Origin of the sequence: Kosakonia sp. S42 (assembly GCF_016624785.1) — a bacterium.
GTDB lineage: Bacteria > Pseudomonadota > Gammaproteobacteria > Enterobacterales > Enterobacteriaceae > Kosakonia > Kosakonia cowanii.
Genome location: NZ_JACVTW010000027.1, coordinates 1 through 56432 on the forward strand (window position 1 = coordinate 1; position 56432 = coordinate 56432).

Genomic DNA, 56432 nt, shown 5'->3' on the forward strand with positions numbered 1-56432 from the left:
CTGCCTCAAAGTGGGTTTCAGCCCAGGCCATCAGCTGGCCGTAACGCTGGCAGAAGAGGTGACACAACTCTTCCTGGTCGTGGTGGTGATGAACAAACATCCGGTGACTGAGCACCAGAGCGGTGATGATGATCCCCGCCGCCTCCGCGCTGAGTTCGCACTCAAAGCCGTTATGCGGGTTGCTGAAAAACGCGGAATCCATCTCCGGCACCATGAAGCCGCCGCCACCCGGCAGGCGGTAAAATTCCCAGCTCCCGCCCTGATAGTTATCAATGTATTTCGTGGCGTAGCCATAGACGGAGGACTCGCTCATCACGAAATCCCGTCCGAAGAGTGCAGGTAAAAAGGTCAGTCGTTGTGCGCCCTTAAGCAGAACCGCCTCTGTATGCATTGCCTTTGTATTCATCACATCCTCCGTCGTTAAAGTGGTGTACAGATCCGGCTTTTGCCGTGCCGACACGTCAGCCCGACTGCGAGCGAAGGATGCAAGGGAAGCACCGCAGGCCGCAGCGCAGATAAAAAGCGGGGGGTGGCTGGACGGTTATCCCGCGAAAAATGAGCGGGATAACGACGGGAAGACGCCACTCAGTCATTCATAACACTGCGACCGGGCGAGGATGAAGCCCTTGCATCCTGAGCGTTCGGGCTAAAGTAGAGGCACGGCAAATGCCGTCGCGGCACGGACTGAAGCCCCGGCCCGGTGTGCCGGGCCTGTGAATGCGGAGTGCAACGACCGCCTTATTGCAGACCAGGCGACCGCGCCGGCGGTCACCTGGTATTACTGCCCGGTTATCCGTTACGGGCGTGCACCGGTGACATACACAAACCCGCTTTCAGGGACCGTCACCGCGTCCGGCCACCCGTCCAGCATCCAGAGGCATACGGTTTCACCCGGACTCTCCATTATCAGGCAGACCGCCCCCTGCGGCGGGAGATAACTGCCGGGATGGCGGTGCGTACCGGGGCAGCGGAGGATATGGCAGAGCAGATCCATCATCTGGCTGAGGGTCAGATCGTTAATGATTTCTTTCACGTTTACATATCCTGTGGTGCCGGCGCCCGTTGCGCCGTGCCGGCACGACACCCGGTGATCAGTCCGGCATGCAGGGGCGACACCGCAGGCCGCATGCGCCGGGATGAGCGGGCTGAATGCCCCGCGAATGCCGGGGAACGGGCGAGGATGACGGCGAAGCGAACCCTTGCAGGCCAGGACCACCGGGGTACAGTGAAGGCACGGCGGGGAGCTCCGGACGCGCCACGGCGCGGCCTGGTATGAGGGGAGCGCAGCGACGGTCTTTTCCACTGCCGGGCTGCACAGACCGGGCATTAACCTGTGGATAACGGCCCGCCGCCCGCGCCCACATTGAAGAAAGAAGAGGTGGTCATAAATTAACCACCCCGTTCAGTGCTATGCCAGATGCTTCCTCAGTTCGGCGGCCCGCCGGTAAACCTCCAGGAGCTGCATGTCCATGTGCTCCGTCAGCATCCCCGCCATTTTCTGCACCGGGGACGCATCCCGGTACAGATTGTCTTTTGTCAGGTTCCACAGCCGCAGATGAAGCTCATAAAGCGCCTCCTCGATACCGGCCACCTGCGTTATAAAGTCACCTGGCGGCGTGGCCGCAGCGCCCTGCCCCGCCGGTGCGGTACGCAGGCCGGCCAGCAGTTCCAGCACCGTGGCAAAAGAAATTCCCTCTTCCGCATGATCGCCGCCGCCGGTGCTGCCGATCTGCTCAAGAATGCTTTCCGCTTCCTGTTCCGTCATGTCCTCTGCCGCGCCGGCGATGGTTTCACGGGTCCAGACCAGCAGTGCAAATTTTTCATTGTCACCAAAGGCGCGTTTGAGTTTTTTATTCAGTTCTTTACGGGTGCCGTACATCATGATTTTTCTCTTCCTGATTCGGTTCTGCGGGCGACGCTGCCGCCCGTCGTGTATGTGGAGGGCGGATATCAGGCGGCAACGGGGCGCTGCCGGGCGCGTTGCTCTCCGATCCGTCGCAGCGCGGCGGCGTGGTACTGTGGCAGCAGCTCGATACCAATCCATCGCCGGCCACACTGGTCAGCGGCCACGCAGGTTGAGCCGCTGCCCGCGAACGGATCGAGCACCAGGTCGCCGGGGCGGGTGAAGCTCTCGATGAGCGGGCGCAGGATACTGACAGGCTTTTCTGTCGGGTGATGACGGTTGCCGGTGTATTCCCAGGGCATCACGTCCGGCAGCGGGTTCTGCGGAAGTGCCGGGCGGCCCTTCGCCAGCACGTAGGCGCTTTCGTGCTGATAGCCCACAAACGCCGACTTCGAGGCATAGGATTTGGTGAAAACCAGATGACCGACCACCCGGAAGCCTGCGGCTTTCCATGCCTGCATGAAGGTGTCCACGCGGTTCCAGCCGTAGAAGCTCACGGCCAAGCTGTTGTTTTTCAGGACGCGGAACATCTCCTGACTGGCCGGGCGTACCCATTCGTCGCTCACGTCGCCCGCGATCGAGCGCCCGGACCGGTCCTTAAAGCGGACGAGGTACGGCGGATCGGTCAGGATGAAATCGATGCTGGAATCCGGAAAGGTGGCCATCAGCTGCACGCTGTCGCCCTGCATGAATCGGGACATGTTGCTCCTCAGTCTGTAGGGGCACCCCTGTGGTGCCGTGACCTCCACACAGACGGGCGTCCGGGCGAGAAGGCAGGGGCGTCAGCGCAGGCCGCACGCGCCGCCGGAGCGGACTGAATGTCCCGCGCACGGCGGGGAACGGGTGAGCATGACGGCGAAGCTTCCCTTGCCGGCGAGCCAGCCCGGCTACCGTGAGGGCACGGCACTTTCTGCCCGCCACGGGCCGGACGTCAGGACGGACGGTGGCAGAGTGATGGAGCGCAGCGACGTCCTTCAGGCACTGAAGCGGTGGCCAGCGCGCTGCACTGGCGGCGGGCTCCCTGCCGCCCGCGCCGGCGGCCTCCGCATTCACCGGGAAAACCGCCCGGCGAACACGGAGGGGATGGTTAAGGGCGTTTCACCGCGTTTATTGCGTAGCGCAGGTGCTCCCGGTTGAACCCGATATCAGCATCATGGCTGTCCTCTGCCACTTCCATCGCCTGCCCCACCTGCTCCTCCGTCAGCTGTGCATCGAGCGTGAGGAAATCCTCCTGCAGCCAGAACGTGCCGCAGCACAGGGCGTCTGCCGGATACTGTGACAGCCGTGCAATGAATGCCGCCACGGTGCAGGCACCGGGGCGCGGCTGCGGCCCTGCAAACACGACGGCGGCGACATCATTCCAGCACCAGTCCGCCTGTGCCGGACACTCAGCCTCGATATCCTCCAGGCGCATGCCGGGCATATTCAGCAGGCCTGTCACCACGTCATCGAGCCCCTGTGCGTGATCGCCGTCTCAGGTACTGGTCAGGTACCAGCCATCAAGATAAATGGCCATTTCACCGGTACTGAGCGTGACGCGCGTTAATTTCTGCATGTTATATCTCCTCTGATGCGGCACCCGTTGCGCCGTGCCGACACAACAGCCCGGCGAAAAGTGGAGGACGAAGGGCATCACCGGAAGCCGCATGCGCCGGCGTGAGCGGGCTGAATGCACCGTGAACGCCGGGGACCGGGTGAGCAGTTGTGTTCGAAGTCAATACAACTTATGCGAACAACATTTGATTGAGATGAGATTTGACGAAGTGCAGTGAGGCAGAAGATTATTCAAAGAAAGTCCGCTATGAGCGAGAAGCGGAAGTTCGCAACCCCAACAACTACATGACTAATATTGAGGTGCCTTCATCAACGGTGAGTAGGTCCATCTTATAACCTGAACTTCATGTGCTGCTCAATTTTATAGCACTCGCGCTTAACTCCTCTTATCATGCCATTAAGATTAATCTCAACGAGATGGAGTTTCTCTGCATGAAAGGATCGGAATGGAACAAGTGGGATCTACATCTGCACAGCCCGATGACCTGGCTGGCCAACATGTACTCTGGCAGCTGTGACGCTGAAGCTTTTGTTAGAAAAATCGGCGAGCATCAGCTGACTTTAATCGGCCTTACCAACTATTTTTACTTCCGCCAGAATGAACTTGAAACGATCAGGGATGAAGTTGCCCGTCAGGGCCTGAACGTTACGGTTCTGGGCAACGTTGAGTTTCGTCTAGACCAGCAGAATAAGGAAGGTACGTTTATCAACGTGCACGTCCTGTTTTCCGACAAGCTCAGCACCGAAAGAATAAATGACACTCTCTCCAGACTTCCTCTGAAGCTGACCGATGGAAGCGGGAAAGCGGTCTATGCCTGTGAAAGCAGCGTGCGTGAAAGCGGGCATGATGTAGATACTATTGTTGTGGACCTTAGCCAACTGCTCGGGCATCTTTCATCAGTGATGAGGCCCTTTCTTGATTACGTCGTTGCAGTTTGCCCTAATGGTTATGGCGGTTACCGTCCAGGTGCAACCGGACGTTCGGCAGCTATTGCCACTGAAATAGACCGGCAGGGAAACATCATTTTTGGCGGGTTACCCGACAGGGAGTATTTCCTTACGACCTCGCGTTATCCAGGGGCTTCGGTTAAGCCGGTTTTTCTTTGTTCAGACGCTCACCGGTTAGAACATATCGGAAGGGCCTACACTTGGGTCAAGGCAAAGCCCACGTTTGAGGGGCTCCGCCAGGCGCTACTGGAGCCCGAAGGCCGCCTACAGATGGGTGATGACTGGCCGGAAAGGATAATTCCTAAAATCTACTTCAGCAATATTGAGGTTGAAGGCACCATTTTCAACGGGCAATCAATCAAGTTCAGAAAGCTTGATATTCCACTGAATAGGGACATGGTGGCGATTATTGGCGGTCGAGGTACCGGAAAGAGTCTGCTGCTTGACGCACTGCGCTCATTCTTTGCAGGCACTGCCGCGCGCGGTAGCGAGGAGCGCGAGGTCAGCGTGCAGCACCTTGCCGTTGTGCTGGATAGAGCCAATGGGGAAAAGATACGGTTCGATGCCCGCACCGAAAATTATGACTATCTTCACGTTTCGCAGGGAGAAATCAAAACACTATGCCAGCAGCCCGGCCTCATCAGCGATGAAATTAAAAAAATGCTGCGCCTGGCCGACAGTGAAGTGCCTGACGAACTGCGAGCAGGGCTTGACGATAACCTTAATGCCTACCGGACTTTTCGCGAATATTATTCAGCCCAGGATGAACAGCAGCACTACATCAATACGCGGGAGCACCAGGTTGATGTGATCAGGGTAGCCCAAGGTAAAATCAGCACGCTTACCAGTGAAAAGAACAAAGCGCTAATTGAGCGGTTTCAGGCTAACAGCCTACGCACTACCTCACTGACACAGGGTTTAAATGCAGGAAACGCATTTATGCGGGAAGCAGAAACCGCGGAAACCACCCTGAATACCTTGCTGGCCGAGATGAATTCGGTGCCCTCAGGCGTGGTGCCAGTGCTGCCATTAGATCTGTCAGAAGTGAAGGCTAAGGTCATAGCTTATATGGGGGCACTACAGACGCAGATAACGCAGACAGGCGAGGATAACTTTCGGATCACCCGTGAATTCAGAGAGCAAGGTATTGAACAGGATATCTCGGGCGTGCTAGAAAAAATCCAAGGCTACCAGCGGGACATTCAGCAGGCAAATCTCAGGGATGGCGAAATACAGCAGCGTATCACGCAGTATAATAATGATGTCCGGCAACGGAAGATCTTGACGGAAACGTATGTCCGCCAGCTCTTAGAGCAGAAAACGGCGATAGATACCTGCTTTGCTGCACTGGCTGAAAAACCACATCTTGTTCCAGCTCAGCGGGCGTTGATAAAGGAAATCCTGACTGATATTCGAATTTATGGACAGCCTCACTTTGACTTAGCGGTCTTTTACAACGGTATTCTTGAGCGGCTCAATAGGGGACGGTTCCGTACCGCAGGTGAGCAGTCGGGTACGGAAAAGCTAGCTCAGCTGTTGGGCGTCAGGAGCATTGATGACTTTGTGGCGCTCGTGCGGGGGGACGCAATTATTGAGCTTCCCGAGGAACCTAGCAAAAAAATCACGCTTGAGACATTCTTCTGGAGAACGGAGTATTTCAACAGCCAGGGGCCTTACGCGCTGCTGCGATTTCTTTACGCTCCGGATCACATCAGAAGCTATCTTAGGGTCAGAGCTGAGTTTGAGTATAAAGGGAAAACCGTGGATAAGTTGTCTGCCGGACAGCGCGGAACATTCTACGTTTGCCTTAAGCTGGCGACCGACACGTTCGGTTCGCCATTCGTTTTTGACCAGCCAGAAGACGACCTCGATAATGACTTTATTATGCGCCAACTCGTTCCGCTTTTCCGTAAAATCAAACTGTATCGCCAGGTCATCATTGTGACCCACAATGCTAACTTGGTTGTAAACTGTGATGCCGAGCAGGTAATTGTGGCCAGTAATGAGGATGAAATTATCAGCTACCGTAGTGGCGCGTTGGAGCACGGTGAGCACGGGCAGGAAAACAGCATGCGTAAGGCCATCTGTGACGTACTGGAAGGCGGACGACACGCCTTTGAGGCGCGTGAACAGAAGTACGGAATGCTTTGATGGTTTGATTCAGGCCAGCAGTTGAACGGATATATATGCCCGGTGTTGATATATACACCGGGCAAAGTTAATAACCTTTTGTAACTGGCATGCTTATCAGGATAGCAACTGAGGCTATATCAGAAAGAGGCTGACGCCTCCTACTACCTTCAATTATATCTATGACCTGCTCTCTGCTGAATAATAAGGACATAGGTTAGAAACTTCAGTTATTGGGACTAATCAGACAGGCTGACTGAGCTGAAGGCCTGCTGTGAACGAGGGGCGGAACTTTACTCGCTTAGCCCGTGCCCACTATTGGTGGGTAAGATCAGATGCGGCATGCACATTTTGCACCTCACCATTCCGCAGAGGCTTCATTACTAACCCCCTTAAATCAAGTAGGATTAAATTAGATTCGAATTTTCAATTGCTTATCGTAGATGGTGGTACAGCTACAGTTTTATAAAGCTAAAGCTCTTGACCACTGACTTCAATCGCATGAAAATATAATTATTATGAAAACCGATTGATTTTTAAAGGAATAAAACATGTGCTTACCTAATTATGAGTGTAAAAGTGATCACAGAGATCCTAACTGGAATAAAAATAAAAAGAGTAGATGGGTGATCACTCCTCAAGAAGAGAAACAAGTATTCTTGGATGGTTTTAATGCTCATTGGTTTCAGGATAAAATCATCTGGTCTTTAAGAGCCGTAGACAATACTTTGGAAACTTTAGGTGAAGATCATCGCCCTCGCTATGTGCCTAAAGGTAAGAAATATACAGAGCTTGTCATAGCTAAATTCGTTGAACACAGAGAAAATTATTGGCACGGCTACCCTGTGAATGTTCTTACTGACTCTCCATGTAGTGAAGTTTTTAAAGTTTGGAGCCAGACACCCGGCATCCCTAAAAGATCAATCATGAAATTGAACAAACCTAGATAACGGGGAAATATAATGGCTGAAATTAATATAAATATCGCTGGCGATTTTATTGACTCATTTATATATTCTGGAGTTCTATTCACAGTTGATACAAATGGAATTCTTTGTTCTTATAGCTGGAGAAATTTGGTAGATAGTTACTTTAGATTATATTCAAGTCATTCTAGTTTTCACAAAAAGATTCTTGACTGCAGAGAAGAAAATAACTCAATAATTGAACAGGATATAACAATTTTTTTTGAAAAAGAATTTCTTGAAAAGAATCAAAAAGGAACTTGTTGCGATTTAGATGTATGGAACACTGATTTAGATGTAAAAGATAATATACTCTATATTTCTTCAGAGCGCGGCCTTGTTTCTTTGCCATTCTTGGAAGAATGGGATAATGGTAAGGTTATGAAATTTAACCAACTTATCCCGCTATGGAAAGAAGCAAAAGTTTTTGGTCTCAGCACAGGTTCTTGGGGAAGAACTATTCTTGCCGCAGGTGATAATGGTGCGCTTGAAATAATGAATAATGGTGTAGAGCAGTTACAAAAAATTGGCTTCCATAAAAATAAAGAGAAAGTTATCGATAGTAATATTTGCTTAGACTGTGAATGGAGTTCCAACTCCACTTTAGCAATTCTGGATGGGTTAAATAATAAATCAATGTATATGTTTGACTCAATAGATAGTGACTCTAGATTTAAAAACAACAACAAAAAAAATCAGAATGAAATAACCGAAGATGACATAAGAAAAATAGCAGCCATTCTAAATAACGAGACAGCAAAAGATATTTCTAAAAGTGAAATACAGCACTCATGGTTCGAAGGCAGTAGGCTATATGCTGTAGATTCAAATAATAAAAGATTTCATTTCAAATCTGGCAGTTGGGTAGAAGTCAAAGGCTGGGAATTAAATGAAAGCGATGCAATATTAAAACTAAAAAATATCGCTGCTGGAAAGTTTATTGAGACTGAAAACGACGAATTGTTTAGAGTCGCAAATGGAAAGAAAGAGCTTTTATCAGAAGATTTTACATCTTGGCGAGTTTTTCCTAGATCAAAAAGTTATCAAGATAGAATTCATGTAGTAAAAGATGAATATCTTCAAATAAAGATATTTAACATTTAAATTAATTTTGACGCGAGACAGGTAACTGCGCCCGCGTCAAATTAAAAATATAATTATTCGAATAAGTTAAACTGCTTAACAGTCTATATCCTTACTAAACACCAATTAGACTTAACAATCATAAACTTTGCATTAGGCACTTTTGGCTGTTGAACGCAACACTACATACAACTTTTCAACACTATTCGGCCTGAAGAAACTCGCATAATCAGTAAGTTACTGATTATTATCACTTCAAAATCGGGCTCATAATCGTTTGGTCGCTGGTTCAAACCCAACAGGGGCGCCCCAACAAAACAAGGAGCCAGATGAGAAATCGTCTGACCCATTTTTCTTTTCCTACGTTTGGGTCTGTAAGTACCCCTGCAAAACGAACTTTCAACTTTTAGGGAGTCTCTGGCACTCCAACGTCCGCTTCTGGCACTGAGCGGACTGTCAGATTAAGTCTGGCCCTGCGCCACACCTATGTCAGGCCAAATCTGAGCTAATACAAATAAAGTTATCGTCTGACGGTCGCTGAAAGAGTCTCATCCTGTGCCAGTAAAGTAATCACATCACCGGCTATTTCTGGTCTGATACCAGGCGTTTTATAAGTCGCATACGCTGCAACGGATAATGGGCTCCAGTCATGCACCACAGCGATGCGTTTAACCTCCTCGATAACCTTAAACGTATCGTTTTCCAAAGCCAGTCCTAAACGAGCTGTATCCAGATAAATGCGCTGAACTCCAGAGATATGCGCGAATTTTTTAAGTTCTGCGGTAATAATTCGCTGCGCTTCCACACCGATTGACGAACCTCCTTCAACGACCCCTGTCAACCCAACAAGCTTACCCCCATCACTACGAGTATTGTCATCTTTGACTCTGGGAAGCGGCACTAAGACATTCAACTCTACATCCTGCTGAAGTAACTCAAGCAGTTCGGGCAAAAGCTCAGTTTTTATGACACCTTTTAAAGCAACTGCTCTTTTAGCTAGAGTGACAGGGGACTGTCCCAACCGCGCCGACATAGAAATAAGGCAACTCGCGATTATGAAAATATCGCTTTCCCCTATCAAAGGGGCACACTCGGCCCGGAAAGATTGCTCGTCACGAAGTGTAGGATTTACTTTTTCAGGCTTCCTAATTTTTGAATTCGGCTGCTTCTTGCTATATCCACGCAAAGTATCCTGTGCATTTCGGGTTAGTATGCTGATGCTATTAAGCAGATCCTCACCGCCCTCAAGGTTGGCAACCATTTTCTGCATATTTTCGAGCCTGCCAAGCATCTCGGGATTAGCATTACCCGAAGCTATCTTCTCGCTGATGTCATTAAGATTCCTCAGAACACCAGTAACAATCTGCGATGGAGCAGGATCTGAGGCTTTCAGTTCATGGCTTTTTTTGATTTCTTTCTCCATCAACTGGAGCACCTGCTTCCAGTCGGTTTGTACACCGGCTTTAAGGGTCTGAAGATTAAGAATAACGATGCGAAGACTTTCACATTTAGCTAATGGAATAGGTTCACCATTCTGTTTACCTACTTTCAGCCAGTGAACTAAGGAGACGAAGTCAGCTTTAGCCGTCGTAGCAAGTCCATTGATAACGCGCTGCCGTGCTTCAGGTGTAGAGAGGTTTGTTCTCTGCGCTGGCAGACGATCATTTTTGTGCACTATTGGCCTCTTCATATCGTATATCTCAACTCGGCTCCATCATCGATAAACCCACGTCCGGATTCCGGACTTCAATCAATCCCTCTTACATATCCTCTTTTAAGGTAGTGATGCCCGCTGCGCCATCAAAGTATTGTTATATTTTGCTCGCAAAAATGATTCTTCAACTTCTGCTTTTGGCACAAAGCGGACCCTCTGTAGATTCACGAAGTCAGCCGGGACGAAAAGCAGATCTTTTCTATAAGGTCTTACTCATAAATATCCGGCTAGTACCTTCTGGTTTGCACTCAATACGTCCGAACTCTTTCCAGCCGTGTTTTTTGTAGAACTCAGGAGCCTGGAAGCTTATCGTATACAAAAATGCTGCAGTACAGCCTCTTTTTCTACCTTCTTCCTCAAAGCGATAAAGGATATCTGTACCAAGCCCTCTTCTCCGCAACTCTGGTGGCAGATAGAAAAGGTCGATAAAAAGCAGGCCTAAAGAGGAACGTCCTTGCATACCTCCCAGCACTTCACCGGTGTCGCTTGATTTTATTAATACAGATAATGGCTGCCGATCGCTTATACCTGTCATTAAGTCGTTAAAATGATTAAGTCCCTCCTCAATAGGCAGCAGTTGTCCTGCCCCCGGATTTGTGCATACATCCAGACATATCCCTTCGACTGAGCTATTCATCTAACTTACCTTTCCTGGAACAAGTGCTGTTAATATATACATATCCTTGTTTCCAGTACCATGCCGTATGTATTCTTTTGTGATTTACCAGCGTTATCATGATCGTTCATTCATGACACACAGCAGACTGTCCGGGAAGCGTCTGCTGAAATCGTTCAGGGTCAGGCAAGGATGGAAGTTTTCAAGACTAAGTACCCGGACTGCTCGCGCCCTCATAAACCCAGTCTTTTTGATCACGAAACATCGCATTGAGTATGGTGACAAATTTCCTTATACAGGCCGTCAGAGCCACTTTTTTCGGTTTTCCTCTCGCAAGTAATCCATCATAAAATGCCCTGATTTGAGGGTTGAAACGAACTGCTGAAAGCATGGCCATATAAAGCGTCGCGCGCAGTCCAGACCATCCTCCCCAGATCGCCCTCTTCCCCCTGAGTTGTCCGCTGTCCCTGTCATAAGGACAAACACCAACCAGAGCTGACACCTGTCGGCGCGTAAGCGAGCCCAGTTCCGGGAGTTGTATTAAAAGAGTGGCCTGCGTTACTGGCCCTATACCTTTTACTTTATCGAGCAACTTACGTTTCGCAGCCAGAGTGTCATCCTGGCGTAGCCGTTGCTTAATCCCGGCATCCAGTATATCAATCTCAGCATCAAGCCATTTAATGTGCCGCTTGATCCCCTGCTCGATGTAAATGCCACATCGTTCCCTGAGGCGGTTGGTTTCCATAACCCGACTCTGAACCAGCTGACGCCGGCGCATCAGCAGTATGGCTAAATGCTGTGATGCTCGCTTTTTGCCGGTCTGAATTGAGGTGTCATGCGACGACCATACTCGCAGATGATTCTCGCGTCGATGGGGTCACTCTTTGCCACCCTGCCCATGGCTCTGGCAAAGTTCTTTATCTGACGAGGATTAATTACCGCGACTGGCAGACCCGATGCACTCAGCATTAATTCAGCAGTACAGTGATACCGGCCTGTTGCTTCCATGATTATTCCAGCGACAACAAGCCCGCTGAGTGCTTTATGCAATTCAAGCACTCCCGCCGCTGAATTTTCCAGATGCAGTAACTGCCCGGTAGTGTCGATAAACACTTCCAGGGTGTTTTTGGCTACGTCTATTCCGACAGTGGTTTTATCACTCATGTTCAGTTCTCCCTGCCTTGCAGATACGGGCTGGTTGCACACCCGGGCAATTGTTCGGGCTAATACTGAGACTGATGTTGCGCAATGATGCTCACCCTCGGGCTCATATCCCAGGACGACGAACGTGCTGCAACATCAGGTAAAACACAATGAGTGTATACGCTTCTCACTGTCACCCTGAACATACAAGGATGAGGACGAAGTGTACCCTTCAGGACGCAGCGGCCGGGCCAGCGTGAAGGCACGGTGTGGTTGCTTTGTCAGGGGAAGCCAGATATCGGAAGTCCGCTTTGTGCCAGAAGCGGACTTTCCTTTTGTTGAACAAAGATGTTGAAACGAAATCGTTTCATGATAAATATATAAATATAATAAGACGAAAAGGAAGAGCAGATGAAAATCAGACTTGCAGTACCTGAAGAGGCAGCGGAATGCTGGAATATAAGGAATCTTTCTATCCGAGAAGGATGTAAGCCAAGTTACTGTGCCAGGGTGCTTGAGGCCTGGACGCCTGAAGCTATGCCTGAACATTACAGGGAGGTTATTACGGAAAATCCTTTTTTTGTTGTCGAGCTGCCTGATGCAGGAATAGTGGCAACGGGGTATCTGGATATTACCGAGGGTAGCGTGGAAGCTATTTTTACATTGCCGGATTATTTTGGTAAAGGTTTTGCCAGCCTGATTATTGAAACAATTAAAGATGAGGCGATTAAAAGAGGGCTGAAACAGTTAACCTTGACCTCAACACCAAACGCGCAAACTTTCTACGAAAAGCATGGCTTTATGTTTATCAAGGAAACTACATCCCCATCAAGGCTTGCCCAAACAGATCTGCGTTGCATGGATATGTCCATCGCATTATCAGCCTAAGTTTTTTGCTCTCGGCAGGAGAGTTCACCAACGGAAATTTAATCGCGACAAGTTCAGTACGGCAGCTTAGAACCCCTGTGCTAACTATGACTCATGTGTTCAATGTCCGCTTTTCGCTCACAGCGGACCTTCAACTTAGTTAACTCGTCAGCTCCGTGCCAGATTTAGTCATTCGAACCCTGAGGGTTACAGGCGAGAGCAATAAGATTCGGAGGCTGACGCAGAGCCTGTTCCTGTCAGATAGCTGTAGTACGATTATGTGTAGAAATCTCATTCACACCTGCTTAACGTGCTGATATCCACCTTAAATATTTGCTTACGGTAATATTCTTTAATTTACTTGGTGGATTAATAATCTTAAGTCATTAATACAGGGGGATTGTCAGCGTTAGCGTTTTCCTGCAAGTACGCAACTACAAAGCCGTATATCTCCAGGTCAGTTAAGGATATCTTCTGATGTTCAGCCGTTTTATATCCCTCTCAGCATCTTTCTTTTTGTTATTGATAGCCTTCACCATAAGTTTAATGGGGCACACAGAATCTTTAACGGACAAGGCCGAATATCAACAGATAAGCGGGTTGATCAGGGAACCGCTGACGCTGTCCGTCACTTTAAATAACGGCCAGCCTGCAATACTTGATGCTTTCGTCACACGACCGGTTAGCAAAAAGCCCTTACCGGTTGTATTAATCACCAACGGAACTACCGGTACGGCCGAGTTTGATCGTTGGATACTTAACCCAAATCGGTAATCCTCAACAGCAATCGCGTTTGCACGCCACGGATATGCTGCAGTGGCTGTCCTGCGGCAGGGATATGGCCAGTCCAGTGGCTCTGCAGAATATACAGGACACTCGTGTATTGAGCCTTCTCATCTCCTGGCCGGAGAACAGGACGTCCAGAATATGGTTGCGGCGCTTGACGCTGTGCGCCGGTACTCATGGGCATCTGTTGATAATGCGATGCTGGTTGGTATGTCCGCCGGTGGGTTTGCTGTTATCGCAGCTGGCGCAATAAACCCGTCAGGCGTTAAGGCAGTTATCAATTTTGATGGTGGAAGAGGGGCTGTCGACGGGAAATCACTCTGTGATAAGACAGGACTAATGAAATCTTATGCACAATACGGAAAAAAAGCGGAGCTCCCTTCGCTGTGGCTTTACGCAGAAAATGATAAGTCGTTTCCCCCGGATACAGGCAGAGAGATGTTTAATGCCTACCAGCAGAGTAAAAGCCTGACTCAGTTCGTCGTCATGCCTGCTTATGGGAAGGATGGTCATGTCTTTATGGATTCAGCGCCTGAGAGTTTCTGGTGGAATACCGTTGCCACTTTTCTCAAGCTGAACCATCAGCCTTTCCAGGAGATAATAAAGCTTCCCGTCGTAAATCTCATTGCACCGGCAGCACTTAATGCTGCCGGAAAAAAAGCTTTTTCCGAGTATGAAAAAACGCAGCGATATGAAAAAGCATTTGCTACCGATTCGGATGGAGACTGGGGCGCCGCATACTGCGCCAGAAACAGTGAGGAAGCTGCAGCAACGGCGCTTAGTTTCTGTAGAAATGAACAATGAAAAGGGGCACCTGAATGTACTCTCTACGCTATCAACAATAATTATGCTTCAGAGAAAATGCGCTGAAATCCCTCAGACCTTCAATTTGCGTCTGAATCATTACGGCCTTTTCAATCTTCTGTTGTGGCGTCGTTTCCTCTTCAGAGGGAAGCTTTCTAAGTTTACGATTAGTACCGGAATGTGTTACGGGGGACTATTCAGTGAAGGAGTCTTTACCCTTTAAACATAACCAGTCTGTAAACTTTTTAACCGTCTGGTCATGTCTGTCGCGCCATAAAAGATAATAGTCACCCGTGCTGATTCTTTGAATGTTGAAAGGCGAAACAAGTCGGCCAGATTCCAGATGCCTTGTGCAGAAGACTTGAGGTATGACGACAAGACCCAACCCGTCCTCTGCAGCCTGGATTGCTGCAAAAGTATGATCAAGCGTGATTGTTTGAACATCTTCGTCAGCGTCACTCGGAAACATTCGATGCCAGCTTTTCCAGAGATCCTCGCGTGCCCGAATCTGTATTTTTACGTGGCCTTCGAGTTTGTCAGGCGCTGTTAACGGCCTGCTCCGTAAATAATCTTCACTACATACAAGCACGCTGAACTCTTTAAGGAACGGAACCGGGGACAGACCACAGAAATGCGCAGGATCCCTGCGAATAGCAATATCAAAAGCTGAGTCAAAATTTACCGGACCAATGCTCGTGGTTACATCAACGGTCAGGTCGGGATGCATTTCATTAAGGCCTGGCAGTTTTGGCATTAACCAGTGCATAGCAAATGTAGGCAGACACTGAACGGTTAGCCTTCCAGAGGGAACCATTTGGCAGAGAGATTTTTCTGCTGCTGCCAGATCATTCAGCAAACGAGTTGCAACACGTGAAAACGATTCGCCAGCTTCTGTCAGCCTCACAGATTTATGCGCACGATAAAACAGCCTGGTGCCCAGTTGTTCTTCCAGACTTCGTATATGACGGCTCACTGCGCCAGTAGTGATAAACAGCTCGTCCGCAGCAACCCGGAAGCTGCCATTACGTGCGGCGGCTTCGAACGCAGGCAAATGAGGTAAGGAGGCTAATTTTTTCATTGGTTGAGTTTAAGTCAACTATCTGATGAATTAAACCTCGTTTGTCACTGGCACGGTATTCTTTTTAAGCTTGTCCACATTGTCTCCTCTGGACGGTTAACCCATGTGGCCTTCAACGGAATTATCAGATTCACTTAGCCGGAACTGTCGGGAACTTGTCTCACGCAAGACGATATCAGTCGTCACGGGTAAAACAGGCAATCCTGCTTATAACTTGTTTCTGCAAAATACCACCGGATATGGCAATACCTTAAAAAGCCTTATACAGAAATATGAACGTTCCATTAGTACATGTGTGTCCAGGAGGGTGCACAGGTGAAAGCGTTCTATTTACTTTGCGCCGGACGGGCGGGAACATGTCTTGGGACGATGGCTTTTGCGGGGGCGCTTCCTGTTATCAGGAGCGAGTGGCACATAGATGCAGCATCGGCCGGCACCATACAAACGGTGTTCAGTATTTCTAACGCCTGTGCACTGTTCGCTGCATCATGGCTGAGTGATTACATGGGAGCACGCAAGGTTTATCTGATTCTCTCCTGGCTTGGTGCGCTGGCATTGATGGTCTTCGCCTGCTTTGCCCACTCTTATTCGTCCGCTCTGATTTTGATGGCTTTCGTCGGGCTCACTCAGGGGGGGGCATATACGCCCACAATACTGCTTGCAATAAGAATGAACAGTCTGTCAAAGCGGGGATTTGCTATCGGGACAATGCTGGCTGCGGGATCACTGGGATATCTCTTGTCTGTCTTTATGGCCAGCTTTGGTGCAATGCGCTGGGGAGCATCCGTCGCGTTCTGGTTATGTGCCGTTGGCGCATTAGCAGGCGCAGCAGTGAGCTCCCTTGCACTATCAGGATACAAGGAAGAGGTAAAACAGCCTGTTCAGCGTGAAGGTAAGACTGTCAGTTCTGTATATCCAGTATCGGCACTTTTTTTGCTTACAGGATACATTGCCCATTGCTGGGAGCTGCTGGGCAACTGGGCATGGACACCCAGTATAGTAACGCAAAGTCTTCAGGCTTCTAATCTCAGTCCGATAGCAACTGGATTAATTGTGGCTTCTGCCGTTCATCTGTCAGGCATGTTTTCAACAATGATTGTCGGGACGGTCTCCGATTATTTTAATCGGGCCTCAGTGCTGATTTTCATGGGAGCTGCAGGGGCCGCAAGCTCTGTCTTGATTGGATATTCTGTTCACTGGGGGGCTGGCTGGGTGATATTTTGGGCGTTCTTTGGCAGTTTTTTTATCCTTGGCGACTCAGGCGTTCTGTCCGCAGCTATGGCTGACAATGTTCCCCCTGAAAAGCTGGGCATTATGATGGGCATACGCTCACTACTTGGTTTTGGTATCGGTTCGTTTGCACCGTTGGCCTTTGGTGAAGTCATGGATACCACTCAACGCTGGGAAACGGCGTATCAGGTTCTGGCTGTCGGAGGAGCGGTTGCATGCATTTCTGCTGTCGTCCTGAGGGTAAAAAAACACTAATCAAAGATGCTTAAGGTACTGCTGACGCGCTTGTGACAGCAACGCCGGCAGTAAATTAAAAGATTAAGATCTGCTTATGGCCGCATCAGTACCCCTCTGTCCGGTAGTCTGTGTTATCTGAGAATGAGGAATTGGTAATACCCACGAGTGGCAGTTATCACGGAATCATGGCCTTATGTGCACTCAGGTAAGCGCTGAACATCAACTCCAGCTGCCGCTTAGCTTCCACACCGGCACTGGGAGGCATAACCCTGATACAGAATGCCGGGACCGCCCCAAAAAGTACGGCGGCCATCGTCTGGGCAATAACATAAGACTCACTGAAATGACCATCACTGGCAGACGCCAGTAGCTTCTCAATGGCCTGAACACTTTTTTGTACGGCTTTATCAAGTAATCTGCCGGCATCCAGATCCACCGCAATGTAATAAAGAGCGGGCGAAACCTCAGCATGCGCCATGATAGCCTCGAGGTAGGCACCCACGACGACAGACGCAATTTTATCTGAGTCAGTATTCATATTTTCATGGCAGGCCCTTTCAACAATGCTGGTAAGGGAAGTCAGATGCCGTTCCAGGAGGGCAAGCAACAGGGACTGCTTATTAGGGAAATACTGATACAAAGTGCCGACGGAAACGCCTGCTCGCTCAGCAACACGTGTCGTGCTCAGCCTGATCGGGCCTTCGGTCAATAAAACCTGAATGGTTGCCTCGAATATCGCCGCTACTGTCACCAAGGAGCGTCCCTGACGTGGCATTCTGCGGCGGTTGAGCGGTACTGATGAAACTCCGGCCATAAGCGAATCCAAAACATGAAGAATAATTCATATACTAATTCTTCAATGCCTTTAGCTCAATCTTCGACATGAGCGAAAGGAAGATTATCAATGCCTGGAGGTATGTATGGGTAAGCTTGACGGAAAAGTCGCATTAATAACGGGTGGTAGTGATGGTATCGGACTGGCGACCGCTCAACTGTTTTGTCAGGAAGGTGCAACAGTGATAATTACTGGCCGCGATCAGGCCAGACTGAATTCAGCAACGGAGTATTCTGGGGGGAAGATTGATGCAGTACGCAGTGATATTTCTGTTATGTCAGAGATAGAGCAGCTCTGTAGCTATGTTAAATCCCGGTACGGCCGCGTTGATATTCTGTTTGCTAATGCGGGCGGTGGAAGACCAGGGCTGTTTGCTCAGGTTACAGAAGAAGACTTTGATTTTACGGTCAACACAAACTTTAAGGGGACCTTTTTTACTGTCCAGAAAATGTTGCCGCTGATGAACCAGGGGAGTTCGGTGATTCTGACCACGTCGACACTGAACAGGCAAGGTCGGGAGTATGTCAGTGTCTATTCGGGAACGAAAGCCGCTATCAGGTCATTAGCCCGGTCGCTTGCGGCTGAATTGTCTGCTGCAGGTATTCGTGTTAATGCGCTCTCACCTGGTCTAATTGATACCGACCAGGCCAGAAAAGTCGGCATGAGTGAAGATATGATTGAACAGTCGAATGCACATCTACACACCTTAATACCGATGCATCGTAGTGGCACTGCGCATGAAATTGCCAGCACTGCCCTTTTTCTTGCCTCTGATGACGCTTCATATATAACGGGTTCAGAGATAAGCGTTGATGGAGGATGGGCTCAGGTGTAATTTTCACTGCCATCAGCAGCGTTAATCAATACGTAACGCTCATTTTCTGTTTTTCAGCCAGAGTGAATAACACGACTTTTGCAGTATCTCTGAATAAGATATATCCAGAGATACTACGGCCATGCATTTTGCGGCTGATCTGCTCCCCGTTGATTAACACGCCGCAATGTTAGTAACGAGACTGTTTAGCCACGAGATCAACTGCGAACTTCCGCTGTTCGCTCAAAGCGGACCTTCAGTTCTGTTAAGTTGTCGGCTTTGTATCAGAAGCGGACCTCCGCCGGATTTATGTTTACGGTTTTAGATACCTATCGGTTGATAACCTTGCCATTCTGGTTGATCACGTTTTCCTGAATCGCTGGGTACCAAATCAATATAAAACTCACCTACCTTTTCAAGTAACAGGCAATCGTCTACATCCTTTAGATTGTCTTTATGCTGATGGTTGGCGCCGCAGAGCAGTGTCTTTAAGGCTTTACTTTTGGCTTGTTGGGCATTTTCGGCCACAAACAAATCGAACTCATGTAACTCAGCAAGCGTGTCAGGTCTGTACCCACCCGCATTGACGAAGAATAACTTCTTTGCTGAACCTGAAGGCTCAGAGGAAAGAGCGATGGAGTAACCATCAGCCCATGTGATGCGGCTATAGCCATCAATATGAATTTTATCCTTATCGCCAAACCATACATCGCGAAGGATGGGCCAAGCATCTTCTGGTTTTTCTGCAGCGACAAACTGAATATCGTGCACCTCAATATTGGATTTTCCTGCGTTACCACCGATATAAAACATATACAGGTTCATTAATTAATCTCTTCTAATGTAAATATCGATATATTTGACTATATAGCGAGTCTAACTGCAACCTCAGAAAGAATAATGTTGAAATGGTACATACGGGCTTTACTTATCCGGATAATATCTGGTTTTCACTGTTAGTCGCATACATCGGCGGCAGACAGAAAGTCCGCTTCCGCTCTCAGCGGACCTTCTGCTCAGTCAGAACATCCGCCCTGTGCCAGAAGCGGAAGTTGACACATTTATTAAAACGACCCAGTGTGATGTCACGTTACAGATCGTTTATTTTGGCTATTGTTTACAAAATGAGAACAGATATTTAAATCAGATAATCATACTAACGACGTTATGATAAAAAATCCCAGAGCTGTCATCAGAACCGAGCCTGTGACATGTATTAGTACTGAAGTGAAAGCCCAAAAATAATTACCGTATTGCAGCAATGAAAACACTTCCAGTGAAAACGTTGAGAACGTGGTCATGCCGCCGCACAGACCTGTCATCAAAAGTAATCTCCATACTGGGTCTAGTTCTGGATGCCGCATGAACCATCCCAGCCCGATACCAATGATGAAGCCTCCGGTAAGATTCACCATTAATGTACCCGGAGGCAGACTGGGAAACAGACTGTTCAGACGAGCGGCAAGAAGCCAGCGAATAATACAGCCTACAGAGCCGCCAATAATAACTGCAAGGAGTGATTTCAAGGGAGTGCCTCTTGTGAAAGAGGGAGTATGTGACTTCATCATTCAAGACGGCCTGACATACTCCCGGTTAATTGGAAGTTATATCAGGCGTCATCAGCTCCTCGGTGGAAGCGGTTGGATAAGGTGGAACGCCATCACCTTGGCATAAGGATGGCTTAACGCATATGCTTTATCAAGCAGTAATCGTTGCCAACTATTTACCATAACATCTCTGATCCCCTCCCCGAGAGGCCCTAAGCGCGATCCTGATGCAGGCGGGCCTTTCCCGGCCTTGCCCCTGAAAAAACCCTGATGATTTCAGCGTGATTGCATGGCGATGTACAGAGATTTGTTCTCCGCAGATTAGTGCATGCAGATGTTGAAAACGTCCCCTTAGTGCCAGAAGCGTACTTTGCAAACATCACTGTTCAATAAGAAGGTAACAGGTCATAACGTATGTACTTCATTGCTTGCCTTCCATCAATTCAAGCGTCTGCCCGTCGGGGCTTTGTACATATATTACTCTTGTTCCCTGCATGGGTCCTGACAAGACTGTCTGAGGTCTCCCAGGCGACTTCCAGCCATAGTCCGATATTTTACTCAAGAGCGTATCAAGATTCTCGACTATAAACGCAAGGTGAGCGTAGCCTGGGATGTAGGGGGCTGAAGGCTCTTCAGGCTGTTCAATGTTATTGTATTGCAGTAATTCAATCTTAATGCCAGCCAGTTCAAGCAAAGCCATTCGTACATCAGCTCCCATTGCGCCTGTTACTTCATCAATAATAGGTCCAGACATTTCTCCTTCGCGTAATAACTTTCCTCCGAGAATGTGAGTCCAGAAGAATAATGAGTCTTCAATATTTTTAACTGAAAAACCGACGTGATTAGCACTCAAGATCATGAGATTTCCAGCTCCTGTTGATTAAACGCGACTACGTTACAAGTCTTCATCTATCATAGAAAAACCGCGAAGAGCGGACATCATTCTGTTTCTTACCAGATGTAACGTACGGCTCTTTCTAGATCTCTTGGAGCCGACATCTCAGCGCGGATTTCTGATCTGCTCCCCGTTGATTAACACGCCGCAATATTAGTAACGAGACTGTTTGGCCACGAGATCAACTGCGAACTTCCGCTGTTCGCTCGTAACTGACAAATCAGCGGGCAGTGCCCGCTGTAAGCATTCAGGAAAGAAAAGCGCGCATGGCCTGAACACGTTCATGCAGCTTTATCCGGGCCTCCCAGTTATTGATGTACCACACCGGTGTACAACGCGTGCGGTTCACCGTCAGTGCCAGTGAGTTGCCGGTATTCACAATGGCCGGTATCCCCAGCAGGCTGAGCTGGATAAATGTCATGTCGGCCGCAAGCGGATCGATATCAGTCGCGGTGACGAGCAGCTGCTCTGCAGGATTCAGGCCTCTCTGCAGCATCACCTCCGCAAAGGCAATCACCATCCCCCCTGCCCCACTGGTGGGTTCGCTCAGGGTTATCCAGGGGCAGGTCTTCAGCTGCTGCTGTTGCTCATCCCCTGCGGTCAGGCTTGCTATCAGGCGGGCCAGCGGATACGGCGTAAAGAACTGCCCCATTTCGCCGCTCCCCAGCCCGAGCTCCATGAACACGCCGCCCAGAAAGTCATGAAACTCTCCCTCAAGCGCCTCAACAAGAAGGCAGAACAGCTGTTTCAGGTTGCCGGTGTCCTCCGGCCGGTACTGATCGCAAATCCGGCGACTGTTCTCAGTGTTTTCCGGCGTGCTTATCCGGGCCATGTCGAGTTCGCTGGCGGCCAGCGTGATAAAATCCCTGAACACGGTCCACCGGTTGTGGTAAGGCGCGGTATGCCGGAAGACGCGGATAAACGCCTTTCTGGCCCCTTCCGCTGACAGTGCCGGTTGATTTATGCGGTCCGCTACCGGCCCGCCGGTTACAGCGATGCCGGGCACATCAAAGATGGACAGCTGTGCGGCTTTTAAACCGGATGTGTTTTCAGATTCTTTTGCTGCGGTGTTGACGTTCTGCTGTGACATGTTGGTGCTCCCCTGTAGTTATCTGTGATGTCTTTCCGGGTTCCTTCGCCGCATCATCAGGACCCCATACAGCCTGAGGAGCACGCAGGGGGAACACCAAAGCCGCAGCCCGGAGCCTGCGCAGGTACCGGGTGCCGGTGTTCAGCGAAGCGGCCCTTGCGGGGGACGGCTGTATGGCAGCGTCCTGTGCGGGGAAGAAGAACCGGGAGACATCACGCCGGAGAGGAGGAAGATGGCGCAGCCCCGTCACGCAGGGCGTGACGGCCATCAGCGTGCCGGTACAGCCGGCACAGTGAAGCGACCGGGCCGCAGGCCCGTGTAAGCGCATAAAAAAACCCGCAGGCGCGGGTTCAGGGGAACAGGGGGTTTATCACCGACGGGGCGGCTTTTCTTCGTCAAACGCCAGCAGGACGCCCGCGATGACCATCAGGCCATAGATAATCTGCAGCCCGACTTTTGCGGCAACCGGCACATTATCCAGGGCAACCAGCGGGATGATGAAGAGGATACTGGCCAGCAGAAAACCCCGGCCGGTTTTACGCATCCGGGCGTGTAGCTGCGGTTCCGGAACACCGGCCCGCCGCAGGGCCGTGAGCGCAATGCCTTCAGCCTTCTGTTTTATCCTGCCCATCAGTCCGTTCCTTTTTTCGTGATGCCAAACATCCCCCTGGCATTTTCACGGGTTTCATCTTCCGGAGCCGAAGGTGCAGGCTGTTCCCTGCCTGGCGTCACGGCCCGCTCGTCAGGACGGTGGTTTTCAAGCCGTTTCATCTCAGCGGGAAACACCGCCTGCATGAGCGTAACCATCTCGTCAAAGGTGGTGTGTTCAGTGAGGAACTCAGCCAGCATGTTCGGCAGCCGCGGATCCTGTTTGCGCAGTGCAAAGCCGGCCAGCAGTGCCGCACGCCAGACTTTCCCGCGCTCACCCTGTGGCAGCCTGTCTGTTTCTTCACACACGTAGCGCTCGGCTGCGTTGCTCTCAGGATTGAGGTAGAACAGGATCTTGCGTCGTGGGTCGGCTTTTTCCATTTTTAACCAATCTCATGCATACCATTTACCAGGTCAAACTGCGTATTGTCGCTGATATAAAAGCGCTCCCCGCGTACACCACACTGTTTTCTGACCGCGTCAGCGATGAGTTCTGCACCGCCACCGATAACCATAACATGAGAATAGCCACTGAAGCTGCTGACAGCATCGGTCACGCGACCAATCAGGCGGTTCTGCGAGTCCTGAAGCGCGGCAGTGACGAGCTCAAGACGTGACGTATCATTCACGCGCCGGCGGAGGAAGTCGCTGTCATGACGGTGGATGATGATCTCATCCGCGAGATAACTGCTGCTGCGGGTGCCGGCAACCGCCAGCGCGGCCTGCACCTCACGGGTCATCAGGGACACGCCCAGCCGGGGATTGCCGTAGATACGGGAAATACCGCGCATGCGGGCCATAACGTGTGAGATATCAAGCGTGGTGCCACCCAGATCGATAATCAGCAGGGAATCCAGCTCATCCATATCCCGTACAATCCGGTAGCCGGCCGGGATGGATTCCGGCATCACCTGCACACTCCGGACAGTGAAAGTGCGGCCCCCGTTCAGCGTCAGCGGGCGCATCAGGCTCGCTTCCTTGCGACGGATATTTTCAGCTGAAGGCTGGTTGTCACGGTCATAAAACTCAGCCAGCGGAAGGGTCACCACGATATCCACTTCACAGGGCTCCACGCCGGTCTGCAGCAGCGCATGGTGCACCGCCACGACATTCACGTCGCTGTACTGCCAGGCCACGCTTGTGGTGATGATGGCATCCGCGCTGATCGGATCGAAGCTGTAGTGCTCCCCGTTCAGGGCGTAGTTGTACACGGTGTTACTGCCGAAGGCGACAGACCATTCGCGCTTGAAGCTGTTCGGACTGATGGCCGTGCGCACCTCGCCTTCGTCTTCCCACAGCACCTTTATACTGGTCGAGCCGTCGTCCACATAGAATTTCATGCCGTTTCTCCGGATAACTATAAGTGATTAATAAGAGACAAATAAGAGAACAATAAGGATTCTATTGCACTACACGGGCACATTACAAGAATTATAAGAGATAAATAAGAGATAAGTAAAAGACATTTAAGAGAAGAGAAAGCAGATGTATCAGGTCCATGTCTGCGCGGCGTGATAACCACACGCTGACGCGGTTCCCGGTCTTTTTTCTGTATACCAGCCAGGCAGTTGCCTTTTTCGCTGCCCTTTCTCCTTGCTTCTTCCGGAAACCTGTAAATATACTGTTTATACATACAGTAAACTAACAACAAGGAGTGGCGTTATGAACCTCATGATGCTGACCCCGACCGAAAGCGCGCAGCCTGTGACTCTGCCGCTGTTTCTGGAGATGGTGCCGTGTGGTTTTCCGTCTCCCGCCCAAGACTATGTGGAACAGGTGCGACATGAAGTCGCCTGAATAATTGTTCCGCTGAGAAATCAGAGAGGAACCTGATGTTCCGTCATCAGTAGCCTACCGGCACATGCGGGTGCGGTAACGCACCGATGTGAAGCTGCCGGGACAACGAAGCCGGGTATCGTACCTAGCTGAGTCCGTGAGGACAGGTAACATCTGCAAGCATCGTGCGGATGCGGCGCCAGGCTGGATGGTATGACCAACATATGTGAACTGCTGATAAACATCGTTACGTAGAACAGGCCAAAGATGCTGTCAGGCCTGAACCAAAAGGTAAGCGGTCGGCTACTTCCCGGCTTTTCTGGAAGTACACGGACACAGTGATCGCCGGTGAACAGGCAGGGTCTAACCCATCTCGTTATTCAGGTGGAACATGGTAAGCCCGTATCGCTGCCCTCCGGGGCAGGTAAATCGTAAGAGGCACTGCTGGCGCTGCGGGTATGAGATGGTGGAGAAAGCGAAGGCTGCCCTGTAACCGGGCAGACAGGGGTTGAGCCTCCGGGCGACATCACCTCACGCGAAAGCGTGCAGACTTCCACCGGGTCTTTCTTTACGGGATAACCTGAGAAACTTTCTTTGAGGGAACAGCAGATGACTACGTCAGTAACAGGCGCGGGTGCACCCTCACACAAACCGGAGGCGTGGCACAGCATTGACTGGGTTCAGTGCCATCGGGAGATGCGAAGGCTGCAGGCGCGTATCGTAAAGGCAACGCGGGAAGGCAGATTCGGCAGGGTTAAGGCTCTGCAGTGGCTGCTGACCCACTCGTTCAGCGGCAAGGCACTTGCCGTCAGACGGGTTACCGAAAATAAGGGCAGGCATACGCCGGGCGTGGATGGAAAATAGTAGACCACCCCGGCCGCCAGATTTCAGGCTATTAAGTTGCTCAGGCGGCATGGTTATCACCCCCTGCCCCTGAAGCGTCTCCTTATCCCCAAAGCAGACGGTAAAAGCCGTCCGCTCGGCATTCCGGCGATGCGTGACCGGGCCATGCAGGCACTTTACATGCTGGCGCTCTCACCCGTTGCGGAAACAACGGCAGATCAGCGTTCGTTCGGCTTTCGTCCGCAGCGTTCTGTCGCCGATGCGATTGAACAGTGTTTCAACGTACTGGCTCGGAAGCATGCCCCGGGATGGATGCTGGAGGGGGATATAAAGGGGTGCTTTGACAACATCAGTCATTACTGGCTGATGGAAAATATACCGGTCGACAGGGTAATACTGAGCAGATGGCTAAAAGCGGGATACATGGAAGGCCGTCAGCTTTTTCCCACCGAAGCAGGCACGCCACAGGGTGGTATTATTTCCCCGGTTCTGGCGAACCTCGCGCTCGATGGGCTTGAAGCAAGGCTGAAATCCCATTTTGGACGCCCGCGCTATGCCCGGAATCTTGAGATAAAACTTAAGGTCAATTATGTGCGTTACGCGGATGACTTCATCATAACCGGCCGCTCGCAGGAGTTACTGGAAGAAGAGGTCATGCCTGTAGTGGAGACGTTCATGCGCGAGCGTGGGTTGACACTCTCCCCTACAAAAACGCGGATTACACATATTGATCAGGGTTTCGATTTTCTCGGACAGAATCTGCGAAAGTTCAGCGGCAGGCTGCTGATACGCCCGTCCGGTACAAATGTCAGCCGCTTACTGGCAAAAGTTCGCGCAACAGTGAAAGAGAACCCCGCACTGACGCAGGCGACGCTCATTAAAAAGCTGAACCCGATCATTCAGGGCTGGGCTGACTTTCACCGGCACAATGTGGCCAAAGCTGCATTTGCCCGCGTGGATCATGAGATCTGGCAGGCGCTGTGGCGATGGTGTCAACGGCGGCATCCTCAGAAAGGAAGACGCTGGGTCAGGAACCGTTACTTCCATCTGGTGGGTAACCATAACTGGGTATTTGCAGCGCCCACGGGCGGGCGCTATCCGGATGGAAAGCCGGTGCTCCAATGCCTGCGGAAAGCCACCGACACCCGCATCACACGCCATACAATACTGAAGCTGGGGGCAAACCCGTTCGCTCCTGAATGGGAGGCATACTTTGAGGAGAGGATGTCCCGGAAGATGCTGCTGTCACTCAGCGGGAGAAAAAGGATCGTCACACTCTGGCAGAGCCAGCGGCGGCGATGCATGTTATGTCAGGAACTGATCACACCCGAAACCGGATGGCATGTTCACCATATTATCCGGCGTGTCGATGGCGGTACTGACGACAACAGCAACCTGTGCCTTGTGCATCCTGTATGTCACAGGCAGATCCATGCCCTTAATCTGAAGGTAGCAAAACCGGCTTGCGCAGGCGGGCTTTGAGAGGCCTGAGCCGTATGAGGGGAAACTCTCACGTACGGTTCTTAGGGGGGATGGGCCAGCAATGGCCTGTTCCTACCCGATGAGCTGGATCTCAATGAGTACTGCATACGGCACCGCAGCGCGACCTACTACCTGCGCGCCCACGGCGACAGCATGCGGGACGGTTTCCTCTTTAACGGGGACCTGCTGGTTGTCGACAGCGCCATGAAGCCGGAGCACGGCGATATCGTCGTGGCCGGTATGGGGAGCGAATTTACCGTAAAGCGGCTGCAGACACGGCCAAGACTGTGTCTGCAGCCCATGAACACCGCGTTCCCGCCCATTTATCCCGATCCGGATGAGCTGCAGATTTTCGGCGTGGTCACCCACATCATCCACCGCACCCGCGAGGTGATGAAATGTTTGGACTAGCTGACGTCAACTCGTTCTATGCCTCCTGCGAGAAGGTCTTTCGCCCCGACCTGAAGGGCTGTCCGGTGGTGGTGCTCTCCAACAATGACGGATGCTGCATCGCCCGTTCCCCGGAAGCAAAACGCCTGGGCATAAAAATGGGCGATCCGTGGTTTAAAATCCGCGAACAAACCTTCGCAGAGAAAATACACGTATTTTCAAGTAACTATGAGCTTTACGCGAGTATGAGTAACCGGGTCATGTCCTGCCTCGAGGAGATGGCGCCACGCGTTGAGCAGTACTCCATCGACGAGAGCTTTCTCGATCTGCGGGGGCTGGAAACGGCCATCGGCTATGAAACGTTCGGGGCGCAGCTGCGCGCGCACGTTCAGGCCCGCACCCGGCTCACCATCGGCGTCGGGATGGGACCGACCAAAACGCTGGCCAAATCCGCTCAGTGGGCCTCCAAGGAATGGCCCGCTTTCCGGGGCGTCCTGGTGCTGACTCCGGGCAACCCCCGCCCGGACGGAAAAACTGCTCGCCCTGCGGCCTGTCCAGGAGCTTTGGGGCGTCGGCAGCCGTATTGCCCGCACCCTGAACACAATGGGGATCACCACGGCCCTGCAGTTGGCCCGCACAAACCCGGCCTTCATCCGGAAGAATTTCAGTGTGGTGCTCGAGCGCACCGTGCGGGAACTCAACGGCGACTCCTGTATTCCGCTTGAGGAATCTCCGCCGGCGAAGCAGCAGATTGTCTGCTCCCGCTCTTTCGGGGAGAGAATTGTCACCCTGGAAGACATGCGGCAGGCCGTCTGCCAGTATGCTGAGCGCGCAGCCGAGAAACTGCGCGGTGAGCGCCAGTACTGCCGGCACATTTCTGTCTTTATCAAGACTTCGCCCTATGCCGCTTCTGAGCCTTACTACGGCAACGTGGCGGTTGAAAAGCTCGTGACGTCTACCCAGGACACCCGCGATATCATTGCGGCCGCCATGCGCGGGCTGGCGCGTATCTGGCGAGATGACCACCGGTATGCCAAAGCCGACGTCATGCTGAATGACTTTACCACCGGCGTGGCCCAGCTGAACCTGTTTGATGAGCAGCAACCCCGCCCCCACAGCCAGGAGCTGATGAACGTTCTGGACGGGATCAACCGTTCCGGCCTCGGTCAGGTATGGTTTGCCGGCCGTGGCATCGCCCCGCAGTGGAAAATGAAACGGGAAATGCTCAGTCCTGCCTACACGACACGCTGGAAAGAGATCCCCCTGGCCCGGATTGGATAAGCCAGGTGGTTCCGGCACCCTGCTCACACAACCACGGCAGGACGCCGTGCGAAGCTCCGATCGGATTAACCGCACTGTCACAACCGGTAACCCGGTGCAGCCGGACAGGCCTTTCAGTCCGGGTGTGACGGGTTGGGCAAGCCCGGAGGATTCCGGGCGCGGCAGTCGCTTTTAAGCAGGCTAAGAACTTTAGGTATTTCCCACTCAGCGTTAAGTCCTAATGTCATCAGGTATATCGCTCTTTTACTTCTTTAGCTGTTTCCCATACAGCTTTCTCACCTGGTTTACTCTGAACCAAAATCCTGTTCAGTTCAGAAAAAAATTCCTGCTTTATCCATATTAAACTGAACGGAAGTCGTGCTGATGAAAAAATACGACTCACCGAAGAGCAAATTCCCTTCACCCCCAGCAGGCTGAACTGTGCAACCGGGTGTCGCATGTCTCCCGTAAGCAGGAGATTTCGCACGCCATATTCTCTTATTTACGCAAGAAATAAGAAGGTACTTTTCCCGCAGAGCTGAAGCACATACGTCAGCTATAAGACGAAAGTCTGCGGTTGGAAAACTGGTGGCCGAGCTGAGCCTCAACCTAGGTATGTTTCATGACGTACAGTAAAAAAGAGTGCATGCTGGCACGACTGCGTGAATAATGAGTCCCCGTGCTGCAGGCACATTATGAGTCCGGAAAGCGACAGCTATGTTTTGCGTTGCATGTCAGCCGCAGCTTGTTCCGTTACCATTCTCTGGACGCTGATGGCGAAAAGCTTCGCCTGGGTATCCGCTAATAATGAAAACTAAAACTGAAAACCAGGAACAACTGTGCAGGTTTTATTTCCGGTTTGAAGGGTCTGGCAAGCCCGGAAAATCCGGGCTTGGTTTGGGAAAGACATCATGGAATTGTGGCGATTTCATAGTGAAATCATGAAGAAAAAACATTTTAAATCAGGCAATTAACTACGTAATTTCACTGGCGAAGAATCACCTTTACGCATCATTAGAAAGATGTTTTTGAAGAGCTTTCGCTACAGCTTCATCGATCTCGTCCTGCAGTTCTTTCGATAATCGATTGAATTCGTAAACAAACATGCGCCCTTTATTACGCTTTCTGGCAAATCGGTCTTTGTCCGGGAAAGACCACAGGTTCGTTACAACTGCTTTGTCTTTGCCTTTAAGAGAAGCCATAGCTGCGGTTTCACGGGTCAGGATCTTGATAATCCTGTTTTTAACTTCGTCTTCAGCAAGCGAGGCATCAGCCAGGATGATATTAATTTCCGGTGCAGTTGTTTCGAGCAAGGCCTCAATAGAAAGGTCTTTAGCCTTGAGCATTTCTTCCAGCGCACCTAACGCCTTGTAATCTGTAAATCCTAGTTCCGACTGAATTGGGAATATCGAAACTAACAGGGCTGATACAGATGCAGCCTGAATAGCGCGCGTAACTTTTGCTTCCGACAATCCTTCCAACCTGGCAATATCTTTCTGGCTCATGCCCGTGTTTTTGAGCGTTAAAAGACGTAACCCGATCTCACGGATATTGTGCTCTTTGGCAGTCTGGATATCTCTAGCCAGTTTCCGCGCTTCATCGGTAGATATAGGCGACTTCGTCACCATGATATTTAACGCGGTATGGCAAAGGATAGCGGATGCTCGCCGTCTGGAACCATCGATTATCTCAATGCCTTCTTCACGCTTAATACCAATACACGGGAAGAACTGCTGCAATCGAAGAGTGGATGTAATGTCCTTCAGGGATTCAGGTGTCAGACTAGATTGATCGCGGCCATTCGTCTCCTGCAATACGTATGTCTTGCCTTCTACTTCATTTGCAGGAATGGTTTGCAAAGTGAAGACGGCTTTCCGTCCAGTAGAAAGGGTAAAAATTTGCTCAAGCGCACTGTCTGATAAGTTATTAGTCATTGCAGATGGGTTAAAGGTCCGACCAATGGTTGCTCTTTTCGTGCTCATAAATCCCTCAATTTGCTCGAATAAATTCAATACGATCAAATACAGCTTTTGCAAAATCTTCTGCTGCCAATCGGGCATTTCTCAGAGCTTCGTTGCTGCCAATATAAGTCGATGGATTAGCAGATATGACAGTATCAAAAGACTCTCCACATCTTTCGAAACCGTCCAAGCGGGGCAGGGCGACATCCAGCATGTCACCCCCAAAAATTTCTTTAGCAAGGCTATGGCACAATTTATGGTCTGGTTTATTAGAAAGCTTGGACATGAAGCCAATGTTGCCAACAAGGTGACATGGATAACCTGATTCAGTGATGATATCCACCAGTTCAGGTAGACGGGTCAAATACTTCAGCGTCGAGTGAAAATCTACCTGTGCAGGTGGCACCGGAGTCAGAAGTAAATCCGCTGCGGCAATTGCATTTTTCAAAAAGGCATCAAGATGGGGTCCACTATCGATGAAAATGAAATCGTAATCGTTCTTAAGCTTCGCTATTAGATTTTCTTTCAGGACAGCATGTTGGTTCTGAGCAGGTAGATGTTGGGCACATAGTTCTGTCCATGCTGATGCTATAAACGCATCGTCGATGGAAGCAGGGAGAACATCCACACCCGGGACAATAGAAGATACGATAAACTCATCAAGTAGTTCTTCCCGCGTAACATTCTGCAGCATTGCCTGCGCTGCGGTAGTTTCGACTATGCCAACAGCCTGCGTATGGTTTAAAAACATCGTTGCAGATGACTGGGGATCCAAATCAATAACTAGAATCCGCAGATCTTCAAAGAGCAAATGAGGATGCGTACGTAGGGCATGTGCCAGAGAAACGGTAGATACAGTTTTTGAAACCCCACCTTTTAAATTTCCTACAAAAACGGTAAAGGCTTCCTGATGTCTGTCCCTGTATTTCGGGACTCCGCGGTGATGATAAATATCGATAATGTTCTGAATGGACATTGCATATTTGGAGGATGTCCCGGCTGGTCGTTTATCAAAGACATAGCCTTTTTCTTCCATTTCATTTACTGCGTAATCCACGTTTGCTCTGGTGAGCTTTGGCAGTTTAGCCAATGCTGCTTTCGCATATACTTGATAGTAAACATTTTCTTGCAATTCTTCCTTCTGAGCCCGAATCTGTTCTGTCAGACCAATGAGCATTTTTTCAGAACGTTGCGCTACTTTAAGTAACTGTGATGAGTTGTTCATCAAAAGTTCCCTTTATGCAGGATTAATGAATTTAATCAAGAATGCTACACACAAGAAACAAAGTAAACATATAACCCAAAATTTTAGCGTAAAGATCAGATGTTTGTTCTCATTGGGATTGGTGAGCAAGGTTTTCAGATTGGCTCGATTAAACATTCAGGATTAAAAGAAAAAAGCGGCCTAGAAGAGTGACCTCAAACCGGTCAAACAGAACGTAGTTATATAAGGTAAAGCTATTGGTGATCGAGTTCCTGAATTAGTTGCAGTGTGAAATAGTTAGCATGGCTAATTGTGCGCAGATAATCTGAGGCTGAGCATAGTTTGATCAAAAAGCAGATCCTCTGTTTTACCATTGGATAAGACCACAGAAGACCAAAAAAATACTGTAACTCTATGGCGTTATCCACTTATCCACCGAGTAGATCCAAACAATAATGATCCTAAGTAGATCCATTTTAAGATCCAAATAGATCCCCGATCGCTGAGAGCCGCGCCAGTACTGGGCTGGGAGGGGATTGTCATAAGCTATAAAGAGAAGAAGATAAGCTATGACAAGCACCATATAAACTACAAGGAGATAACTCTATGCTGTAGACAGTAAACAATATAAGCTATAGTCAGATAGCAGCGGTAAGCGGCTGTATAACTTGTGTCTAAAAACCACTCTATTTTTCATTGAGCTACGATGTGTTTTATTACATCAGAAAGATTTCGTTGCTCAACGATCCACAGATCTGGAGCTCGTCTTGGAAAACGAAAATAAAGATCTTAAAACCCTGTTTGAAGAGATGGATAAGTCTACTGGTGAACTTATTACCCTCACTCCAAATTCTAATAATACGGTTCAGCCAGTCGCGCTAATGCGACTTGGTGTTTTCGTCCCAACACTCAAGTCACTGAAAAATAGTAAAAAGAATACGTTATCAAAAACTGATGCGACCGAAGAGCTGACGCGTTTGTCCTTGGCCAAAGCGGAGGGTTTCGACAAAGTCGAGATCACAGGTCCGAGGCTGGATATGGATAATGACTTTAAAACTTGGGTGGGTATTATCCACTCCTTTGCCAAACATAAAGTGATAGGCGATAAGGTTCAGCTATCATTCGTTGAATTCGCCAAACTCTGTGGGATCCCATCGAGTCAGTCCTCACGCAAACTCAGGGAGCGCATCAGCCCCTCACTGAAGCGTATAGCAGGCACGGTAATATCATTCTCCCGCACCACTGAAAAGCATACCAAAGAGTATATAACTCATCTGGTACAGTCTGCATTCTATGATACCGAACGTGATATCGTGGTTCTGCAGGCGGATCCGCGGTTATTCGAACTCTATGAATTTGATAAAAAAGTACTTCTTCAGCTTAAGGCTATAAACGCGTTGAAGCGCCGCGAGTCTGCTCAGGCGCTATATACCTTTATAGAGAGTCTGCCAAAAGATCCTGCCCCTATATCGCTGGCACGCTTAAGAGCAAGATTAAGCCTGAAATCACCAGTATTCTCACAAAATCAGACCGTTCGCCGGGCTATGGAGCAGCTCAAAGAGATTGGTTACCTTGATTACACCGAGATGCAGCGCGGACGCAGCGTGCTGTTTAACGTACATTACCGTCGTCCCAAGCTCAAAGCACCTAAAGACGCTAGCGAAGAGAATCCTAAGCTGACTGGCAGTCCAGCAAGCCCTCCCGATCAAGAACTTACCGAAAAACTCCAGCTCCTTGAAAAGCTTGGCATCACCATGGACGACTTGGAAAAACTCTTCCGTAATAAGTAATCGAATAAGCGAGAACGATTAATCACAATTCAATTCTCATCGCCAGTGAGCACCGACGAGGTCAGTGCTCACTACAGCTTATACATATTATTTGGCGAGTACTTTTGCTAACCCTGTCCTTCGGTCAGCCGATCCTGGCTGCTATCTAGTCGCTATAGTTTATGTTTCACTCATCATTAGGTGATAATCCTCACTATAGCTTATGTATCAACATGCCAGAAGTAGCTCTGCTCCCTATAGCTTATCTTTCTATGTTTGTAAGTGCTTGCTTACCTCAGTGGCTAATGAATGAGTGGCTTACGTTAGGGAAGGAAGTGATATCTATCGAATAACATAAACTATAGCGAGATAGTAACTTGCTATAGTTTATACTTCTCGGCCTGTGGTTCATCTCACTCGCCATAGCTTATGACATAAACTGTAGTAAGCACATGCTTGCTACAGTTTATATTTTCAGTAAGACAAATGCAGGAAATAAGAGGTAATCATCCAGATGCAAGCAAAATGCCTCCATTTGCATCGGAATGAGCAGCCTATCTTTCGCTGAATTTACTCACTGGTGAGCATTAAGAGAACGCGAGCACGTAGTGATGCCGATGTTGTTCTGCATCGACCCTTGCGCGAGGTAGGAGAGAAGAGGTGGGCAGCATGGATGAAGGTATTACTTTACTGAACTTGGATAGTGCTAGTATCCTGGCAGACTGATCTCTTTGCACCAGTGTTCTGCGCGCTGTGAACTGGAGGCTTGCCCCCCTTAATCGATAAGATTCATGAAGATGCCAAAAACATGTCTCGAGAAAGTTTTATCCAGTTCCTGTGGCCAGCGGGGAGGATCAGTCTGCAGTAAACCCAACTCACGCATGCCTTTGTGTTGTTCCGCCTTTCGCTCGCAGTAATCATCGTCGGTATATCCCATCGTTTCGATCACCACAGTATGATGTTTTCCGCCCGGCTTGCTGGCTGTAACTATGAAATCCGGCAGAACAAACCCTTTTTCGCCGTTCAGGGTCACTTCGAGATCAAAAAGCGGTTTTTCCAGACTCAGAACCGGCGCATCCGGTTTTTTTGCAACCCAGCCCGCAACTTCAGCCAAGCTTTCGATGGTAGTGCGCTCAAGCCCGCTGTCGACTGGTACCGGGCATCCACGGTGGAATAAGGCATGTGCATATCCTTCGCTGCAGATAACCCTGCCATCCATCCCCCGGCGAAATGCCAGAATGACCCAGTAGGGGGGGCGCGCACCGTCCTGCGCTTCGCCATTAATACTTACTCCGCGCTCCGGACGAAACGGCAGCTCTCCGCCCGGCCAACAAAATGAGACTTCATCGCGGGTTACCTGATCGGACATAAAAATCTGAAAGAACATCCGCGTTTTGCCTGCTGGCCAGTGAATGTCCGGACGCTCCAGTTCCTGCATTAGCTTTTCCTTGCCGTTCTCACTAATCGCCGGTGAAAAACGTACAATCTCCGAGAGTCTGCGATCGCGGGTAAATTCGATATTTTCGGTGACAGCCCGAAGTGCATTGATGGATTCCATCACTCCAGTCACAGGAAGGGGGTGTAGCGTGGCCAGACGGTTAAGTCCTGCGTCCTCTATCAACGAAAGCAGCAGGCGCGCAATACGCGAACGTCGAGTCCGGCGAGTACGATCACCTGCCGAAGTGACCGGACGCCCCGGAGACTTAATCTTAGTTTCGGAGTCGTCAGGGGGCAAAAAACTTCGATAGCTGATGCGCTTGCTGCCGGCTGTTTTACGGGTCCCATAGGAGGTGGCATCGGTATCGCCCCTGAACGGACGGAACATCGCGCAATCAGGCGCATGCTCATGGTTAAACCCGGCCAGAAAAAGAGTACCAGTGTCCTGCATTAGGTTAGCGCTGTTCATCGCCGGCGAATCGCCCTGCACACAGTCACACTGCAGCCAGGCTTCCCGTTGACGCATTTCCAGGAGGATCTTTTCTGCCAGTTCGTATTGATCACGCCCGGTAGAAATCCGCCGTCCGGACACGTTCTTTAGAGCGTTTTCTTCGTCCTCGTCCAGCCAGCGGATAAGACCACCCCGAGGTGCTTTCTTACGGACAAGTTTCATGGCCATACAGAACAGTTTCCTTTTCTGTGTGAATAAGTTGCTGATAGGATTAATGTACTGGAAATTAACTCAAAGAGCTGCTCAGTCAGGAACGAGACTGTAGTACATGACCATTATAATTAGTTCGTAAAAATTTAAATGAGGTCTGTATGTTAAAAGAATTCTCAGTTTTCACTGACACTGCAACGCTTTCAGTATTTGACATCGATGCGGTAAAGCATAGAGTGCCTGATTCACCTGACTGGTGGAGCATTGAGGAGAATGAGATCCTTGAAGTTAACAAGGGCAACATCGCTTTTCTTGGGTTGGGCGCTGATGGTGACTACATCGTTAAGGTCGCAGAAGCTGTTGAAGGTGAAGCAGGCACACTGAATCTGCACTTCCCGTCAGGCAACGTTTTTATCGGGGCTGGCGAGGACACGTCCGGTGGCGATCTGGAACCCGACGGGTCTGATGTCATCGAAGGAGAAACCCTGAGCTTTGTTCCAGGCTACTACAGCATGAAGTACTCTCGCTCAGTAAATGTAATAGAACTCTGCTTTGAGCCGACCCGGGAAAGATATAATTCTGTAGAAGAGCCTGTGCGGATATAAAAGATGGAGCCTTATGCCCATTGATAAGTTTGAGCTCCCTGAAAATCGCGCTGATGCAGAGAGCCGTTAACGTATGTCAGCCCCTGTGAATGCCCCTGAGTAAGGCGACAGCCTCTTCACCCGGCATTTCAAACCGGACGCGGTGGCGTGCGGCCACATCCAGAGCAAAGACTTTCGTGTACACCTCCGTCGAGCTGACAGATTTGTGTCCCATCAGGGTCTGCAGGATCTTGAGAGGGATACCGGCGTACAGCATGTGCATGGCATAACTGTGCCGGAACGTGTGCGGGGTCACCGGCACGGAAAAGGTCACACCGTCTGCCGCTGCGGCCTCAACCGCCTCATTCAGCCAGGTCCGGACTGTCCTGTCCGTGATCTCCCATATACGGGCCTTTTCCATTCTGCCGGTGCGCTTGTTTCTACGCTCCAGCGGGATCTTCAGCGTGGCCACCATCATCTCCAGCTGACTGACGTAGTGGCTGTCGGACAGGGGGACAATCCTGTGACTCGTGCTGCCGGCAGGCGCACGGCCTGCCGTCCGGGCGGCTTTTTCCGTGCGCTGTTTCAGAGTGGCCAGCTGAACAAACGGGGTGGGGGACGCCAGGTTAAAATCAGCGCGCGTCAGGGCCAGTGCCTCGTTTATGCGGGCACCGGAATTCCATAATGTTGACAGCAGCATCCTCCGGTGCAGATCCGGGACGTAATGAAGCAGGGCACTGACTTCAGGAGCAAGCAGATATTTCGGCAGTTCGTCCTGTACGAGAGCTATCTGGCGCAGGGCCAGTGCAGCAGGGTAGTCAATGGCCACCGGCAACTGCAAAGTGGAAAATGAAACGCTCTGGCCTGATATTGCTGGCATCATAGTTTGTTTTCCTTATTGGCAATGTGGTCATCGACCCGCTGCGACCGTTGCTCATCCAGAACACCCTTTATGACATTAGCCGACCATACCGATATATTGCGACCAGCGGGCGGCAGGTCACAGAGTTCCCGCAGGTACCGGGTCTCGATAATAGCTCTTAACCCCAGCCGGGCAAATTCGTACTGACGCTCCCTGAAATATGCGGGGTAATCCCCCGGAGAGTCATGCTCCCTGGCATCATCGATCGCCCTCATGGCTCCGGCCTGGCGTAATGGCAGTTCCCGGATCCGAAACATGTGCCGTGCCGGCAGACTGCTCCAGTCCCCGGCTACTTTGTCAAAATCCGGCGGAGCAGGATAACCGGCAACGGGTGCCCGCTCCGGCTGTTTTCCGCTGACATGAACCACCTCTCCTTTGTCGTCGGCGACATGAGCACAGCCTTCCGCATACTGATCCAGCAAAATAATCAGCTCTGCCGCGATAAAGAGCCGCTCCCGTTTCAGTTTTTGCACTGCCGCCTGTTTATCACGCCAGTGTGTGTACCGGTGCGTCAGTATCACCGCAAGAATAGCTGCAACGGCGGTAATAAAGCCGGTGGCCACGTTACCCCAGATACCCGGTCCCTGGTTAATCACCTGTACCGTTATCGGGTGTGTGGCCGCACCTGCGAGTCCATCAGCGATAGTGTTCTGCATTACGGCTCCATTAGTTACTGGATATCATAAACGGTTGTTAAACCCTTTCACTCGTAAGAGGGTTGCTTCGGTTTGGGTATAAATACTGTCTGGTCACTATGGATATATCATTGAAAGCTGGAAAGCAGACCCTTCATCAGAAATGAAGTGATCACCGATATCATTCCCGTACTCTTCCCAGTCATTAACTGCATCTATGTTAGTTCGCTCACGCCAGACTCCCTGCGAGGAACGCCAGATGGCAATCACCTTCCCACTATATGAAATTAATTCCCGGTAATCTGGTGAATGCTCCTTAAACCACATCTTCGGATTTGAACCTGGCTTGCCGGTCAGATACGAATACATACAAAGCAACGAGCCAAAAGTGTTCTGTGAGACGTTACAGATCTGACATGAAGTGCATGCCCACGCCTTTTTTGAAATAGTCATAATTAACTTCCTTATTATTTATTATCTATTAGTTATATTTATTTATCATTACCTGCGTGACATCCACTGTCCGCAGTCTGATTAGCCAGATAATAGTCACAGTTCGCAATTACCGTTCACACCTGCCCATCACTTCCGGAAAGTTCTAAATAGCAGTATTTTCGGAATTAAAAGTGGACAGGTATTCTGGACAGAACCAACAAGCAGTATGAAATTGCTGAGTGAGATCTACATCTAAGTAGTTGTATTATAGCACAAAAAAGGTAAGCGTTCCATTTTTTGTGCAAAAAACCGCCGTGATCCGCTTCTACCGGTTTTCGGATCTGCGCGGAAAAATGAGAGAGTAGGTATAGGTATGACATATGCATATACTTACCATAGGCATATGGCAATCATATACATATGTGTGACATCTGCATATACTAAGCATATGCGCATACCCGATGCATACTACCGTCCGGAAAGGTCCGGACTCAGGGAGAATATCATGAGAACCGTATCCATTTTTAAAAACGGCAACAACCGCGCCATCCGTCTGCCCCGCGATCTGGATTTTGAGGGGGTGAGCGAACTGGAAATCGTCCGGGAAGGGGACAGCATCATCCTGCGTCCCGTCCGGCCGACCTGGCGCTCATTCCTGGAGCTCGAAAAAGCCGATCCGGATTTTATGGCGGAGCGCGAGGACGTTGTCAGCGACGAAGGGCGATTTGACCTGTGAACAAAACGTATATGCTGGACACGAATATCTGCTCATTCATCATGCGCGAGCAGCCGGAAGCGGTGCTGAAGCGGCTCGAGCAGGCGGTGCTGCGCGGTCACCGCATTGTGGTCTCGGCCATCACCTACTCCGAGATGCGCTTCGGCGCCACCGGGCCGAAAGCCTCGCCGCGCCACGTGGCGCTGGTTGACGCATTCTGCTCCCGCCTTGATGCCGTGCTGCCCTGGGACCGCGCCGCGGTGGACGCCACCACGGAAATCCGGGTTGCGCTGCGCCTCGCCGGCACGCCAATTGGCCCGAACGACACGGCGATTGCCGGGCATGCCGTCGCGACCGGTGCCGTGCTGGTGACCAATAATACGCGGGAGTTTGAGCGGGTGCCGGATCTGATCTTGGAGGACTGGGTTAAATAACCTCAGCCAGATTTGAAGTAATAACGGTCCGCTTTGTGCCATAAGCGGAAGTAGTTAACAACCGTCACTGTTGTTCAACGGGGGATGCAGGTCAGTCACTCTCGACTTTAATCGCATCCCTGAGGGAGAAACAGACAGCAATCACTTTAGTGTGCTTATTAAGGTTCCCATAAATAATGATTGTCCACGTCTTCAACTCGTTTAAGAAGGAAGCCCATAGAGCGATAGAATGCGTTTGCTGGGCTCTCAACTAAAGCAATCAGCTTTATCGGCTTACTGGTTCCCGCAGCATGAGCCTGAATGCTTTTAAGCACATGTTTACCTATTCCCCTGCCCTGGAACCTGGTTTTGATGTAAAAATGATCCAAATAGAGGTGATCGGTATAGCTTTTTAGTACGTAGAATCCGGCGATTTCATTCTGGATCTGAAGTATGAACGTATCGTGAAACGTGAATGACTTAAGAAATCTTTCACGTGCTCTGACCGCATCAAACCTGTTGATTGCTTCGAGGCTTGGCCTCATTGATTCAACGCGAATCTCGGCAAGCATGTTCGCATCGTCAGGGCTGGCGGGATGGATCCGCAGACTGGTTGTCAATAATATCTCACGTGTTAGATATGGTGGCGCTTTCTTCATCATTACCCTCACGACTTTGTTAACACTTTTTCTTCTGTTTGCAATTTAAAAAGATAACCACAATAAATTCGCCCTGTATAATATCTAACTTCCGCTCCTCGCTCATAGTGGAAGTTACCTCTTTGCATTCCTCTATCGTCCACTCTCTGAGATGAAACGCACATCCGGGCCCCAGTTCTATCCCTGGCCTGCTGCAGAACATGCTCTGGTAGTAAAAAACTACTTGCGAACCAGTCGGGCCGGTCACTGCGTGTCAGCATCCCCGAGTAGTGCCGCCCGGTCAAAGTGCTTATCAAACCCATTCTTGCGTTCGTGAACGTCAGTATGCGCAATGTTCTTCCAGTCCAGTCCAGTCCAGTCCAGTACGGGCTGGCACGCCCGTGCTGCGTCTTCTTTAATACTGAGACAGATACCGGCACATGAAAAAAGAGGTTCATTAGTCAGTGAAATCAATTTAACAGGCTGATGATCTTTTTCTTTTTTGATGCAGGTAACGCATCACCGGTAATATCAACAAGCATAAAAATGTTCTCTGCGTTTTGTTTTTTAAAAAATCCGTCCTGTCTGAGCTCCAGAAGGACGGCAACGCAGTTATCAATTAATTGATTTCGAAACTTATTCAGTGAAGACTGCGTAACCTGCAACATGGCGTACTCTCGTAACTGAGAGGATAACGCTGACAAGTAATGACAATTTATGCACTCCTCGCCCTGATATTTCCAGTTGTCGGTTGAGTCACGCTCTGAGGCGCTGTATTTACTGCCGGCGGCATTGTTTAAATATTCTTCAGTATTAAACGCGACATCGATGAAAGAGGCGTCCTCTGCCGTGCAGATGGCAAAACCACCAATATTTCTGGTTTTGATCTCCTTCAGTGCGTGCCTGAACACCTCATTAATCATTTTCTTAAGTTCGGCATTAAAACTGACGAAATCGAAAGGGGCAACCTTAGGTTTTTGTATCAAGCCCCGAATAAACTCTTCAAAATTTTCGGCAAGTTCAACCTCAGCGAATTTTGGCCTGCCATTTTTTATAGATAATGTATGAAGGGTCACTCGCGGCTCGCCGTGGGCTCCGCACCGGGAGTAATCAAGGTAAAACTGCAAACCGTGACCATTGTCAGGCATATGGAGACCAATAAGTACACCCTTTTTATAACCCGGACGTTTCCACTGACTCCAGTCAGATAAAAGAGAAAATTCACCGTTGTTACCAATAGCATTGAGAAAGTCGCAGATAAAATATTTTATAACTTTACCGTCACGATCCTTCAGTGGAAAAACATTCTTTCGCAGCAGACCGCCATTATGTCCCGCCATCAGTGAAATATAAGCATCGGGCAGTGTGAACCCAAGCTGATTCTCACAGGAACGTATATCCTCAAGGGATGCATCTTTACAAATGAAAGTACTTATCGATTCAGCATTGTCTTTCCAGAGATTTTTCATTTCACCTGTCCTTAACGTTTTAACTTATTTTTTTGTATGAATATAAGCCATTTGATGAACCGGGTGTAATTCTGCTGATTCACCGATTAATAGCAAAATTTTTCAACAATCCATGGCGCGTTTGTGCTTAATAACACGTTCGTATAAAGCTTTTCATGAACAGTTTCCATAAGTCACCTCCCCGACTCTTTTCCCTGGTGTTCTTGCTGGACATAGACATCACACAGGTAAGCGAAAGTTGCATGTTCGTTAACCGGCGTGCAAACCTTACCTGGGTTGCACAGTGATAAACACCAGAGTTAAGGCTGTTTGCTAATGAAACGGTAACGGTATGCAGAACGATACCTTCTGCTCATCTGGAGCCCGACAAAAGGCTAATCAGAAAATCATTCATATGCCATTCATGTATAGCTGAAATGCTCACGCCTACACCTGTCAACATGATGTCGTGGACTAAACCTTATCATTATCTGCACGACATTTACCCCCACTGAATCTGGCTGACTTTTTTTGAAATTTGAACATCAGCATTCAGGCATAGCGTCCGCTTCTTGCTCACAGATGCCTGTCGCTTATTACAGATTGCTACTATTTTTCATGAGCAGTCAGGTGTCCACGGCAGTATATGAAATCCAATATTAGCAATCCCTCGGGTGTGTCTGGTCATCCGTGGCCATTTAATAGCCATAACGGCCACGGCTATGTGCTGGTTATGGTTCTTCACCTACTCAGGCATAACGCCGAGGTTAGTTACTGACTGAATTTTCCACGTTCCAGATTCTTTAATCATACAATCCACAACAACATGTTTTTTGTCTTTTCCAAAGGCTACATAGATATTTGTACATACCGGATCATAGTCCGATTGAATAACACTAACATTTTCCGGCCAGTTGTCATCATAATCCTGAGTGCGTAAAAAAAAGTCTGAATCGTAATCTTCTTCGCCGTTAATGTTAGTATGGCGGATTTTTTTTAATGTGTTTGCAGAGACATATTTATCTAATTCATGACCATCTGTAATCGGATATTTTCCCTGACTAATTTGCTTTATATACCATTTATTAAATATCAGTGCCTGATTACGGGCCTGATCGACTGGATACGAACCAGCCATCACAGATGATGAAACTATTAACAAAAAGAAACTTAAACCTTTCATAGTAATCATGCCTTTATATTTTGAAGGAAAGATGAGGCCTTTTATATGCAATTCCCGCATACATCCATAGAGTTGAACAAAACCACCGTTCCAGACTTATCCATCGAAAATGCAGGTATGTCCTGCCGAGCTTTCCGGAATGGCCTGAATAGCGACTATATCCTCAAATCTGGATCGCCACAAACTTCGTGGAATCCCAAAAATTGAGGGCTTTCTCGGGGATCTTTTGCACAGTGCGCACGGAGAGAATGTATACCTTACCGCACACTTCTATTGCGAAGCTGAGACAGGTTACCCATGCCGCAAGATTTGCGCCTGATCAATATTGCCCGAATGCTCTGTGATAATCCACATGACTGTCGCAGGCTGGATGAGTGGGCCACCTGGGCCGTGATATCACCACGCACCCTCACAAGACGATTTAGTTCTGAAACGGGATTCAGCTTTTCAGAATGGCGGCAGCGCGCACGATTAATTAGATCGCTGAAACTCCTGGCTGAAGGAAAGTCAGTCACTACCATTGCGCTGGATCTGGGCTATGAAAATGTGAGTGTCTTTATTGCTTTATTCCATCACGTTTTTGGCACCACTGAACTGCTCCCGGTTAAGTATTACATGCCAATGTTAGTCCGACATCACTGCGGTTATGACAAATGCGAACTTCCGCTCCTCGCTCATAGCGGACGTTGTCCAGCACGTCTGTCCGCTTTGTGCCAGAAGCGGACGTGATAGTGGCCCATTTCGCTTTGTATCAGGCAAGGACTATGTAATTATGATGATGTTCATAAAGAGTTGATCAATACCCAAAGTCACTTTGAGAATCATAGTCATTCAGGTTTATATCGAGTAGCAATTCTGATGCCTGATAAGCAACTTTCCCCGCGTTAAAATCATCTCTGTTTGAAAGTACAATTACAGTTAGCCTTGAATTAACATGTCTGACGAAAAATGAAGCGTAGCCTATCCAGCTCCCTGAGTGCAGCAGACTTTTCTCTATAAAATCATGCTGAACAAATAAACCAGAGCCATAAGCATGATAATCCTTAACCCTGGAATGAATATCATCAATCAGTGCATCGAAAGGCTCCGAAATCATGTCTATTATCTTGCTGTTTCCTGATACAGGATTTGAGAAATTCCCACCCCACTTCATCAAGTCTTCTGGTGTAGAGTAAACAGCCCCATCCCCAGTTTGGGTCCATAAACTTTCATTATGCTCATAACCTCCTGTCAACTCAGAAAGACTATATCCTTTAGCTGTTTCTGTTACGATGGGATACGATTCATTATAAAATGTATCATTCATATTGAGGGGCGAGAAAATCATTTCACGTGCATATTGAGATATTTTCTTGCCTGTAATCCTTTCAATTATAATCGAAAGAAGAAAGTAATTCGTATTCGAGTAGGCGAACTCATGCCCTGCGATAAAATCTGGCTTGTTGCAATCGCATACGTCTTTTAAATTTTCTGCTGGAGTCAATTTACCGGATAGTGAAACACCTCTTTCTTCCGCTATATCTATATAATCTTTTAACCCGCTTGTATGGTGAATAAGGTTGTCAATTTTTATAGAGTTTGCGTAATCAGGCAGTTCCGGTATGTAATTTTTTACACCATCATCCAGAGAAATTTCACCTGCATTCTCTAATAAGTGAATGCAAAAAGCAGTAAATTGCTTTGAAAGTGAGGCAATGTTAAATACCGTCTTTTTACTGACAGGAATACCTCTTTCAACATCAGCTTTACCGCGCCCCAAGTAATACTCTTTGCCGTCATCAAATCTGGCCATGAGAACGACACCAGGCCCATCATCACAAACGTTATTTAACAAAGCACTCAACTTATCTTTTATTTTTAAACTCATGTTATAAAAATCCTTTTACTAGTCTGGTTAGTAGGAATATCATCGTTGGATTAATATTTAAATAATGAATTAAGAATATCCCCACTCGATTTTAATTGTAGCATGTTACGATAACCTCTTGTTACCAGTTGGAGGCTTATGCCTACGTATCGCTCATAGCGGACCTTGTCCCGCCCGCATGTCCGCTTCATGCCAGAAGCATAAGTAGCATAAGAATTTGTATGTTAAGTCCGGCCATATATGCTCCTGAAGTTAGTGATCCAAAAACCTCGAAGCGGCGTGTCAGACCGTTGTCAGGTTACTGTCGGGCTATGATCGTGGTCGTGCAGGATTGTCTGGGCAACACTGCGCGCTGTCCACTTTCCATTCGGAGACATAATATGAGTAATACCAACAAATTTAGGTCGCTGCGTCTTGCGCGAGCATGGTCCCAGGAACAGCTTGCCGAACTGTCCGGACTGAGTGTACGCACGGTGCAGCGTATCGAGAATGGTGATCAGCCCAGCCTGGAAACACTGAGTGCCCTGGCAGCTGTATTTGAGGTGAGCGTTACGGATCTCTCTGGCCCTGATGCGCCTGCCGATGACGCGCTTGACCAGAGAATTGCCGAAGCGAAGAGCAACCTCGCTGAGGAAGGCCGTTTTTACCGGTCAGTTATGACAGCTATCGTTGTTTGTGGGTTGCTGCTTGTCCTTAACCACTTTACGACCCCCGCCAGCGTATGGTCATTCTGGGTTGCGGGGATCTGGTTTGCACTGTTGATTATTCGTGGCATGAGGACGTTTATTTTTCGTGAGCTGATCAGCCGCTGGCAACAGAAGCGGCTACGGCAGATGCTGCGGCGCTAACTGCGATTCGCAACAGAGATGTTTTGTTTAGAAGAATGAAAATATTCAGTCGTAATCCGTAAATGTCCGCTTTTCGCTCATAGCGGACATTGCCTCTTTCTGGTCATCTATTCCATTAATCCTTGCTTAGGTTCAGTTAAACTCGAACTTAATAAGACCTTTAGTGAATATCCGACTTTAAAACCAGATTTGATGACAGAAAGAAAGATATTAGTAACCTGAATGCAGCAGTTATTCTTTATTTAGACTTACTTTGTATTAATACAATCCGGTTATCAGTAAAGAGTTACTGTTGCGTTTTATGCAATAAAACGGGCCGTTCGCTCCTTGGCATCCATCATGCTCCCTGCGGCAAAAACAGACCGGTCTTTTGACACAGCACCTTTCCCGGACGCGGATGAGTGTCTGTCCCGGTCCTGGTCAGGGTGGAATGAAATGTTCAGCTGAGAGGCCGGTTCACCGGACAGATACCCGGAGGAAATGTGGAGGGGACATGTTCCTGAAGGTGTTGATGGAGCTCATCGATGAGCCGGTCGTGCGGTGTCGGCTCCGGCCTGACAAGACAGTAGCTGTCACCCGTGGCCACTGCCTCACTGAAAGGCAGCACCAGAAGCCCGTCGGCAATAGCCTGCCGGCTCAGCAGAAGATCGGCGATCGCAATACCGTACCCGCTGACGGCCGCCATGCTGGCCTGTTCAAGGGTATCGAAGACTTTCCCGCCAGAAATACTGGCCTCTCCCGCTCTGCCCACACCTTCGAGCCACCGTCTCCAGTCCCGGCGGTCAGGAGAAGGGTGGATAAGCTCACAGCCGGAAAGGGAATGGCGCGCCCGGTCAAGCAGTGCCGGCGCGCAGACAGGCACAAGCCATTCCCCGAAAAGCCTCCGGCATGTTGTCCCCGGGCCGAACTCCCCTTTCCCGAGCAGAACTGCACAGTCAAACGGCTCGCGGCTGAAATCGACAGTGTCGGTATCCATCCAGACACTGGTCAGTTCCACACGGGGCGGATCAGTCTTTTCCTGAAGGGTGCTGAGGGCATCAAGTAACCAGCGTGATGTGAGGGTCGTGGGGGCCTTGAGCCGCAATGTACCGGGCGCACTGGTGAATGCCCTGCTGGCCTGCTCAATACAGCTGAATCCCTCGTTCAGCTGGAGTGCAAACTGTTGCGCCTCTGGCGTCGGGATGACCCTCGGGCCGCGCCTGACAAAAAGTGTGCGCCCGAACCACACCTCAATGGTACGGATGTGTCTGCTGATCGCCCCCGGCGTGATGCTGAGTTCCCGGGATGCCTGACTGAATGAGCCCAGCCGTGCTGCTGCTTCAAACGCACGCAGCGCGTAAAGGGGAGGGAGGGACTGCCTGTCAGTGGTGTGGCTGATTTGAGTTTTCGTCATGTTTATTGTGAGTTTAATCCGTTTTTCAATTTCGTACCTCTGGCTGATCATGGCGCCCCGGTCTGCAGACCCGTCCCTGTTTACCAGAGAGGTACCATGAACACAGCGTTACTAGCAGGTTACATTCTGGCGGTCACCGCCCTGTTAATCACACCCGGCCCTGTCATGGCGCTGGTGACCGCCACGGCAGCCCGTTCCGGATATTTAAGTGCATTCCGCACCATTCTCGGCACGCACCTTGCTTCACTGATACTGATTTTTCTGGCCATGCTGATGCTCGCCGGGATAGTCAGTATTGCTCCTTTCCTGCTCAGCGTTCTGGGCATTGCCGGCGCCTGTTATCTGGGGTTTACCGCCATTGAGGGTCTGCGCCGCTTCCACCCGTCCTCTTCTTCGGGTGTTGTTGCAGAACGGGGAGGGTTTATCACGGGATTTATTACCGCCGTTGCCAGCCCCAAGGACATCCTGTTTTTTCTGACCTTTTTTCCCCAGTTCAGGGGAATAACTGCCGATTTTCATACCAGTATGGCGGTGCTCTGTGGTGTATGGGTGATCCTCGATTTTCTGATGCTCTCCCTGTATGCCCTTGTCGTGAGCCATTTATTCACCGTCCGGTTCAGGCAACATCTTGCCCGGTGCACCCTGGTTGCCCTGCTTATCATTGCGTTATGCAGCGTAATATACAACGCTTTAAGCATAATGGCCTGAGTGCAGTCTGCCACGACAGGGCGTGAAGCCAGACATAAGCACGCAGCTGGTTACTGAAAGTGGAAGTGCAGCAACACAAGGATAGTCGCAGGGCTGTCGGTGACGGTGTACCGCTGAAAACACAGGCGACGTGCATATTCATCTGATTCCCTGTCACACATGGGGGGGCAGGCCAGAATGAAAGGGCCGTGAGCCCATTCGGACGTGGAGAGCCTGCGCAAGGAGTACGATGGAAGCACCAGACCTGTATGAGCTAAACTGCCCGGTATCATTAATCCCTTAAAATAAGGAAACCGTATGTCAGTTTCAGCACGTAACCAGTTGCCGGGTACCGTAGCCATCGTGCGTACCGGCTCAGTGAATGATGAGATTGAAATTTCTCTGGAGAATGGCGGTACGCTTGTCGCCGTCGTGACAGGCAGCAGCAGACAAGCGCTCGGTCTGAAACAGGGCAGGGCAGTGGTGGCCCTGATCAAAGCGCCCTGGATTGTGCTGGCCTCAGAGGACTGCGGGATGACGTTTTCAGCCCGGAACCAGTTTGCAGGCAGAGTCATGACCGTGGAAAAGGGTGCGGTGAACGCCACCATTGATATTCATACCGATGCAGGTACTCACCTGACGGCCGTTATCACAAATGAGAGCCTGGCCGGGATGGATCTCAGCGAAGGGAAAAGAGTTATCGCCCTGATAAAGGCTTCTGCCGTCATGCTTGCCGTAAAAAATACCGGGTGAAGCGGTCCCTTTATACCGGCAGGGCATTACTTAGCGGTGCCCTGCTCTTACCCGCCCGCATACCCCTTGTTGAAATAGTGTACAAACCGGTCTGACCGATATTCTGTAAAAAATTCAGCCATAATGTCTCTGTTAAGGTTATACAGCCGGGTCAGCCTCCCGGCCTCCAGAGCTGCTATCTTCCTTTCACCGGTCTTCTGCTCAAGCTGAAAGCAGTAGCCCAGAACAAATCCACGCGTGTAGTCATTACAGTACCTGGCAGGCATCCTGACGGGACAGGGCTCGCTGAGCTCAACTCCCCGCATCAGCCCTTTTCCAAAATGGTCTTTCATAAGTGATCTCCCTCATCGTTATATAATTAATTATATAACGATGAGGGCTGAAAACATACATCCTCCTGTCATCTGTAGCTGCGCCTGACCCATCAATTCACGCATCCTTCATAACATTTCCGGTTATTTCTTTTTTCGGATCTGCGCGGCGGGAAACCGGTAAATGATATGATAATAAAGACTCCCGCACTAAATCATACCATATGTGATATTTGTCACTAATCACAGGAAGATACCTGATATGATATTTATACATTTAGTAATAAATAATACTGAGTATGATTTTACACTTAACCGGACATTATCAGACGGAGCGTGCAGGATGGATGAAGAAATGATGTTTTCGCTCAGCTATGAGCAGATGACGCAGATGGCAGAAGAGGAAATAAAGCAATGCGATTTTCGCAGGGATGGAACCCATTATGTCTGGGAAGTGAACAAGGCTCAGGACATCCTCCGCTTCTGGTATCTCCTGGCGCTGCGCGGACACACAGGCCTGCCTATAACACGGGTCGAATCAGATTATAAACGGCTAAAAACGCTCATTTCTCAGAAGCATGAGGGACAATGATGCGTGAAAAATCCCGACGTCCGTCGCCACTGCAGCGGCGGGTGCTGATTGTGCTGGCCGCGCTCGATGCGAAACGTCCGGGACCGGTGGCCACGCGTAATATTGAGCGTCTGCTGGAGCAGGTCGGTGATGTCCCGGTGTACGGGCCGAACCTGCGCGCCTCCTGCCGTCGCATGGAAGCCGCGGGCTGGCTGCGCACCCTGCGCGCGCCGAACCTGCAGCTGGCCGTGGAGCTGACGGACGCCGGCCGGGCGCTGGCTGCCCCGCTTATCGCTGACGAACAGGCGCGCGTGCTGGCGGAGCAGCGCGTAACGGAGGTCCGGGTTCTGCCCCTGGTCCCGGCAGCGCCGGCGGATGAGGCAGACGCTCAGGCAGCCGACCGGCCGGTGCGGCTGGATGACCGCTGGCACATGGTGTGCCGGGCTGACTATGTCATCCGCCTCGATGGCACGACCTGCCTGCAGGTGTGGAGTACCGCCGGGGAGGTGACACGTCATGAAGGTGATGCCCTGCAGGTCGCACACTGGCTGCAGGCCTGTCACGATGCGGGGATTGCGGTCAGGATGCAGATCAATGAAAGCGCCACCCCGGAAGAGGGCACCATGCCCGGTACCGCGCCGGCGGACAGCACGGACACCTGGTTCAGCCAGCTGCATACGGCTCTTCTGTCGGCGGGAGTCCTCGGGCTGACGGACAGCCTGCGCCGGGCCGTGGTGGTACCCACAGATACGCTCCGGTTGCAGCCGGCACCGGCGCGGCTGCTGCATGTGCTGCGCGAAAGCCCGGAGGCGTTTCCCCTCACCGCCACCGGGTATGAAGAGGACACGGAAGCCGCCCTGGCTGATCTGCTGAGCCGGGCCGGGTTCACACCCGTGCAGACGCAGGAGCTGCAGCGCCACCGTATCCGCTGGCCACAGATGAATGCAGAGGAAATCGCCCGCCGGGAGCTGGGCAGCCTGCTCGACGGGCTGGAGCAGCGCGGGCTGTACTGCGACCGCGAACTGCTGACGGAGATTGTGTTTTCCCCGGTCAGGGACACTGCCGAGCCGTGGACAGCGCGCCTGCGGTGGCTGCTGGATGATGATGCCGTGGGAGCAGGGTTCGGGTTCAGAAGCGGGGTAACGCGCGGGCAGGATCGGGCACTGGACTGGCTGGCCGGGTATGTGGGCCGTGATGCTGCCGAGCAACTGGCCACGGTGATTGTGTGGAAAGACACCGGCAGGGAGCCGGCGCCATGAGTGCAGTCCCTGTCATGAGCAGTGTCCATGTAACCATGATTTGCGTTCGTCCGGTGACGCAAATCTGGCAAAAGTCAATGCAGAACATATTCATCACTAAATTAACCGTACATATTAACAACAGATTGTCATATTAAATAATGTGGAGATTATTATGGAACACGATCAGTGGGTTTTATATTCCGGAGCAACGCTGGTTTTATGTGTGCTGTGGTATATCTGGAGACTTGTATTCCCGAAAAAATATATATCCCGAGATGAAAAACTGTCAGCCATGAATGCATTTTGTGAAAAAACATTACCCTCTGTTGATGGTGTACAGCCGGGCGGCATTCTTATCCAGTCTTTAACCAGGTACAAACATTCTGCCCTGACATTTGATTATCACAAAAAGGAATTAATTTTTCACGATGTGACGAAATTCAGGGAACATGAAAAACTGAACGGATATACAACTTTTCTCGACGGAGACACTCTCTGGATTTACCTGGACAAAAACCAGCTGGAAAACCTCTGTATGACCCGCTGAGTATGGTGCCGAAGATTAACCGGCAACTGCTGAGTGAAAAATCGACCGGCTGAGCCATACTGTCTATATCACAGGGTATGAGAGGAGAGCACTATGTGTGGCCGGTTCGCGCAGTTCAGCAGCAGGGATGAATACCTGCAGGCACTCGGTATAAACGGGGAAACCATAGCGTATGATCCTCAGCCACTTGACCGTTACAACGTGGCACCGGGTACCCGAGTTCTGATAGTGAGTGAGCGTGAAGGGGACTTCGCTCTCGATCCGGTTCTGTGGGGCTACAGTCCGGAATGGTGGACAAAATCCCCCCTGATTAACGCCCGCAGCGAAACCGCCGCCAGCGGTAAAATGTTCAGCAAGCTCTGGCATAACGGGCGTGCCATTGTGCCTGCGGATGGCTGGTATGAGTGGAAAAAAGCCGGCGCCCGTAAGCAGCCTTACTTCATCTACCGCAGGGATTCCAGGCCATTATTCATGGCCACACTGGGTCATGCCCCTTTTGACGCTGACCACGGCGGGGAAGGGTTTGTCATTCTCACGGCCGCCAGTGACGAAGGCCTGCTCGATGTTCACGATCGCCGGCCTGTCGTGCTTGATGCAGACGCTGCGCTGGAATGGCTTCATGCCGGCACGTCAGTCGGGAATGCAGAACATATTATTGCCGGTGCCGCCCTGCCTGAGACAGCATTCAGCTGGCATCCTGTGGCAGCGGGGGTTGGTAATCCCCGTAACCAGGGTAGCGCACTCATTTCACCTGTGAACGATCCGGTAGTTTAATATTTTAGTGTCTGTACGAATGCGCGACCATTTATTAACCCCGATGAACTAAAAAATTGTTTTCAGCCTGACACTTAAGTTGTTAAGCATATTAACTGATTTGTCGCAATTCCCTGTACACGTAGTAATTAATAATAAAGTTTTTAAGTTAAATGCCGAAAACAGTTATTATTAATTTTCTATATAGTGCATTATGAATAGTTTCTGGTTACTGAGAACGGCCGTTGATAACAAAGATAAAATGAAGGCCATGTTAATACTGCGGGATAAGCCAGAATCCGTTGCCCGTAAAATACTGGAGAAGTCCGGTGCGTCTGTTCCGCCTTATAAAGGCAAAGCATTCTGGCAGTGGGCACAGAATTATATTATCCGTGCCTGCCGGCCTGATTCATCACGGGATAAATATCATGCACACACTGAGTGCGAAATTACAGGCATTACCGGAACAGGTCAGGGCCGGACTGAACGTAAGCCCCGCAGCGGCGGACTGGCTGAAAGTGCTCGCCCTGCTGGCCATGCTGGTCGATCACATGAACACACTGCTGCTGCCACACCTGCAGCCGGAGTTATACGCGCTGGGACGGACGGCCTTCCCCCTGTTCGTGCTCATCTGGGCGCGGAACGTCCTTCACAATCCGCACCGGCTCCAGACGCGGGCCAACAGGATGTGGCTGTGGGCGATCGTCACGCAGCCGGTCTTTTCCTTCGCCTTTGCCGGGCACGACCCGTGGTATGCCCTCAACATTCTGTTTGTGTTCGCCGGCGCGACCCAGTTGCTGGCGTGGTATCACCGCTTCCGGGTGCGCGGCCTGGCTGCCGGTCTGGTGTTGCTGGGCCTGATGGTCTGGCCGCTGTCTTTCGCCAGTTACGGTCTGTCCGGGCTGGTTCTGGCTCTCTCGCTGGCAACCTTCCTGCATTCACCACCGGGACGCCTGTCCGGGGCAGCTGCCCTGTTGGCGATTATCGCGCTTCTGGCGATCAACAGTCAGCATGTCACACAGGCACCGGCAGTGGTGGTAATACTGTCCATCCTGCCCACGTGTCTTCTGCCGGCAGCCGCTGTCGGTCTGGTCCGCACAATGACAGACGGCCGCGAACGTCGATTCATGCCGGCAATGTTCTTCTACATGGCTTATGCCGGTCACCTCTGTATTCTTGGGGTGATAACCCGGCTATGCTTGCTGTAGACGCGGAACTGCATGTCCGGATGAGACGTTATCACCGGAACGACAGACATATTTAGAAGCGGGAGTGAGCCAGGATGACAACCTACAAAATAACGTATGAGCACAGCAGCAACGGGGAAACGCAGACAGAAGACACTCTGCTGGAATGTGATCATGAGCCTACCAGAGAAGAGCTGGAGCACGCTGTCAGCTGGGACACACTCAGGTTTCATCGTCAGGGGCTGGCCAGCTGGGTGATCATCTCGATAATTCCGCTGGCCTAAAACGTTATCTCAGCTGAACAGATGCCACTTTCATCTTGCCGTCGTTAAGTTAGGGATGAAGCCTGTATGATGAGAAAAAACGTAAAACTTTCACGTAATTCATACCGTTACTCTTGAACCCTGTATATAATTTTATCCGTTAAGGGAGAAGATTATGGCCATCAACGAGAAAGATTTACGTAACGCAGGCTTCAGTGAGCATGATGTGGAAAATTTGCAGAGCAGGCTGTCTCATGGAGAGAGCTCTATGAATGATGTCATCTCTGCGCTTTCCCGCCGCTTTCAGGTTTCAGTATGGGTTACCGTTGGCCTTATACTGGTCATGTCCTTAGTACTGCTTGTCGGCAATCGTACCCATATTATTTCAGGTGGTGTGAGCGCCGTTGTAGCGCTGGCAGTTATATGGGCAACTTTTCCACCATCCCTTGGTATGAAAGCCCGCCGGTTAGAGAAATTTATTTCGCGCCGGGATCGATAGACAATAAATTTACCGCCACGCTGGCGTTAAGCCCCCATCCTGCAATTTTCAGGGCCAGTTCCGGACGTGAAGTATTCGACACCTTTCTGAAAAAATCCGGTCTTGTCCAGTACCAGAGGCGCTGTGCCTGGGGCCTGAAGCGAAGCCCGTACATGCCATAAACGTCACTGATAAGTGTTACAGCCTTATAGGCACCCAGTCCCTGCTGACGGCTGAAACCCATATATTCAGCGACTTCCATAGATCCATCAGCGAAGATACCTTCACTCTGTTTATCATCAAGTAAGGTGCGCGCAGCTGCTCTGGAAATGGTGTTTACGCCATTAACAATAATGATAGCGCCGGCAATCACGCCCAGCGGGGTCATGGTGGCCATCATCATAATGCCGCCGTAAATAGCCAGGCCGCCAACAACAACGTCCACCCCGGAAATGATATAGCCGATGATCTTGTTCTCTTCCTTGACGACTTTTACTTCGGCATAAAGTTTGGCATAACCTGATTTTAGCGCCCGGGATTGCTCAAGGAGACTGTCGTTTTCTGCGCGAAGCGTTTTGATACAGGCCATACATTCGTCATCTGTTTTTGCGCGCCTTGCCGCTTCAAACTGACTCATAATGACCGACTTTATCTCGTCTACAAATTGCAGGCGCGCAAGACCGTCATGCAGATGCATAGCAGCTACGGTATTGGCGGTATTAACAAGTTTTCTGGCTTCAAGGTTGATCATGGTGTCAGACCATGCACGATGGTTCTGGCCTGGGAACAGGAGTGTGTCCATTTTGTCTCCTTAGTTATGCCTTCTCACAGCATATTCCCAGCCATGAAATTTTCAACATTAGGATATCTTTTAAGAGACCGCTGGCGAATCTGACAACCTTAATGGGGCAGGGCGAACGGAACGTTAGGGTGAGTTTGCACAGAGCGTAGAAGGTTTAAAAGGTCGACTTCCAGCTGCTTGTTTATTCTCTGTTAGAATAGGCGGATACAGCTATTCTGATGTCGAGGTTATTTTGTGAACATAGATGAAGTTGCCAAATGGCGTCCGTATACAGATCCTGATGGCAGCATATGGGACTTGTCATTTCTTGACGCACATGAGGTTACTTATACTCATTGTTCTCCTGGTAAACCTGACATCTTGTACAAGTTTACGGTGTCTTACTCGTTTCATTGTTTTTGTAAGGACTATCCGGAGCAAACCGAAGATGAAAAATCAGCCTTGATGTATGACGCAGGTAAAGACTCAAGACCATTTTGTAAGATTCGATATGCTCTTGCCAGGGACAAGCTTCGAGCAATCATTGAAGGATTAGGTAACGCGAAGGTTATCCATGCTGGCTATGGTAGTTATGCTGTTGTAGAGATTACGGTAAATGAAGGTGAAAGTGAGTTCTACTTTGTGCCTTTCAGAGTATATCGTGAGCGTAGAAAACTGCGTCTTCATGTGACCAGTGCTTATCCCGTCAGCGAGCGGCCATCAGGTAAGCCAGTTAGCTTTTTCAAGATTGCCCACAACCTTTTACGCGGGCGACCATTACCTAAACCCCAAACGTAACAAAGCCCGCTTAGTTGCGGGCTTCGCCAGAAGTTTCTTCTGGTATTCAGAACACCTTTACCGGGCTTGGCCTCGACCAACATTGCTGCTGGTAGTGGGATGTCTGGTTTAACCAGTCTGCTGCATCCTTGAACTAATTGTAGGTAGTGTGATGTAGATTTGCAACCACAATATGTGGTTGCACCTATACACTAACTTTTCTCTATCACCCCGCTATCACTTTCTGTATCTGGGGTCGTGTAAATGACCAGCTAAAGAAACCTATATACTGACTTCTGCTCATCGGTACATGTTGATGCATGGATTACACCCTTCTTGCCAAAGATGGGTCTGAGATTATGTTTAATACCATTATGGCTTATATCGCGATAGCGCGCGGGGATGACGAGTTATGGTAGACAGCACCGAACAGCGTATTTATGAATTGATAAAGCCCTGGTGCGGACGGAGATGGCTGACACGCCGGACACCTGAGCTTACTGGCGAAACCTCCCTCAACATAACACTGAAAATGGATCCGGAAGACACCGCCGAGCTACTGGTGACGCTGTTCAGTGAATTCGGCCTGAATCCTGATGATGTCGATCTCAGTGTTTATTATCCCCGCCGGCGCGGACAGGAAATCCCTTTAACCATCGACATGCTGGTCTCTTCAGTCAGATCCGGGAAATGGCTCTATAAGTGACAGGCACATTCAGGCGGAAATCAGGCTAAAGATAATACCTTTGCTCATTACGCCGGAGCGCCCGGCGAGGCCGGCAACGTAACGGGGTGCAGTCTGGATATCGAAAATTATTGTACGTTAAGGAGCTTTTTTGACCTTGCTACTTTAGCTGGCCTCACCAACTAAACTTACCGGAAGCCGGTATCCGGTTGATTTAATGATAACATTATTTAATTATATCGTTTTCATTACTGCATCTGCCACAGTAATGAAAAAAAATGAGTTTACCTTTCACCTGATATGGAACTGTATTAAATGAAAAACATAACTATCTTAAGCACTCTACTTATTTCTCTTGGGCTATCTGGCTGCGGAATGGTTGATAATGCTGTTCGGGGTGATGAAAGCCTTAAGGAAAAAGCTGCATTTGCTCTGGGCACAACTTCAGATAAAATAACGATAAGTAACCGGAAAGCCGATATAGACTCAGTTAAATTCAATGCAACTACAAAGGGTAAAGTATACCAGTGCTATTATACCTCCGCTGGTATAAGTAGCGATGCATTGTGCTCTCCTACAGACGGTTCTGGTTTACCGGCTGGCTCTCAATGTAATGCCTTACTTAAAGCCGCCGGTAAATGTTAATT

At 49.9% G+C, this 56432-nt stretch carries 57 protein-coding genes, 4 pseudogenes and 1 riboswitch; of the genes and pseudogenes, 30 read left to right on the forward strand and 31 right to left on the reverse strand.

The features are described from left to right. From IAE50_RS20590 to IAE50_RS20615, 5 genes are all read right to left on the reverse strand, one after another. Positions 1-406 (reverse strand): antirestriction protein (locus IAE50_RS20590; protein WP_200581117.1); only part of this gene is annotated, 406 nt, incomplete at its 3' end. A 390-nt stretch (positions 407-796) separates the two neighbouring features. Further along, the gene (locus IAE50_RS20595; RefSeq protein ID WP_200581118.1) at positions 797-1033 is read right to left on the reverse strand and encodes a hypothetical protein; all 237 of its coding nucleotides are present in this window, start codon (positions 1031-1033) and stop codon (positions 797-799) included. Between the two features lie 375 nt (positions 1034-1408). Continuing rightward, positions 1409-1882 (reverse strand): DUF1380 family protein, encoded by a 474-nt coding sequence (locus IAE50_RS26080; protein WP_234467257.1) that lies wholly within the window; start codon positions 1880-1882, stop codon positions 1409-1411. Between the two features lie 68 nt (positions 1883-1950). After that, on the reverse strand, positions 1951-2604 hold the full coding sequence (locus tag IAE50_RS20610; protein WP_200581119.1) for a DNA methyltransferase: 654 nt from the start codon (positions 2602-2604) through the stop codon (positions 1951-1953). A 386-nt stretch (positions 2605-2990) separates the two neighbouring features. Beyond that, on the reverse strand, positions 2991-3347 hold the full coding sequence (locus tag IAE50_RS20615; protein ID WP_234467258.1) for a hypothetical protein: 357 nt from the start codon (positions 3345-3347) through the stop codon (positions 2991-2993). A gap of 542 nt (positions 3348-3889) precedes the next feature. On the opposite strand from IAE50_RS20615, the gene IAE50_RS20620 reads away from it, so the two are divergent. The 3 genes from IAE50_RS20620 to IAE50_RS20630 all read left to right on the forward strand — a co-directional run bounded on the left by IAE50_RS20620 (position 3890) and on the right by IAE50_RS20630 (position 8604). Continuing rightward, on the forward strand, positions 3890-6556 hold the full coding sequence (locus tag IAE50_RS20620) for a TrlF family AAA-like ATPase (protein ID WP_200581159.1): 2667 nt from the start codon (positions 3890-3892) through the stop codon (positions 6554-6556). Between the two features lie 530 nt (positions 6557-7086). Further along, positions 7087-7485, forward strand: a complete 399-nt coding sequence (locus IAE50_RS20625; RefSeq protein ID WP_200581120.1) for a hypothetical protein — start codon at positions 7087-7089, stop codon at positions 7483-7485. A 12-nt stretch (positions 7486-7497) separates the two neighbouring features. Then, positions 7498-8604: a hypothetical protein gene (locus tag IAE50_RS20630; RefSeq protein ID WP_200581121.1), complete on the forward strand. Its 1107-nt coding sequence runs from the start codon at positions 7498-7500 to the stop codon at positions 8602-8604. Between the two features lie 499 nt (positions 8605-9103). Here the strand turns inward: IAE50_RS20630 and IAE50_RS20635 are convergent, their stop codons facing one another. The 4 genes from IAE50_RS20635 to IAE50_RS26090 all read right to left on the reverse strand — a co-directional run bounded on the left by IAE50_RS20635 (position 9104) and on the right by IAE50_RS26090 (position 12077). Next, positions 9104-10258 (reverse strand): hypothetical protein, encoded by a 1155-nt coding sequence (locus tag IAE50_RS20635; RefSeq protein WP_309228098.1) that lies wholly within the window; start codon positions 10256-10258, stop codon positions 9104-9106. A 238-nt stretch (positions 10259-10496) separates the two neighbouring features. Then, positions 10497-10934, reverse strand: coding sequence for a GNAT family N-acetyltransferase (locus IAE50_RS20640; protein WP_200581123.1), 438 nt, complete (start codon positions 10932-10934; stop codon positions 10497-10499). 187 nt (positions 10935-11121) lie between these two features. Further along, a complete protein-coding gene (locus IAE50_RS26085; RefSeq protein ID WP_234467259.1) occupies positions 11122-11658 on the reverse strand; it encodes a transposase in 537 nt (178 codons plus the stop codon). 44 nt (positions 11659-11702) lie between these two features. Next, complete coding sequence (locus IAE50_RS26090; protein ID WP_234467260.1) at positions 11703-12077, reverse strand: transposase; 375 nt, start codon at positions 12075-12077, stop codon at positions 11703-11705. A 390-nt stretch (positions 12078-12467) separates the two neighbouring features. Between IAE50_RS26090 and IAE50_RS20650 the strand changes: the two genes are divergently transcribed. The 3 genes from IAE50_RS20650 (at position 12468) to IAE50_RS20655 (ending at position 14513) form a co-directional block, all read left to right on the forward strand. After that, positions 12468-12944 carry a GNAT family N-acetyltransferase gene (locus IAE50_RS20650; protein ID WP_200581124.1) on the forward strand — a complete coding sequence of 159 codons (477 nt, stop codon included), beginning with the start codon at positions 12468-12470 and terminating at the stop codon, positions 12942-12944. Between the two features lie 456 nt (positions 12945-13400). Beyond that, complete coding sequence (locus IAE50_RS26655; protein ID WP_309228099.1) at positions 13401-13697, forward strand: hypothetical protein; 297 nt, start codon at positions 13401-13403, stop codon at positions 13695-13697. Positions 13698-13709: 12 nt separating this feature from the next. Then, a complete protein-coding gene (locus tag IAE50_RS20655; protein WP_309228101.1) occupies positions 13710-14513 on the forward strand; it encodes a dienelactone hydrolase family protein in 804 nt (267 codons plus the stop codon). Between the two features lie 193 nt (positions 14514-14706). On the opposite strand, the gene IAE50_RS20660 is transcribed toward IAE50_RS20655, so the two are convergent. After that, the gene (locus IAE50_RS20660) at positions 14707-15591 is read right to left on the reverse strand and encodes a LysR substrate-binding domain-containing protein (RefSeq protein ID WP_200581125.1); all 885 of its coding nucleotides are present in this window, start codon (positions 15589-15591) and stop codon (positions 14707-14709) included. A 315-nt stretch (positions 15592-15906) separates the two neighbouring features. On the opposite strand from IAE50_RS20660, the gene IAE50_RS20665 reads away from it, so the two are divergent. Continuing rightward, positions 15907-17076, forward strand: a complete 1170-nt coding sequence (locus tag IAE50_RS20665) for an MFS transporter (RefSeq protein ID WP_309228100.1) — start codon at positions 15907-15909, stop codon at positions 17074-17076. 157 nt (positions 17077-17233) lie between these two features. Here the strand turns inward: IAE50_RS20665 and IAE50_RS20670 are convergent, their stop codons facing one another. Then, positions 17234-17872: a TetR/AcrR family transcriptional regulator gene (locus tag IAE50_RS20670; protein WP_234467261.1), complete on the reverse strand. Its 639-nt coding sequence runs from the start codon at positions 17870-17872 to the stop codon at positions 17234-17236. A 106-nt stretch (positions 17873-17978) separates the two neighbouring features. Here IAE50_RS20670 and IAE50_RS20675 point away from each other — a divergent pair, with 106 nt between their 5' ends. Continuing rightward, positions 17979-18728, forward strand: a complete 750-nt coding sequence (locus tag IAE50_RS20675; protein ID WP_200581126.1) for an SDR family NAD(P)-dependent oxidoreductase — start codon at positions 17979-17981, stop codon at positions 18726-18728. A 300-nt stretch (positions 18729-19028) separates the two neighbouring features. Here the strand turns inward: IAE50_RS20675 and IAE50_RS20680 are convergent, their stop codons facing one another. The 7 genes from IAE50_RS20680 to IAE50_RS20710 all read right to left on the reverse strand — a co-directional run bounded on the left by IAE50_RS20680 (position 19029) and on the right by IAE50_RS20710 (position 24227). Then, complete coding sequence (locus tag IAE50_RS20680) at positions 19029-19532, reverse strand: DUF1543 domain-containing protein (protein WP_200581127.1); 504 nt, start codon at positions 19530-19532, stop codon at positions 19029-19031. A 326-nt stretch (positions 19533-19858) separates the two neighbouring features. Continuing rightward, positions 19859-20272 carry a fluoride efflux transporter CrcB gene (gene crcB / locus IAE50_RS20685; protein ID WP_200581162.1) on the reverse strand — a complete coding sequence of 138 codons (414 nt, stop codon included), beginning with the start codon at positions 20270-20272 and terminating at the stop codon, positions 19859-19861. Between the two features lie 38 nt (positions 20273-20310). After that, a riboswitch (Fluoride riboswitch) is annotated at positions 20311-20381 on the reverse strand. Between the two features lie 294 nt (positions 20382-20675). Beyond that, complete coding sequence (locus IAE50_RS20690) at positions 20676-21113, reverse strand: VOC family protein (protein WP_200581128.1); 438 nt, start codon at positions 21111-21113, stop codon at positions 20676-20678. A 283-nt stretch (positions 21114-21396) separates the two neighbouring features. Then, positions 21397-22239 (reverse strand): SAM-dependent DNA methyltransferase, encoded by an 843-nt coding sequence (locus IAE50_RS20695; RefSeq protein WP_234467263.1) that lies wholly within the window; start codon positions 22237-22239, stop codon positions 21397-21399. A 370-nt stretch (positions 22240-22609) separates the two neighbouring features. Further along, positions 22610-22870, reverse strand: a complete 261-nt coding sequence (locus tag IAE50_RS20700; RefSeq protein ID WP_200581129.1) for a hypothetical protein — start codon at positions 22868-22870, stop codon at positions 22610-22612. Continuing rightward, entirely contained in the window at positions 22870-23268 is a 399-nt protein-coding gene (locus IAE50_RS20705; protein ID WP_200581130.1) for a plasmid partitioning/stability family protein, read from the reverse strand. Before IAE50_RS20705 ends, IAE50_RS20700 begins: the two co-directional genes overlap by 1 nt. A gap of 2 nt (positions 23269-23270) precedes the next feature. Continuing rightward, positions 23271-24227: a plasmid segregation protein ParM gene (locus tag IAE50_RS20710; RefSeq protein ID WP_200581131.1), complete on the reverse strand. Its 957-nt coding sequence runs from the start codon at positions 24225-24227 to the stop codon at positions 23271-23273. A gap of 322 nt (positions 24228-24549) precedes the next feature. Here IAE50_RS20710 and IAE50_RS26510 point away from each other — a divergent pair. The 4 pseudogenes from IAE50_RS26510 to umuC form a co-directional block, all read left to right on the forward strand. Further along, positions 24550-24660, forward strand: a pseudogene (locus tag IAE50_RS26510) (peptidase); the annotation flags it as partial. A 612-nt stretch (positions 24661-25272) separates the two neighbouring features. Beyond that, positions 25273-26988: pseudogene (ltrA, locus tag IAE50_RS20715) on the forward strand (group II intron reverse transcriptase/maturase). Positions 26989-27069: 81 nt separating this feature from the next. Then, positions 27070-27399, forward strand: a pseudogene (gene umuD / locus IAE50_RS20720) (translesion error-prone DNA polymerase V autoproteolytic subunit); the annotation flags it as partial. Next, positions 27387-28659, forward strand: a pseudogene (gene umuC, locus IAE50_RS20725) (translesion error-prone DNA polymerase V subunit UmuC). The pseudogenes umuD and umuC, both read left to right, overlap by 13 nt. A gap of 983 nt (positions 28660-29642) precedes the next feature. Here umuC and IAE50_RS20730 read toward each other — a convergent pair. Both IAE50_RS20730 and IAE50_RS20735 read right to left on the reverse strand, forming a co-directional pair. Then, positions 29643-30620: a ParB family protein gene (locus IAE50_RS20730; RefSeq protein WP_200581132.1), complete on the reverse strand. Its 978-nt coding sequence runs from the start codon at positions 30618-30620 to the stop codon at positions 29643-29645. Between the two features lie 7 nt (positions 30621-30627). Continuing rightward, the gene (locus IAE50_RS20735) at positions 30628-31824 is read right to left on the reverse strand and encodes an AAA family ATPase (protein ID WP_375287790.1); all 1197 of its coding nucleotides are present in this window, start codon (positions 31822-31824) and stop codon (positions 30628-30630) included. 788 nt (positions 31825-32612) lie between these two features. On the opposite strand from IAE50_RS20735, the gene IAE50_RS20740 reads away from it, so the two are divergent. After that, complete coding sequence (locus IAE50_RS20740) at positions 32613-33593, forward strand: RepB family plasmid replication initiator protein (protein WP_042716117.1); 981 nt, start codon at positions 32613-32615, stop codon at positions 33591-33593. 754 nt (positions 33594-34347) lie between these two features. On the opposite strand, the gene IAE50_RS20745 is transcribed toward IAE50_RS20740, so the two are convergent. After that, positions 34348-35688, reverse strand: a complete 1341-nt coding sequence (locus IAE50_RS20745; RefSeq protein ID WP_200581134.1) for a hypothetical protein — start codon at positions 35686-35688, stop codon at positions 34348-34350. A 143-nt stretch (positions 35689-35831) separates the two neighbouring features. Between IAE50_RS20745 and IAE50_RS20750 the strand changes: the two genes are divergently transcribed. After that, positions 35832-36275: a DUF6386 family protein gene (locus tag IAE50_RS20750; protein ID WP_200581135.1), complete on the forward strand. Its 444-nt coding sequence runs from the start codon at positions 35832-35834 to the stop codon at positions 36273-36275. A 76-nt stretch (positions 36276-36351) separates the two neighbouring features. On the opposite strand, the gene IAE50_RS20755 is transcribed toward IAE50_RS20750, so the two are convergent. From IAE50_RS20755 to IAE50_RS20765, 3 genes are all read right to left on the reverse strand, one after another. Next, on the reverse strand, positions 36352-37137 hold the full coding sequence (locus IAE50_RS20755) for a site-specific integrase (protein ID WP_200581136.1): 786 nt from the start codon (positions 37135-37137) through the stop codon (positions 36352-36354). Beyond that, complete coding sequence (locus IAE50_RS20760; protein WP_200581137.1) at positions 37134-37832, reverse strand: hypothetical protein; 699 nt, start codon at positions 37830-37832, stop codon at positions 37134-37136. The genes IAE50_RS20755 and IAE50_RS20760 overlap by 4 nt, the downstream gene beginning before the upstream one ends. 96 nt (positions 37833-37928) lie before the next feature. Beyond that, on the reverse strand, positions 37929-38264 hold the full coding sequence (locus IAE50_RS20765) for a hypothetical protein (protein ID WP_200581166.1): 336 nt from the start codon (positions 38262-38264) through the stop codon (positions 37929-37931). 487 nt (positions 38265-38751) lie between these two features. On the opposite strand from IAE50_RS20765, the gene vapB reads away from it, so the two are divergent. Together vapB and IAE50_RS20775 are read left to right on the forward strand one after the other, a co-directional pair. Then, a complete protein-coding gene (vapB, locus tag IAE50_RS20770) occupies positions 38752-38982 on the forward strand; it encodes a type II toxin-antitoxin system VapB family antitoxin (RefSeq protein ID WP_200581138.1) in 231 nt (76 codons plus the stop codon). After that, the gene (locus IAE50_RS20775) at positions 38979-39395 is read left to right on the forward strand and encodes a type II toxin-antitoxin system VapC family toxin (RefSeq protein WP_200581139.1); all 417 of its coding nucleotides are present in this window, start codon (positions 38979-38981) and stop codon (positions 39393-39395) included. The genes vapB and IAE50_RS20775 overlap by 4 nt, the downstream gene beginning before the upstream one ends. Positions 39396-39553: 158 nt before the next feature. Here the strand turns inward: IAE50_RS20775 and IAE50_RS20780 are convergent, their stop codons facing one another. From IAE50_RS20780 to IAE50_RS20790, 3 genes are all read right to left on the reverse strand, one after another. After that, positions 39554-40036 (reverse strand): GNAT family N-acetyltransferase, encoded by a 483-nt coding sequence (locus IAE50_RS20780; protein ID WP_234467264.1) that lies wholly within the window; start codon positions 40034-40036, stop codon positions 39554-39556. A gap of 446 nt (positions 40037-40482) precedes the next feature. After that, positions 40483-41481, reverse strand: a complete 999-nt coding sequence (locus IAE50_RS20785) for a DUF4303 domain-containing protein (protein WP_200581140.1) — start codon at positions 41479-41481, stop codon at positions 40483-40485. A gap of 724 nt (positions 41482-42205) precedes the next feature. Next, positions 42206-42643 (reverse strand): DUF3828 domain-containing protein, encoded by a 438-nt coding sequence (locus tag IAE50_RS20790; protein WP_200581141.1) that lies wholly within the window; start codon positions 42641-42643, stop codon positions 42206-42208. Positions 42644-42976: 333 nt separating this feature from the next. Here IAE50_RS20790 and IAE50_RS20795 point away from each other — a divergent pair, with 333 nt between their 5' ends. After that, complete coding sequence (locus tag IAE50_RS20795) at positions 42977-43372, forward strand: helix-turn-helix domain-containing protein (protein ID WP_234467266.1); 396 nt, start codon at positions 42977-42979, stop codon at positions 43370-43372. Between the two features lie 67 nt (positions 43373-43439). Here IAE50_RS20795 and IAE50_RS20800 read toward each other — a convergent pair whose 3' ends face one another. Further along, positions 43440-44510 carry a serine hydrolase gene (locus IAE50_RS20800; RefSeq protein ID WP_200581143.1) on the reverse strand — a complete coding sequence of 357 codons (1071 nt, stop codon included), beginning with the start codon at positions 44508-44510 and terminating at the stop codon, positions 43440-43442. A gap of 380 nt (positions 44511-44890) precedes the next feature. Here IAE50_RS20800 and IAE50_RS20805 point away from each other — a divergent pair, with 380 nt between their 5' ends. Next, complete coding sequence (locus IAE50_RS20805; RefSeq protein ID WP_200581144.1) at positions 44891-45358, forward strand: helix-turn-helix domain-containing protein; 468 nt, start codon at positions 44891-44893, stop codon at positions 45356-45358. Positions 45359-45797: 439 nt separating this feature from the next. Here the strand turns inward: IAE50_RS20805 and IAE50_RS20810 are convergent, their stop codons facing one another. After that, positions 45798-46751 carry a LysR substrate-binding domain-containing protein gene (locus tag IAE50_RS20810; RefSeq protein WP_200581165.1) on the reverse strand — a complete coding sequence of 318 codons (954 nt, stop codon included), beginning with the start codon at positions 46749-46751 and terminating at the stop codon, positions 45798-45800. A 96-nt stretch (positions 46752-46847) separates the two neighbouring features. Between IAE50_RS20810 and IAE50_RS20815 the strand changes: the two genes are divergently transcribed. Then, positions 46848-47459, forward strand: coding sequence for a LysE family translocator (locus IAE50_RS20815; protein ID WP_200581145.1), 612 nt, complete (start codon positions 46848-46850; stop codon positions 47457-47459). A 297-nt stretch (positions 47460-47756) separates the two neighbouring features. Continuing rightward, the gene (locus tag IAE50_RS20820; protein WP_200581146.1) at positions 47757-48191 is read left to right on the forward strand and encodes a molybdopterin-binding protein; all 435 of its coding nucleotides are present in this window, start codon (positions 47757-47759) and stop codon (positions 48189-48191) included. A 47-nt stretch (positions 48192-48238) separates the two neighbouring features. On the opposite strand, the gene IAE50_RS20825 is transcribed toward IAE50_RS20820, so the two are convergent. After that, complete coding sequence (locus IAE50_RS20825) at positions 48239-48523, reverse strand: DUF2623 family protein (protein ID WP_200134441.1); 285 nt, start codon at positions 48521-48523, stop codon at positions 48239-48241. Between the two features lie 322 nt (positions 48524-48845). On the opposite strand from IAE50_RS20825, the gene IAE50_RS20830 reads away from it, so the two are divergent. From IAE50_RS20830 to IAE50_RS20860, 7 genes are all read left to right on the forward strand, one after another. Next, positions 48846-49094 carry a hypothetical protein gene (locus tag IAE50_RS20830; protein WP_200581147.1) on the forward strand — a complete coding sequence of 83 codons (249 nt, stop codon included), beginning with the start codon at positions 48846-48848 and terminating at the stop codon, positions 49092-49094. After that, positions 49091-50332, forward strand: coding sequence for a hypothetical protein (locus tag IAE50_RS20835; protein WP_200581148.1), 1242 nt, complete (start codon positions 49091-49093; stop codon positions 50330-50332). Before IAE50_RS20830 ends, IAE50_RS20835 begins: the two co-directional genes overlap by 4 nt. 154 nt (positions 50333-50486) lie before the next feature. Then, entirely contained in the window at positions 50487-50861 is a 375-nt protein-coding gene (locus IAE50_RS20840; protein WP_200581149.1) for a hypothetical protein, read from the forward strand. A 93-nt stretch (positions 50862-50954) separates the two neighbouring features. After that, entirely contained in the window at positions 50955-51635 is a 681-nt protein-coding gene (locus IAE50_RS20845; protein ID WP_200581150.1) for an SOS response-associated peptidase family protein, read from the forward strand. Positions 51636-52042: 407 nt separating this feature from the next. Beyond that, positions 52043-52822 (forward strand): TraX family protein, encoded by a 780-nt coding sequence (locus IAE50_RS20850; protein WP_200581151.1) that lies wholly within the window; start codon positions 52043-52045, stop codon positions 52820-52822. A 74-nt stretch (positions 52823-52896) separates the two neighbouring features. Then, complete coding sequence (locus tag IAE50_RS20855) at positions 52897-53085, forward strand: hypothetical protein (RefSeq protein ID WP_200581152.1); 189 nt, start codon at positions 52897-52899, stop codon at positions 53083-53085. A gap of 154 nt (positions 53086-53239) precedes the next feature. Beyond that, positions 53240-53563, forward strand: a complete 324-nt coding sequence (locus tag IAE50_RS20860; RefSeq protein WP_200581153.1) for a hypothetical protein — start codon at positions 53240-53242, stop codon at positions 53561-53563. Here the strand turns inward: IAE50_RS20860 and IAE50_RS20865 are convergent. Further along, positions 53541-54344 (reverse strand): DUF4225 domain-containing protein, encoded by an 804-nt coding sequence (locus tag IAE50_RS20865; protein WP_200581154.1) that lies wholly within the window; start codon positions 54342-54344, stop codon positions 53541-53543. The genes IAE50_RS20860 and IAE50_RS20865 overlap by 23 nt on opposite strands. A gap of 234 nt (positions 54345-54578) precedes the next feature. On the opposite strand from IAE50_RS20865, the gene IAE50_RS20870 reads away from it, so the two are divergent. From IAE50_RS20870 to IAE50_RS20880, 3 genes are all read left to right on the forward strand, one after another. Then, a complete protein-coding gene (locus tag IAE50_RS20870; protein ID WP_200581155.1) occupies positions 54579-55121 on the forward strand; it encodes a stationary phase growth adaptation protein in 543 nt (180 codons plus the stop codon). A gap of 391 nt (positions 55122-55512) precedes the next feature. After that, positions 55513-55806 (forward strand): DUF1493 family protein, encoded by a 294-nt coding sequence (locus IAE50_RS20875; protein WP_200581156.1) that lies wholly within the window; start codon positions 55513-55515, stop codon positions 55804-55806. A gap of 294 nt (positions 55807-56100) precedes the next feature. Next, positions 56101-56430: a hypothetical protein gene (locus IAE50_RS20880; RefSeq protein ID WP_076770359.1), complete on the forward strand. Its 330-nt coding sequence runs from the start codon at positions 56101-56103 to the stop codon at positions 56428-56430. Positions 56431-56432: the final 2 nt, after the last annotated feature.

What these genes read in the sequence shown, in the direction of transcription:
- IAE50_RS26655 (WP_309228099.1), top strand. Translation starts at nt 13,401, where the DNA reads ATGTTCAGCCGTTTTATATCCCTCTCAGCATCTTTCTTTTTGTTATTG.
- IAE50_RS20845 (WP_200581150.1), top strand. Translation starts at nt 50,955, where the DNA reads ATGTGTGGCCGGTTCGCGCAGTTCAGCAGCAGGGATGAATACCTGCAG.
- IAE50_RS20785 (WP_200581140.1), bottom strand. Translation starts at nt 41,481, where the DNA reads ATGAAAAATCTCTGGAAAGACAATGCTGAATCGATAAGTACTTTCATT.
- IAE50_RS20695 (WP_234467263.1), bottom strand. Translation starts at nt 22,239, where the DNA reads ATGTCACAGCAGAACGTCAACACCGCAGCAAAAGAATCTGAAAACACA.
- IAE50_RS20780 (WP_234467264.1), bottom strand. Translation starts at nt 40,036, where the DNA reads ATGATGAAGAAAGCGCCACCATATCTAACACGTGAGATATTATTGACA.
- crcB (WP_200581162.1), bottom strand. Translation starts at nt 20,272, where the DNA reads ATGAAGTCACATACTCCCTCTTTCACAAGAGGCACTCCCTTGAAATCA.
- IAE50_RS20755 (WP_200581136.1), bottom strand. Translation starts at nt 37,137, where the DNA reads ATGATGCCAGCAATATCAGGCCAGAGCGTTTCATTTTCCACTTTGCAG.
- IAE50_RS20740 (WP_042716117.1), top strand. Translation starts at nt 32,613, where the DNA reads ATGGATAAGTCTACTGGTGAACTTATTACCCTCACTCCAAATTCTAAT.
- IAE50_RS20640 (WP_200581123.1), bottom strand. Translation starts at nt 10,934, where the DNA reads ATGAATAGCTCAGTCGAAGGGATATGTCTGGATGTATGCACAAATCCG.
- IAE50_RS20850 (WP_200581151.1), top strand. Translation starts at nt 52,043, where the DNA reads ATGCACACACTGAGTGCGAAATTACAGGCATTACCGGAACAGGTCAGG.
- vapB (WP_200581138.1), top strand. Translation starts at nt 38,752, where the DNA reads ATGAGAACCGTATCCATTTTTAAAAACGGCAACAACCGCGCCATCCGT.
- IAE50_RS20840 (WP_200581149.1), top strand. Translation starts at nt 50,487, where the DNA reads ATGGAACACGATCAGTGGGTTTTATATTCCGGAGCAACGCTGGTTTTA.
- IAE50_RS20700 (WP_200581129.1), bottom strand. Translation starts at nt 22,870, where the DNA reads ATGGGCAGGATAAAACAGAAGGCTGAAGGCATTGCGCTCACGGCCCTG.
- IAE50_RS26085 (WP_234467259.1), bottom strand. Translation starts at nt 11,658, where the DNA reads ATGGAAACCAACCGCCTCAGGGAACGATGTGGCATTTACATCGAGCAG.
- IAE50_RS20680 (WP_200581127.1), bottom strand. Translation starts at nt 19,532, where the DNA reads ATGAACCTGTATATGTTTTATATCGGTGGTAACGCAGGAAAATCCAAT.
- IAE50_RS20820 (WP_200581146.1), top strand. Translation starts at nt 47,757, where the DNA reads ATGTCAGTTTCAGCACGTAACCAGTTGCCGGGTACCGTAGCCATCGTG.
- IAE50_RS20730 (WP_200581132.1), bottom strand. Translation starts at nt 30,620, where the DNA reads ATGAGCACGAAAAGAGCAACCATTGGTCGGACCTTTAACCCATCTGCA.
- IAE50_RS20735 (WP_375287790.1), bottom strand. Translation starts at nt 31,824, where the DNA reads ATGAACAACTCATCACAGTTACTTAAAGTAGCGCAACGTTCTGAAAAA.
- IAE50_RS20875 (WP_200581156.1), top strand. Translation starts at nt 55,513, where the DNA reads ATGGTAGACAGCACCGAACAGCGTATTTATGAATTGATAAAGCCCTGG.
- IAE50_RS20865 (WP_200581154.1), bottom strand. Translation starts at nt 54,344, where the DNA reads ATGGACACACTCCTGTTCCCAGGCCAGAACCATCGTGCATGGTCTGAC.
- IAE50_RS20855 (WP_200581152.1), top strand. Translation starts at nt 52,897, where the DNA reads ATGACAACCTACAAAATAACGTATGAGCACAGCAGCAACGGGGAAACG.
- IAE50_RS20625 (WP_200581120.1), top strand. Translation starts at nt 7,087, where the DNA reads ATGTGCTTACCTAATTATGAGTGTAAAAGTGATCACAGAGATCCTAAC.
- IAE50_RS20670 (WP_234467261.1), bottom strand. Translation starts at nt 17,872, where the DNA reads ATGGCCGGAGTTTCATCAGTACCGCTCAACCGCCGCAGAATGCCACGT.
- IAE50_RS20795 (WP_234467266.1), top strand. Translation starts at nt 42,977, where the DNA reads ATGCTCTGTGATAATCCACATGACTGTCGCAGGCTGGATGAGTGGGCC.
- IAE50_RS20835 (WP_200581148.1), top strand. Translation starts at nt 49,091, where the DNA reads ATGATGCGTGAAAAATCCCGACGTCCGTCGCCACTGCAGCGGCGGGTG.
- IAE50_RS20815 (WP_200581145.1), top strand. Translation starts at nt 46,848, where the DNA reads ATGAACACAGCGTTACTAGCAGGTTACATTCTGGCGGTCACCGCCCTG.
- IAE50_RS26080 (WP_234467257.1), bottom strand. Translation starts at nt 1,882, where the DNA reads ATGATGTACGGCACCCGTAAAGAACTGAATAAAAAACTCAAACGCGCC.
- IAE50_RS20675 (WP_200581126.1), top strand. Translation starts at nt 17,979, where the DNA reads ATGGGTAAGCTTGACGGAAAAGTCGCATTAATAACGGGTGGTAGTGAT.
- IAE50_RS20790 (WP_200581141.1), bottom strand. Translation starts at nt 42,643, where the DNA reads ATGAAAGGTTTAAGTTTCTTTTTGTTAATAGTTTCATCATCTGTGATG.
- IAE50_RS20610 (WP_200581119.1), bottom strand. Translation starts at nt 2,604, where the DNA reads ATGTCCCGATTCATGCAGGGCGACAGCGTGCAGCTGATGGCCACCTTT.
- IAE50_RS26090 (WP_234467260.1), bottom strand. Translation starts at nt 12,077, where the DNA reads ATGAGTGATAAAACCACTGTCGGAATAGACGTAGCCAAAAACACCCTG.
- IAE50_RS20650 (WP_200581124.1), top strand. Translation starts at nt 12,468, where the DNA reads ATGAAAATCAGACTTGCAGTACCTGAAGAGGCAGCGGAATGCTGGAAT.
- IAE50_RS20750 (WP_200581135.1), top strand. Translation starts at nt 35,832, where the DNA reads ATGTTAAAAGAATTCTCAGTTTTCACTGACACTGCAACGCTTTCAGTA.
- IAE50_RS20860 (WP_200581153.1), top strand. Translation starts at nt 53,240, where the DNA reads ATGGCCATCAACGAGAAAGATTTACGTAACGCAGGCTTCAGTGAGCAT.
- IAE50_RS20630 (WP_200581121.1), top strand. Translation starts at nt 7,498, where the DNA reads ATGGCTGAAATTAATATAAATATCGCTGGCGATTTTATTGACTCATTT.
- IAE50_RS20705 (WP_200581130.1), bottom strand. Translation starts at nt 23,268, where the DNA reads ATGGAAAAAGCCGACCCACGACGCAAGATCCTGTTCTACCTCAATCCT.
- IAE50_RS20660 (WP_200581125.1), bottom strand. Translation starts at nt 15,591, where the DNA reads ATGAAAAAATTAGCCTCCTTACCTCATTTGCCTGCGTTCGAAGCCGCC.
- IAE50_RS20690 (WP_200581128.1), bottom strand. Translation starts at nt 21,113, where the DNA reads ATGATCTTGAGTGCTAATCACGTCGGTTTTTCAGTTAAAAATATTGAA.
- IAE50_RS20830 (WP_200581147.1), top strand. Translation starts at nt 48,846, where the DNA reads ATGGATGAAGAAATGATGTTTTCGCTCAGCTATGAGCAGATGACGCAG.
- IAE50_RS20810 (WP_200581165.1), bottom strand. Translation starts at nt 46,751, where the DNA reads ATGACGAAAACTCAAATCAGCCACACCACTGACAGGCAGTCCCTCCCT.
- IAE50_RS20765 (WP_200581166.1), bottom strand. Translation starts at nt 38,264, where the DNA reads ATGACTATTTCAAAAAAGGCGTGGGCATGCACTTCATGTCAGATCTGT.
- IAE50_RS20825 (WP_200134441.1), bottom strand. Translation starts at nt 48,523, where the DNA reads ATGAAAGACCATTTTGGAAAAGGGCTGATGCGGGGAGTTGAGCTCAGC.
- IAE50_RS20620 (WP_200581159.1), top strand. Translation starts at nt 3,890, where the DNA reads ATGAAAGGATCGGAATGGAACAAGTGGGATCTACATCTGCACAGCCCG.
- IAE50_RS20710 (WP_200581131.1), bottom strand. Translation starts at nt 24,227, where the DNA reads ATGAAATTCTATGTGGACGACGGCTCGACCAGTATAAAGGTGCTGTGG.
- IAE50_RS20800 (WP_200581143.1), bottom strand. Translation starts at nt 44,510, where the DNA reads ATGAGTTTAAAAATAAAAGATAAGTTGAGTGCTTTGTTAAATAACGTT.
- IAE50_RS20760 (WP_200581137.1), bottom strand. Translation starts at nt 37,832, where the DNA reads ATGCAGAACACTATCGCTGATGGACTCGCAGGTGCGGCCACACACCCG.
- IAE50_RS20745 (WP_200581134.1), bottom strand. Translation starts at nt 35,688, where the DNA reads ATGGCCATGAAACTTGTCCGTAAGAAAGCACCTCGGGGTGGTCTTATC.
- IAE50_RS20805 (WP_200581144.1), top strand. Translation starts at nt 44,891, where the DNA reads ATGAGTAATACCAACAAATTTAGGTCGCTGCGTCTTGCGCGAGCATGG.
- IAE50_RS20880 (WP_076770359.1), top strand. Translation starts at nt 56,101, where the DNA reads ATGAAAAACATAACTATCTTAAGCACTCTACTTATTTCTCTTGGGCTA.